Annotated in this window: 47 protein-coding genes (2 of these 47 cut by a window edge); 27 read left to right on the forward strand and 20 right to left on the reverse strand. The window is 74.7% G+C overall.

Annotated features, from left to right (window positions below; all coding sequences use genetic code 11):
• From ACWDVG_RS09280 to ACWDVG_RS09310, 7 genes are all read left to right on the forward strand, one after another.
• On the forward strand, positions 1 to 1,234 hold the end of the coding sequence (locus ACWDVG_RS09280; RefSeq protein WP_451697714.1) for an alpha-(1->3)-arabinofuranosyltransferase domain-containing protein. The gene continues 3,071 nt to the left of window position 1, outside the view; only the last 1,234 of its 4,305 coding nucleotides appear in the window; its start codon lies off the left edge, out of view; its stop codon occupies positions 1,232 to 1,234.
• A 104-nt stretch (positions 1,235 to 1,338) separates the two neighbouring features.
• A complete protein-coding gene (locus ACWDVG_RS09285) occupies positions 1,339 to 2,787 on the forward strand; it encodes a condensation protein (protein WP_451697716.1) in 1,449 nt (482 codons plus the stop codon).
• Positions 2,784 to 3,578: a class I SAM-dependent methyltransferase gene (locus ACWDVG_RS09290; protein ID WP_451697718.1), complete on the forward strand. Its 795-nt coding sequence runs from the start codon at positions 2,784 to 2,786 to the stop codon at positions 3,576 to 3,578. The genes ACWDVG_RS09285 and ACWDVG_RS09290 overlap by 4 nt, the downstream gene beginning before the upstream one ends.
• A gap of 3 nt (positions 3,579 to 3,581) precedes the next feature.
• Positions 3,582 to 4,487 carry a DMT family transporter gene (locus tag ACWDVG_RS09295; protein ID WP_451697719.1) on the forward strand — a complete coding sequence of 302 codons (906 nt, stop codon included), beginning with the start codon at positions 3,582 to 3,584 and terminating at the stop codon, positions 4,485 to 4,487.
• On the forward strand, positions 4,484 to 4,720 hold the full coding sequence (locus tag ACWDVG_RS09300; protein WP_451697721.1) for a Trm112 family protein: 237 nt from the start codon (positions 4,484 to 4,486) through the stop codon (positions 4,718 to 4,720). The genes ACWDVG_RS09295 and ACWDVG_RS09300 overlap by 4 nt, the downstream gene beginning before the upstream one ends.
• Positions 4,721 to 4,843: 123 nt before the next feature.
• Complete coding sequence (locus tag ACWDVG_RS09305) at positions 4,844 to 8,467, forward strand: RICIN domain-containing protein (protein WP_451697723.1); 3,624 nt, start codon at positions 4,844 to 4,846, stop codon at positions 8,465 to 8,467.
• Positions 8,468 to 8,606: 139 nt separating this feature from the next.
• Entirely contained in the window at positions 8,607 to 9,839 is a 1,233-nt protein-coding gene (locus ACWDVG_RS09310) for an amidohydrolase (RefSeq protein ID WP_451697725.1), read from the forward strand.
• 55 nt (positions 9,840 to 9,894) lie between these two features.
• Here the strand turns inward: ACWDVG_RS09310 and ACWDVG_RS09315 are convergent, their stop codons facing one another.
• Positions 9,895 to 11,361, reverse strand: coding sequence for an aminotransferase class I/II-fold pyridoxal phosphate-dependent enzyme (locus ACWDVG_RS09315; RefSeq protein WP_451697727.1), 1,467 nt, complete (start codon positions 11,359 to 11,361; stop codon positions 9,895 to 9,897).
• 203 nt (positions 11,362 to 11,564) lie between these two features.
• Here ACWDVG_RS09315 and ACWDVG_RS09320 point away from each other — a divergent pair, with 203 nt between their 5' ends.
• From ACWDVG_RS09320 to ACWDVG_RS09330, 3 genes are all read left to right on the forward strand, one after another.
• Positions 11,565 to 12,740 carry a carboxylate-amine ligase gene (locus ACWDVG_RS09320; protein ID WP_451697729.1) on the forward strand — a complete coding sequence of 392 codons (1,176 nt, stop codon included), beginning with the start codon at positions 11,565 to 11,567 and terminating at the stop codon, positions 12,738 to 12,740.
• 235 nt (positions 12,741 to 12,975) lie between these two features.
• Positions 12,976 to 14,760 (forward strand): N-acetylglutaminylglutamine amidotransferase, encoded by a 1,785-nt coding sequence (locus tag ACWDVG_RS09325; RefSeq protein WP_451697730.1) that lies wholly within the window; start codon positions 12,976 to 12,978, stop codon positions 14,758 to 14,760.
• Positions 14,733 to 17,141, forward strand: a complete 2,409-nt coding sequence (locus ACWDVG_RS09330) for a S9 family peptidase (RefSeq protein ID WP_451697732.1) — start codon at positions 14,733 to 14,735, stop codon at positions 17,139 to 17,141. Before ACWDVG_RS09325 ends, ACWDVG_RS09330 begins: the two co-directional genes overlap by 28 nt.
• 18 nt (positions 17,142 to 17,159) lie before the next feature.
• Here ACWDVG_RS09330 and ACWDVG_RS09335 read toward each other — a convergent pair whose 3' ends face one another.
• Positions 17,160 to 17,948 carry a YqjF family protein gene (locus ACWDVG_RS09335; RefSeq protein ID WP_451697734.1) on the reverse strand — a complete coding sequence of 263 codons (789 nt, stop codon included), beginning with the start codon at positions 17,946 to 17,948 and terminating at the stop codon, positions 17,160 to 17,162.
• Positions 17,949 to 18,361: 413 nt separating this feature from the next.
• Between ACWDVG_RS09335 and ACWDVG_RS09340 the strand changes: the two genes are divergently transcribed.
• Positions 18,362 to 18,844, forward strand: coding sequence for a DedA family protein (locus ACWDVG_RS09340; RefSeq protein ID WP_451697736.1), 483 nt, complete (start codon positions 18,362 to 18,364; stop codon positions 18,842 to 18,844).
• 114 nt (positions 18,845 to 18,958) lie between these two features.
• Positions 18,959 to 19,747 (forward strand): SAM-dependent methyltransferase, encoded by a 789-nt coding sequence (locus tag ACWDVG_RS09345; RefSeq protein ID WP_451697738.1) that lies wholly within the window; start codon positions 18,959 to 18,961, stop codon positions 19,745 to 19,747.
• Here ACWDVG_RS09345 and ACWDVG_RS09350 read toward each other — a convergent pair whose 3' ends face one another.
• The 3 genes from ACWDVG_RS09350 to ACWDVG_RS09360 form a co-directional block, all read right to left on the reverse strand.
• A complete protein-coding gene (locus tag ACWDVG_RS09350; protein WP_451697740.1) occupies positions 19,748 to 21,022 on the reverse strand; it encodes a vanadium-dependent haloperoxidase in 1,275 nt (424 codons plus the stop codon). It lies immediately after the preceding gene.
• A 174-nt stretch (positions 21,023 to 21,196) separates the two neighbouring features.
• Entirely contained in the window at positions 21,197 to 22,588 is a 1,392-nt protein-coding gene (locus tag ACWDVG_RS09355; protein WP_451697742.1) for a condensation domain-containing protein, read from the reverse strand.
• Positions 22,589 to 22,664: 76 nt separating this feature from the next.
• Complete coding sequence (locus ACWDVG_RS09360; RefSeq protein ID WP_451697744.1) at positions 22,665 to 23,642, reverse strand: sulfotransferase family protein; 978 nt, start codon at positions 23,640 to 23,642, stop codon at positions 22,665 to 22,667.
• A gap of 198 nt (positions 23,643 to 23,840) precedes the next feature.
• Here ACWDVG_RS09360 and ACWDVG_RS09365 point away from each other — a divergent pair, with 198 nt between their 5' ends.
• Positions 23,841 to 24,632: an enoyl-CoA hydratase/isomerase family protein gene (locus ACWDVG_RS09365; protein ID WP_451697746.1), complete on the forward strand. Its 792-nt coding sequence runs from the start codon at positions 23,841 to 23,843 to the stop codon at positions 24,630 to 24,632.
• Positions 24,633 to 24,660: 28 nt separating this feature from the next.
• On the opposite strand, the gene ACWDVG_RS09370 is transcribed toward ACWDVG_RS09365, so the two are convergent.
• Both ACWDVG_RS09370 and ACWDVG_RS09375 read right to left on the reverse strand, forming a co-directional pair.
• Complete coding sequence (locus ACWDVG_RS09370; RefSeq protein ID WP_451697748.1) at positions 24,661 to 25,677, reverse strand: N-acetyltransferase family protein; 1,017 nt, start codon at positions 25,675 to 25,677, stop codon at positions 24,661 to 24,663.
• Positions 25,674 to 26,468: a phytanoyl-CoA dioxygenase family protein gene (locus ACWDVG_RS09375; protein ID WP_451697750.1), complete on the reverse strand. Its 795-nt coding sequence runs from the start codon at positions 26,466 to 26,468 to the stop codon at positions 25,674 to 25,676. The genes ACWDVG_RS09370 and ACWDVG_RS09375 overlap by 4 nt, the downstream gene beginning before the upstream one ends.
• 232 nt (positions 26,469 to 26,700) lie before the next feature.
• Here ACWDVG_RS09375 and ACWDVG_RS09380 point away from each other — a divergent pair, with 232 nt between their 5' ends.
• Complete coding sequence (locus tag ACWDVG_RS09380; RefSeq protein WP_451697752.1) at positions 26,701 to 27,390, forward strand: HAD family hydrolase; 690 nt, start codon at positions 26,701 to 26,703, stop codon at positions 27,388 to 27,390.
• Here the strand turns inward: ACWDVG_RS09380 and ACWDVG_RS09385 are convergent.
• The 8 genes from ACWDVG_RS09385 to ACWDVG_RS09420 form a co-directional block, all read right to left on the reverse strand.
• Positions 27,365 to 28,813, reverse strand: coding sequence for a LysR family transcriptional regulator (locus ACWDVG_RS09385; protein ID WP_451697754.1), 1,449 nt, complete (start codon positions 28,811 to 28,813; stop codon positions 27,365 to 27,367). The two genes, ACWDVG_RS09380 and ACWDVG_RS09385, sit on opposite strands and share 26 nt — an antisense overlap.
• A 120-nt stretch (positions 28,814 to 28,933) precedes the next feature.
• Positions 28,934 to 30,397: an MFS transporter gene (locus tag ACWDVG_RS09390; RefSeq protein ID WP_451697756.1), complete on the reverse strand. Its 1,464-nt coding sequence runs from the start codon at positions 30,395 to 30,397 to the stop codon at positions 28,934 to 28,936.
• Positions 30,394 to 32,436: a B12-binding domain-containing radical SAM protein gene (locus ACWDVG_RS09395; RefSeq protein WP_451697758.1), complete on the reverse strand. Its 2,043-nt coding sequence runs from the start codon at positions 32,434 to 32,436 to the stop codon at positions 30,394 to 30,396. Before ACWDVG_RS09395 ends, ACWDVG_RS09390 begins: the two co-directional genes overlap by 4 nt.
• A gap of 87 nt (positions 32,437 to 32,523) precedes the next feature.
• The gene (locus ACWDVG_RS09400; protein WP_451697760.1) at positions 32,524 to 33,927 is read right to left on the reverse strand and encodes a B12-binding domain-containing radical SAM protein; all 1,404 of its coding nucleotides are present in this window, start codon (positions 33,925 to 33,927) and stop codon (positions 32,524 to 32,526) included.
• Positions 33,924 to 35,303, reverse strand: a complete 1,380-nt coding sequence (locus ACWDVG_RS09405; protein ID WP_451697762.1) for an asparagine synthase-related protein — start codon at positions 35,301 to 35,303, stop codon at positions 33,924 to 33,926. Before ACWDVG_RS09405 ends, ACWDVG_RS09400 begins: the two co-directional genes overlap by 4 nt.
• A gap of 1 nt (position 35,304) precedes the next feature.
• Positions 35,305 to 36,414 (reverse strand): AMP-binding protein, encoded by a 1,110-nt coding sequence (locus ACWDVG_RS09410; RefSeq protein WP_451697764.1) that lies wholly within the window; start codon positions 36,412 to 36,414, stop codon positions 35,305 to 35,307.
• A gap of 35 nt (positions 36,415 to 36,449) precedes the next feature.
• Positions 36,450 to 37,853 (reverse strand): oxidoreductase, encoded by a 1,404-nt coding sequence (locus tag ACWDVG_RS09415; RefSeq protein WP_451697766.1) that lies wholly within the window; start codon positions 37,851 to 37,853, stop codon positions 36,450 to 36,452.
• On the reverse strand, positions 37,850 to 39,283 hold the full coding sequence (locus tag ACWDVG_RS09420) for a B12-binding domain-containing radical SAM protein (RefSeq protein WP_451697768.1): 1,434 nt from the start codon (positions 39,281 to 39,283) through the stop codon (positions 37,850 to 37,852). Before ACWDVG_RS09420 ends, ACWDVG_RS09415 begins: the two co-directional genes overlap by 4 nt.
• 452 nt (positions 39,284 to 39,735) lie before the next feature.
• Between ACWDVG_RS09420 and ACWDVG_RS09425 the strand changes: the two genes are divergently transcribed.
• Positions 39,736 to 40,515 (forward strand): phytanoyl-CoA dioxygenase family protein, encoded by a 780-nt coding sequence (locus ACWDVG_RS09425; protein WP_451697770.1) that lies wholly within the window; start codon positions 39,736 to 39,738, stop codon positions 40,513 to 40,515.
• Entirely contained in the window at positions 40,512 to 41,459 is a 948-nt protein-coding gene (locus ACWDVG_RS09430) for an enoyl-CoA hydratase/isomerase family protein (RefSeq protein ID WP_451697772.1), read from the forward strand. Before ACWDVG_RS09425 ends, ACWDVG_RS09430 begins: the two co-directional genes overlap by 4 nt.
• Here the strand turns inward: ACWDVG_RS09430 and ACWDVG_RS09435 are convergent.
• Positions 41,435 to 42,121 carry an NUDIX hydrolase gene (locus ACWDVG_RS09435; RefSeq protein WP_451697773.1) on the reverse strand — a complete coding sequence of 229 codons (687 nt, stop codon included), beginning with the start codon at positions 42,119 to 42,121 and terminating at the stop codon, positions 41,435 to 41,437. The two genes, ACWDVG_RS09430 and ACWDVG_RS09435, sit on opposite strands and share 25 nt — an antisense overlap.
• Before the next feature lie 198 nt (positions 42,122 to 42,319).
• Here ACWDVG_RS09435 and ACWDVG_RS09440 point away from each other — a divergent pair, with 198 nt between their 5' ends.
• Positions 42,320 to 43,549 carry a P1 family peptidase gene (locus tag ACWDVG_RS09440; RefSeq protein WP_451697775.1) on the forward strand — a complete coding sequence of 410 codons (1,230 nt, stop codon included), beginning with the start codon at positions 42,320 to 42,322 and terminating at the stop codon, positions 43,547 to 43,549.
• On the opposite strand, the gene ACWDVG_RS09445 is transcribed toward ACWDVG_RS09440, so the two are convergent.
• Positions 43,542 to 44,558 (reverse strand): MBL fold metallo-hydrolase, encoded by a 1,017-nt coding sequence (locus tag ACWDVG_RS09445; protein WP_451697777.1) that lies wholly within the window; start codon positions 44,556 to 44,558, stop codon positions 43,542 to 43,544. The genes ACWDVG_RS09440 and ACWDVG_RS09445 overlap by 8 nt on opposite strands.
• 222 nt (positions 44,559 to 44,780) lie before the next feature.
• On the opposite strand from ACWDVG_RS09445, the gene ACWDVG_RS09450 reads away from it, so the two are divergent.
• The 3 genes from ACWDVG_RS09450 (at position 44,781) to ACWDVG_RS09460 (ending at position 47,174) form a co-directional block, all read left to right on the forward strand.
• Complete coding sequence (locus ACWDVG_RS09450; RefSeq protein WP_451697779.1) at positions 44,781 to 45,671, forward strand: arginase family protein; 891 nt, start codon at positions 44,781 to 44,783, stop codon at positions 45,669 to 45,671.
• A gap of 67 nt (positions 45,672 to 45,738) precedes the next feature.
• Entirely contained in the window at positions 45,739 to 46,470 is a 732-nt protein-coding gene (locus ACWDVG_RS09455) for a hypothetical protein (RefSeq protein ID WP_451697781.1), read from the forward strand.
• 65 nt (positions 46,471 to 46,535) lie between these two features.
• Entirely contained in the window at positions 46,536 to 47,174 is a 639-nt protein-coding gene (locus tag ACWDVG_RS09460) for a DUF998 domain-containing protein (RefSeq protein ID WP_451697783.1), read from the forward strand.
• Positions 47,175 to 47,229: 55 nt separating this feature from the next.
• Here the strand turns inward: ACWDVG_RS09460 and ACWDVG_RS09465 are convergent, their stop codons facing one another.
• Complete coding sequence (locus ACWDVG_RS09465; protein ID WP_451697785.1) at positions 47,230 to 48,213, reverse strand: LuxR family transcriptional regulator; 984 nt, start codon at positions 48,211 to 48,213, stop codon at positions 47,230 to 47,232.
• Positions 48,214 to 48,359: 146 nt separating this feature from the next.
• Here ACWDVG_RS09465 and ACWDVG_RS09470 point away from each other — a divergent pair, with 146 nt between their 5' ends.
• From ACWDVG_RS09470 to ACWDVG_RS09490, 5 genes are all read left to right on the forward strand, one after another.
• A complete protein-coding gene (locus tag ACWDVG_RS09470; protein WP_451697787.1) occupies positions 48,360 to 49,772 on the forward strand; it encodes an aminopeptidase P family protein in 1,413 nt (470 codons plus the stop codon).
• Positions 49,773 to 49,890: 118 nt separating this feature from the next.
• Entirely contained in the window at positions 49,891 to 50,097 is a 207-nt protein-coding gene (locus ACWDVG_RS09475) for a cold-shock protein (RefSeq protein ID WP_451697789.1), read from the forward strand.
• A gap of 253 nt (positions 50,098 to 50,350) precedes the next feature.
• Entirely contained in the window at positions 50,351 to 50,740 is a 390-nt protein-coding gene (locus ACWDVG_RS09480; RefSeq protein WP_451697791.1) for an STAS domain-containing protein, read from the forward strand.
• A gap of 59 nt (positions 50,741 to 50,799) precedes the next feature.
• Positions 50,800 to 51,408: an isochorismatase family protein gene (locus ACWDVG_RS09485; RefSeq protein ID WP_451697793.1), complete on the forward strand. Its 609-nt coding sequence runs from the start codon at positions 50,800 to 50,802 to the stop codon at positions 51,406 to 51,408.
• A 283-nt stretch (positions 51,409 to 51,691) separates the two neighbouring features.
• Positions 51,692 to 53,686: a SpoIIE family protein phosphatase gene (locus ACWDVG_RS09490; protein WP_451697795.1), complete on the forward strand. Its 1,995-nt coding sequence runs from the start codon at positions 51,692 to 51,694 to the stop codon at positions 53,684 to 53,686.
• Positions 53,687 to 53,742: 56 nt separating this feature from the next.
• Here ACWDVG_RS09490 and ACWDVG_RS09495 read toward each other — a convergent pair whose 3' ends face one another.
• Complete coding sequence (locus ACWDVG_RS09495) at positions 53,743 to 54,225, reverse strand: Lrp/AsnC family transcriptional regulator (protein WP_451697797.1); 483 nt, start codon at positions 54,223 to 54,225, stop codon at positions 53,743 to 53,745.
• 266 nt (positions 54,226 to 54,491) lie between these two features.
• Here ACWDVG_RS09495 and ACWDVG_RS09500 point away from each other — a divergent pair, with 266 nt between their 5' ends.
• A complete protein-coding gene (locus tag ACWDVG_RS09500; protein ID WP_451697799.1) occupies positions 54,492 to 56,000 on the forward strand; it encodes an FUSC family protein in 1,509 nt (502 codons plus the stop codon).
• Between the two features lie 251 nt (positions 56,001 to 56,251).
• Positions 56,252 to 57,259, forward strand: coding sequence for a lactonase family protein (locus tag ACWDVG_RS09505; protein WP_451697845.1), 1,008 nt, complete (start codon positions 56,252 to 56,254; stop codon positions 57,257 to 57,259).
• Between the two features lie 86 nt (positions 57,260 to 57,345).
• On the opposite strand, the gene ACWDVG_RS09510 is transcribed toward ACWDVG_RS09505, so the two are convergent.
• Positions 57,346 to 57,671, reverse strand: partial view of a sirohydrochlorin chelatase gene (locus ACWDVG_RS09510; RefSeq protein WP_451697801.1) — the final stretch only. The gene runs 595 nt beyond the window's last position; the window shows 326 of its 921 coding nt (coding positions 596-921); its start codon lies off the right edge, out of view; the stop codon is at positions 57,346 to 57,348.

The raw sequence follows: 57,671 nt of genomic DNA on the forward strand, positions 1-57,671 counted from the left end.
CTTCCCGGCGATCACGACCGACCGGCTCGACATCACCATCAGCAGGGTCGCCCCGCTCACCGTCCACAATCCGGTGGCGAACGGGCCCTTGCAACTGCCGGTCGGGCTGAGCGAGGTGCACGTCCCCGCACTGGCCGACCTGCGGGTGCCGAGGCCCAAGCCGTCCGCGCGCTTCTCCCTGCCGTGCGGCGAGGGCCCGGACCTCGCGGTGGGCGGCGTCCTGCACAAGACGAAGGCCTCCGGACTCGTCGGAGACCTCACCGAACGACGTCCCGTCACCGTCACCCTCTGCGCGGGGGAGGAGAAGGACGGAACCCTGGAACTCCCGTCCGGCGAGCACGAGGTGGAGGCGGGTGACGCGGGCCCGCTGGCGATCACCGACGTCACGCTGACCCGGGGCACCGCGGAGAAGCCGGCGGGGGCGGCGGGGCGCGAGGCCACCGTCACCCGGTGGAGCGAGGACAGCCGGACCGTCTCGGTGTCGCCCGGCTCCGGCGAAGCCACGTACCTGCGGACCTACGAGAACGCCAACGACGGCTGGAAGGCCACCCTGGGCGGCACGGAGCTGGAGTCGGTGCGCCTCGACGGCTGGCAGCAGGCCTGGGTGATCCCGGCCGGGGCGTCCGGCACGGTGACCATGGAGTTCGAGCCCTCCGGGCCGTACCGGGCGGCCCTGATCGGCGGTGCGTGCGCGCTCGTCGCGCTGGTCGCCCTCGCCTTCGTGGGCCGTCGGCGCGGCGACGGCATGACCGAAGAGGAGCGCTCCGAACCGTCGCCCCCGGGCCTGCTGCTCGGAACGCTGGTGCTGACCGCGGTCGTCGCGGTGGCGGCGGGGCCGCTGGCCCTGGTCGTGCCCGCACTCGCCGTGGCGGCCCGGTTCCGGCCGGCGGTGCTGGTCCCGACCGCGGCGGCGGCGATGGCCGGGGCCGGCCTGGTCGCCGCCGTCGGCGCCGGTGAGCCGGTCGCCGCGGGGGAGGGCGCGTTCAGCGGCTTCGCGCAGGTGCTCGCGCTGGTGGCCCTGTCCGCGGCGCTGGTGACGCCGGTACGGCCGACGGCCGAGGCCGCCGAGCGCGGGTCCGGTGCCGGGCAGGAGCCCGGCGACGGTCGCCCGGACGGCGACGCGTCGGGCACTGCGGAAGCCGGACCGGTGGTCACGGCCAGACCCCGGTCCGCCGCCGGCGGGGACCGGCCGGCGCCGCCCCTCCGGCGGCCCGAAGGCGGTGGCCCCTCGTGACCGCCCCCGGGAACGCCCGCGGGGGGAGCGCTCCGGGGGCGGGGGCCGGGAGGACGCCGGCTCCTCCCTCCGAGGCCCGGATCCCCTTTCCGACCGCCGACGAGGTGTCGCGACACTGCCTCAGCGACGACGAACCGGAGAGCGTGCACATCGAGGTCCATCTGCCCGGACGGCTGGACCCGGAGAGGCTGCGGGCGGCGTTCCGGCGGGCATTGCTGGCGCACCCCCGGGTGCTGACGCGGGAAGTGCCCGGCCGACGGATCCGGCGCTCCTTCGCCTGGGAACTGACCGGCGAACCGGACGTCGACCCCGTGAGCCTCGCGGGGCGCGGCGCGGCCGCGTTGGCCGGTGCCCGGGCCCGCGCGCTGGACGCGTGCCCGCCGCTCACCCTGTCACCGCCGATGCGCCTGGAGATCGTCGAGGTGGACGGGGCGTCGGCCGCGACGGAGTCGTCCTCGGCGGCCGGCCCGGCTGACCCGACGAGGACCGTGCTGCTGCTGACGACGCATCACACGGCCCTCGACGCCCCGTCGGGCCTGCGCGTGCTCGCCACGACCGCCGAGGAGTACGCAGGTGGGGCGGCGCTCCCGGTGGACGGGCGGGTCCGGCCCGCCCGTTCGGGTCCGGCCGCGAGCGGAACCGGCCGGACCGTGCGCACCCGTCCCGTACGCGTCGCGCCGGACTCCCGCCCCGAGTCGGTTCGCGCCCGCGCCGTGGGCAACGGCATGCTCCAGGTGGACCTGCCCGTACCGCCGCGGCGGGCGGCGCCGCACGCGGACCTGCCGCCCTGGACCGTCAACGACCGGCTCCTGGTCGCCGCGTCCCTGACGGTCGGCCGCTGGAACGCCGAGCGAGGCCGGCCGACCGGGCCGGTACGGATCACGATGCCCGTCGACGACCGGCCCCGCGGCCGCGAGATGCCGATGGGCAACGGAACCCGGCTCGTCGAGGTGGCCATGACCCCCGACGACCCCCGCGACACGGACCTGCTGCTCGGGGAGCGGCCGGACCCGGCGGCCGTGGCCCGGCTGCTGCGCACCACCGCGCGGCGCACCCGCGCCCTGAAGGCGTCCCACGGCGCCCCCCTGGGTGCCGGGGCGAGTCTGCTGACCGCACCGCTGCTCCCGGTCGGCGTCCGGGGCGTGCTCACCCGTGGCGCACGGCGGGCGGCGGCGCCCTGGACGTCGACGGCACTGGTCACCAACATCGGACGGGTGCCGTACGCGCTGGACTTCGGCGACGGCGGCCGGGCGACGGCCGTGTGGTTCTCCGCACCGGCGCGGATGCCGCGCGGGCTGGGCGTCGCGGCCGCCTCCACCGGCGGTCGCCTGCACGTGACGCTGCGCTGGTCGCGGGCGCTGCTCGACGACGAGGCCGGTGCCCGCCTGGCGGGCCTGTTCGAGGAGTCGCTGGCCGCGACGGGCGTCGAGGCGCCCGCGGACCGGGAACGCACCTCGGGCCGGGACGGGACGCAGCCCCGCGGCACACCGCACACGGACCCGACACCGGCGGGAGCCCGCTCCACCGAGGACAACCACAAGAGGCCGTCATGACACGCTCCGCCCATGGCTCCGCGGCACCCGGGACGTCGCCCGACGCGGCGGTCACGTCGTCGAACGGGCCGGTCCCCGGGCTGCGGGACTTCTACGAGAACCCCGCCGTCCCCGTCGCCTCCGGGGAAGCCCGCACCCTGCGCCAGGCGCGGATGCTGGCCGACGCGCTCGGCCCCGTCGGGCCCGGCTCCCCGGCCGCGACCGTCCTCGACGTGGGCTGCGGGGACGGCTCGGCCGGTGCGACCGCCGCCCGCGTCCTGGACGGGCACCGCGTCGTCGGGATCGACTGGTCGCAGGACGCGCTGCGCCGGGCGGCACCGCGCCTGAGCCAGGTCGTCCGCGGCGAACTGACCGGCAGCGGACTGCCGTTCGCCTCCGGCAGCGCCGACGCCGTGCTGTTCAGCGAGGTCGTCGAGCACCTCGTCGACCCCGACAGCGCCCTCGACGAACTCCGCAGGGTCCTGCGGCCCGGCGGGCATCTGATGCTCTCGACGCCGAACCTCGGTGCCTGGTACAACCGCGCCCTGCTGCTCGCGGGGGTCCAGCCGGTGTTCTCGGAGGTGAGCCTGCGTCGCATCCACGGCAGACCGGGCAAGGAGGTGGTGGGCCATCTGAGGCTGTACACGGCACGCGCGCTGCGCGAGTTCGTGACCGCGTCCGGTTTCGAGGTGGTGGCGGTCGCCGGTGCTCCGTTCCACGGAGTGCCGCGCCCCCTGCGTCCGCTGGACCGGCTGGCCTGCGGGCTGCCGTCCCTCGCCTCCATCCTCCTCGTGCATGCGAGAAAGGCCTAGCCCGTGGTGTGGGGTGTGGCCGCCGCGCTGGTGGCGAACGTCCTGTACAGCACCGGCTTCGTCCTGGAGAAGCGGGCGCTGGCCGGCATGCCGCCGCTCAGCGCCGCCCGCCCGGGCCGGGCCGTCGTCCTGCTGCTCTCCAGACCGTTGTGGATCTGCGGGGCCGTGGCGCTGGGCCTGGGGTTCGCCGCGCAGCTGGCCGTCTACCGCACCCTGCCCATCGCCGCCGCGCAGGGCCTGTTCCTCTCCGGTCTCGTGCTCCTCCTGGTGCTCTCGTCGGTGGTGCTCGGTGAGCGCCCCTCCGGCCGGGAGCGGCGGGCCGTGGCCGTCATCGGCCTGGCGCTCGTGATGGTGGTGGGCTCGCTGTACGGGACCCGGGAGGAGATCAGCCGCAGCGCGCCCACGGGCGTCCTGCTGGCCCTGTGCGTGCCGTCCCTCGCGGCCGGGCTCGCGCTCTACTCGGCGGCGGAGCGGCGGGCGCGCAGGCGCCATCGGCAGCCGACCACAGGTGTGGCGTACGCGGTCGCGGTCGGTCTCATCTACGGTGTCAGCTCCCTCGCCATCAAGGGCGTGTCCGGCCGGCTGGACACCTCGGACCTGCTCGGCTCCGTCCCCGCCCTGCTCGCCTCCCCCTACCCGTACCTCCTGCTGCTGACGGGGGTCACCGGCCTCGTGCTGTCGCAGACCGCGCTCCAGCGCTGCCGGGCCTCCCTGATCGTCCCGGTGTGCTCGACGGTGGCCTGTGTGTTCGCCATCGTGAGCGGGACGATCGCGTTCGACGAGCCGCTGCCCGACGACGCGCCGCGGCTGTTGCTGCGGCTCGGCGGCACCGTCCTCGCCCTCACCGTTCTGCTCACCATGCCGCGACACGACGCGGATCCCCCCACTCCCGAAGGAAACCGCCCATGAATCCCGACAGCCCGCTGCTGCGGATCCTCGCCTGCCCCCTCGACAAGGGGCCGCTGATCCTCGACAAGAACGGCGGTGCCCTCTACAACCCGCGCCTGCGCCGCCGGTATCCGATCGTCGACGGCATTCCGCAGCTGCTTCCCTCCTCGGGAGTGCCCGCCGTCGAGGAGGAGACCGCCGTCGAGCGAGCGGGGCGCTTGACGGAAGACCGCGCGCCCGGAGCCGTAGGATGACCGCTACTGCTCAGTAGGGCGACGTATCGAGCAGAAAACCTCAGCACGCGTGTTGACCTGTGCATGCTCCGCGGGCTTGGATGCGCTGCGTACGCATCACGCCCACTCCTCAGGAGCGTGCCCATGAACCCACGTCGAACGAGGCTCCGCGTCTCGGTCCTCGCCTCGATCCTGCTCGCGATGACGTCCACGACAGCCGGTGCCGCCGTCCCGGCGAGCGACGCGGCGGACGTCGGCGGTCGGCTCGGTGACGTCACCGGCTTCGCGGCCGACGGCGACGTCTACACCGTCTCCTCGGGGCAGGCGAAACTGCGCATCAGCTTCCAGGACGACGACCTGTTCCGGGTCCACCTGGCACCGGACGGACGCTTCACCGACCCCGCCAACGACGACCCGTCGGATCCGGCGGCCCCCGACGCGGACATCGTCGTCAAACGCGACTACGACGGCGCGGGCTCGACGCACACCGAGCGCGCCGACGCCTACGTCATCCGCACCGACGAGGCGACGCTGACCGTTTCCAAGGCGCCCCTCACCCTGACGCTGGCCGACGAGGACGGCACGGAGCTGTGGCGCGAGAGCGCGCCGCTCTCCTGGTCCGGCGAGGGCGCCGTTCAGTCGCTGGCCCGGGGCGCCCAGGAGCAGTTCTTCGGCGGCGGCATGCAGAACGGCCGGTTCAGCCACCGCGACCGGACGATCGAGATCGACCGTGACTACAACTGGAACGAGGGCGGCAACCCGAACGCCGTCCCGTTCTACGTCTCCAGCCGCGGCTACGGAGTGCTCCGCAACACCTTCGCCCCCGGCGCGTACGACTTCCGCTCCCCGGTGCGCACCACCCACAAGGAGCAGCGGTTCGACGCGTACTACTTCGTCGGCGACGCCAGGCAGGTCATCGACGGCTACACCGAACTGACCGGCCGTCCCGCCATGATGCCGATGTACGCGCTCGAGGTCGGTGACGCCGACTGCTACCTGCACAACCGCAACCGTGGCGAACGCAGGACGCTCCGGGACGCCACGACCATCGCGGACGGCTACGCCGAGCACGGCATGCCGCTCGGCTGGATGCTCGTCAACGACGGGTACGGCTGCGGCTACGAGGACCTCGCGAAGACGGCCGGCATGCTCCACGGGCACGGCGGCGAACTCGGCCTGTGGACCGAGTCGGACCTGACGGAGCAGGAGGCCGAGGTCGGCGCGGGCGTACGCGTCCGCAAGACCGACGTCGCCTGGGTCGGTCCGGGCTACCGCTTCGCACTCGACGCCTGCGAGAAGTCGCGGAGCGGCATCGAGCGGCACAGCGACGACCGCGCCACGGTCATGACCATCGAAGGCTGGGCGGGCACCCAGCGGTGCGGCGCGATGTGGAGCGGTGACCAGGCCGGCAGCTGGGACTACATCCGCTGGCAGATCCCCACCTACGCCGGCTCCACCATGTCCGGCCAGCACATGACCACCGGGGACATCGACGGCATCTTCGGCGGCAGCGCCGAGACGTACGTCCGCGACCTCCAGTGGAAGATGCTGCTGCCGATGACGTACTCGATGAGCGGCTGGGCGTCGAGCGACAAGCAGCCCTGGCGGTACGGCGCGCCCTACACCGCGATCAACAAGAAGTACCTGATGCTCCACGAGCGGCTGCTGCCCTACTTCTACACCCACGCCGCGAACGCCTCCGCGAACGGCGTCGGCCCCACCCGCCCGCTGTACCTCAACTACCCGGACGATCCGGCGACGTGGGGTGACAAGGCGACGTACCAGTTCCTCGCCGGTGACGACTTCCTGGTCGCCCCCGTGTACGAGGACAGCACGGTGCGGAACGACATCTACCTGCCCGAGGGGCGCTGGGTCGACTACTGGACCGGGCGCGTGTACGAGGGCGAGCAGACCCTCCAGGGCTACCACGCCCCCCTGGACACCCTGCCGCTGTTCGTCCGGGCCGGCGCCGTCGTGCCGATGTTCCCCGAGGGCACCACGGACTGGAAGCAGGGCAAGGACGCCGGCCGGCTCGACCTGGACGTCTACCCCGAGGGAACGTCGTCCTTCACCCTCTACGAGGACGACGGCCGCACCCGCGCCCACGCCGGGGGCGCCTCGGCGACCCAGACGATCGACGTGAACGCACCCGCCGCCCGCCGCTCCGGCACCGTCGACATCACCGTCGGCGCGCTCGAAGGACGCTACGCGGGCAAGCCCGCCGAGCGGCGGTACGGTCTGACCGTGCACACCGACGACGTACCCTCCGTCGTGCGGGTGGAGGGCGGGAACCTGGCCAGGGCGGCGACGGCGGCGCAGCTCGAAGCCGCCGGGACCGGCTGGTTCTACGACGCGGCGACCGGCGTCGTCCACGTGAGGACCGCCACGACGCCCACCACGTCGGCGCTGAGGATCCAGCTCGTCGGGACGACCGCGGTCGGCGGGCGGCACCCCGACGACCGGGACGTCCGACTCACCGCGGAAGCCCCGCTGATCGTCGCGAGCGGCGAACCGATGCGGGTGACGACCTCGTTCACGAACAGCACCGCCAAGCCCGTCGACGTGACCGCCTCCGCCCTGACGGCCCCCGAAGGCTGGACCGTGGAGGCCGAGGGCCCGACCACCGCCAGGGTGGAGACCGGCACCACCTACACCGCACGCTTCACCGTGACGGCTCCCGACACCGCGGAACCGGGCACGTTCGAGCTGGGTGCCACCACGTCCTACGCCACCCGCAACGCGTCCTGGACCGTCCGCTCCCAGGCGGCCACCACCCTCGCGTACGCCTCCGTCGCGGCGGCCGCGGACAACGTCGGGGTCACCGCCGAGGACGGGCCGCAGACCGGGAACATCGACGGCGGCGGCTCCAGCTTCATCGCCGAACGACTGGCGGCGGCCGGGGTCGCGCCGGGCGCCACGGTGCGGGCCAACGGGTTCACCTTCACCTGGCCCGACGCCGCGCCGGGCACGGCCGACAACGCCACGGGCAGGGGGCAGACCATCAAGGTCACCGGAACGGAGAAGGGCAACGCCCTCGCCTTCCTCGGCACGGGCACGAGCGGCGCCGCGGGCGGCAAGGCCCTCGTGCACTACACCGACGGTTCCACGGCCGAGGTGACGGTGGGCTTCCCCAACTGGTGCTGCCTGGCGACGGACACCTACGGCGCGAGCACCGCCGTCACCACCCGGGGCAAGAACACACCGACCGGCCCCGCCTACCCCACCGTCTCCTACCGCCTCTACACGAAGACCGTCGCGATCGACCCGGCCCGCCAGGTGGCCGCGGTCACCCTGCCGAACAACGGAACCGTCCACGTCTTCGCGATGAGCGTCGGCCACGAGGAGATCGTCCCCCCGCCCCTCCCCGACGGCCAGTACGCCCTCGCCCACAGCACCGAGAGCGGGCCCCTGCTCCAGGCGCCCGGTGACACCAACGCGGGCCGGCTCACCGTCGGCGCCCCCTCCGCCTCGCCCGCCCAGAAGTGGAACGTCACCCGCAACGACGACGGCTCCTACCGGCTCAAGAACGCCGGCAGCGGCCTGTGCGCCGACGTGGCGGGCAGCTCCACGGCCGACGGGGCCCCGGTGGTCCAGTACACCTGCGGCAGCACCGAGAACCAGAAGTGGACGGTGACCAACGAATCCGGGTCGCTGACGCTCAGGGCCAAGCACAGCGGCCTGTCCCTGGCGGCCACTCCCGAGGGCCTCGTCGTCCAGGCGACCACCTCGCCGACCCGCGCCCAGCGCTGGCGCCCGAAGGCCGCCTGACCCCCGCCCTCACCGCCCGCGTGGGCCCCCCGCCGCCGTCCGGCGACCGGGGGGCCCACGCGGCCGCAGGTGTCGAACCCGTCCGGGGTGGAAGACGCGGAGAGTCAGGCAAGGCAGGCCCCGATGCGAGGAGGCCCCCGTGTCACCGTCCCTGGAGTTCCCCTACGCCCGGATCCGGCGGCAGGTGGAAGCCCGCGCCGACCGCTTGTGGGAGGTGAGCCTCGCCCTGCACCGCGAGCCCGAGACCGCCTACGAGGAGCACCGGGCGGCCCGGCTGCTGAGCCGGGAGCTGGAGCGCGAGGGCTTCCGCGTACGGACGGGGGTGGCCGGCATGCCGACCGCCTTCGTCGCCGAGACCGGGGCGGGGCCCCGCCCCGGCGAGCGGGCCTCGGAACGCCCCCGGCCGCGGGTCGCCCTGCTCATGGAGTACGACGCGCTGCCGGGGCTCGGGCACGCCTGCGGGCACAACCTGATCGCCTCCGCCGGCCTCGGCGCCGCGCTCGCCGTGCGGGCCGCGCTCGGCGAGTCCGTCGGCACCCTGCTGGCCGTCGGGACGCCCGCGGAGGAGCGCGGCGGCGGCAAGGTGGCCATGGTGGAGGCGGGCGTCTTCGACGGGGTCGACGCGGCCCTGATGTTCCACCCGGGCGTGTACGACTGGGCCCGGGCGCCGCTGACCGCCAGCGCCCAGGTGCGGATCGGGTTCCACGGGCGGGCCGCCCACCCCACCGGCAACCCGACCCAGGGCATCGACGCCCTCGGGGCGCTCGTCCAGCTCTTCAACACCCTCGGCGTCCTGGCCCGGCGGCTGCCGTCCGGCTCCCACGTCCAGGGCATCGTCTCGGAGGGCGGCGAGGCGACCAACATCGTCCCCGCCTACGCGGAGGGCCTCTTCGGGCTGCGCGGCGCGACCACCACCGCCCTCGAGGAGCTGGTGGAGGAGGTGCGTTCGTGCGCCGAGGGGGTCGCCCTCGCCACCCGCACCAGGGCGGAGGTGACGGACGTCGGCGGCCGCTACGAGCACTTCCGCGACAACGACGTGCTGTCGGACCTCTTCGCCGGGCACCTCGCGCGCACCGGCATCCGGCTCACCGACCCGACCCCCGGGATCTACCTGGGCTCCTCGGACATCGGCAACGTGAGCACCCGCGTCCCGGCCGTCCACCCCTTCGTGGCCATCATGGGAGCCGACGGCCCTGACGGCTCCGACCACACGCCCCGCTTCGCCGAGGCGGCCGCCGGGCCCCGCGCCCGCCTCGTGATGCTGAGCGCCGCGGAGGCGCTCGCCTGCACGGCCGCCGACGTCCTCCTCGGCGCGGGCGTGGCGGAGCGCGCCTGGGACTGCCACCAGCGGAAGGCCGAAGCGGGGCTGTGAGGGCCCCGCCACCGGGGCCGGGCCCGTCGGTCCCGGCCCCGGCTCCGGCGCCCGCTCAGTCCTCGACCGTGACGCGTACGGACGTGACCTCGGGGTCGGCGGCGTCCGGGACGACCATGCCCGCCTCGACGCCGCTGCGCAGGTAGTGCAGGACCGCGGAGTTCAGCCGCTCGCCCGGCAGCGCCGCCGGGATGCCCGGCGGGTAGGGCGTCAGCATCTCGGCGGTCACCCGGCCCACGGCCTTCTCCCACGGCACCTGCTCGACGCGCCCGAAGAAGGCGTCGCGCGGCAGCATCACCTGTTCCAGACGGAGCTCGGCCGGGTCCGGCACCTCCACCTCCGGCGCGCCCGCCAGCTCGCCGGCGTGCCGGGCGACGTCGTGCAGCGCGGCGACCAGGGCGTCGGCCGTGCCCGTGTCGTCCGCGTGGGTGAGCTGCGCGCTGGTGCGACGGTGGTCGGAGAGGTGCAGGTTGATCTTGTGGCGCTCCCGGATCCAGTCGGCGACGCGGTAGCCGGTCGTCCCGAGCCCGGTGATGTCGACGATGACCTGGAGGGGGTCGAGGTCGGCCGCGAGCCCCGGGCCGCAGAAGTCGTCCCGCCCGTGGACGTGCAGACCGTCGATCCCGTCCAGCCGCTCCCGTACCGTCTCCGCGAGGGCGAGCGCCTCGTCGTACAGGGCGTGCCCGTGCTGCACCATCTGCCGGCGCCAGCCGTCGAGGGCGGCGTACACGAGCGAGGACGGGCTCGTGGTCCCGAGCAGGTCCTCCCGGTTCTTGAGCACCTCCGGCTCGATCAGGTCGCCCTGGAGGTGGAAGACGGAGCCCTGCTCCAGGCCGGAGCCCATCTTGTGGACCGAGGTGACGCAGACGTCCGCGCCCGCGTCCATCGCCCAGGTGGGCAGCCCGGGATGGAACGGCAGGTGGGCTCCCCAGGCCTCGTCGACGATGAGCGGGACGCCGTGGTCGTGGCAGGTGCGGGCGATCGCGGCCAGGTCGGAGCAGGTGCCGTACGGCGTCGGCGTGGTGACCAGCGCTCCGCGCGCGTCGGGGTGCTCGGCGAACGCCGCGCGGAAGGCCTCGGCGGACGGGGGATGGGCGAGGTGCAGGCGCGCGTCCCACTGGGGGTCGACCCAGACGGGCACGATCCCGGCGAGCACGAGCCCGGACACCACCGACTTGTGGGCGTCCCGCCCCACCAGCAGCTTCTCGTGCGGACCCGCGACCGACAGCATGGCCGCCTTGACGGAGAGGGAGCTGCCGCAGGTCGAGAAGAAGGTGTGGTCCGCCCCGACGGCGTCGGCCATCAGGGCCTCGGCCTCGGCGAGCACCCCCTTCGAGGAGGTCCGGTCGTCCAGCCCGCTGACGGCCAGGACGTCCGACCGGAAGACGGCGTCGCCGAGGACCGCGCGCACGCGAGGATCGGCGCCGCGGCCCTGTTTGTGACCGGGCGGGGTGAAGGGTGTCTGCTTCTCGGCGTGGTACGCGATCAGCGCGTCCAGCACCGGTGCCTTGGAGTGGTCCATGACTCTGCGGGTTCCCCCGACGCGGACGGGAACACGCAGAACGGTCACGGTACGCGGCTCCCGCACGAGCGGTCGTCCGGACGGCACGCGAGGTCGGAGGCATGGTCAGCGCGAGGCGGGGCAGTCGGGGGGACACAGGGGAGCCGCCGCCGAGACGGCGAGGCCCCGACTTTGAGAAGGCCGTCCGAATACAGGGAGTCACGGTGACCGTCCGTATCGGGGTCGAAGAAGAATTTCACGTGATCGACATCGAGAGCGGCCAGCTGGTGCCGCGCGCCGACGCGCTGCTGCGCGCCGTGGAACGCTACGGCGACACCTTCACCGGAGAGCTGCCCCGGTCCGTCGTCGAATCCAACAGCGGGGTCCACGCGACCCTCGACGGCCTCTTCGCCGACCTGACCACGACCCGCGCCCGGCTGGACCGCGCCGCCGCCTCGGAGGGACTGGCCGTCGTCGCGGCCGGCACCGCCCCGCTGGCCCGGCTCGGAGCCGTCTCGTGCGCCGACGACGACCCCCGCTACGCGCACATGACCGGCGAGTACCGCAAGCTCGCCGACGAGCAGCTGATCTGCGGCGTCCACGTGCACGCCGACGTGCCCGACCGGGACACGGCGGTCCGCGCGATGTGCGTCGTCGCGCCCTGGCTGCCCGTCTTCCTCGCGCTCTCCGCGAGTTCGCCGTACTGGCTGGGCGCCGACACCGGGTACGCGAGCTGGCGCACCATGGTCTGGCAGCGCTGGCCCACCGCCGGCCCGCCCGGCTGCTTCACCGGCGCGGAGGAGTACGACCGGGTGGTGGAGGAGCTCGTCGGCTCGGGCGTCATCAGCGACCCCGGCATGATCTACTACGACGTCCGCCCCTCGGCGCACGTCCCCACCCTCGAACTGCGCGTCTGCGACGCATCCCCGCGCGTCGAGACGGTGGTGCTGATCGCCGCGCTCTACCGCGCGCTCGTGGCGGACGCCCGCGCCCGCCTGGCGCGAGGGGAACCCGCCTGCGACGGCAACCACACCTGGCTGCGCGCGGCGACCTGGCGCGCCGCCCGCTCCGGCCTGGAGGGCGACCTCGTCGACCCGGTGACCCGCCGCCCCGCACCCGCCCCCGCCGTGGTGCGCGGCCTGCTCCGCCGGCTGCGTCCCGTACTGGAGGAGTACGGGGACTGGCCGGCCGTACGGTCGCTCACGGAGGAGGCCCTCGCCCGGGGGAGCGCCGCGGAACGGCTGCGCACCACGGCGGCACGTGAGGACCTGCTCGCCGGTGTGGACCAGCTCGCCGCGGACACGCGCGGCAGGGCCCGGCCCGCCGCCCTGCCCCCGCGTCCCGCCCCCAGGACCCGGGCCGCCCGCCCCGGCGGGCGTGCGGCGGCGGGCGCGCTGTGAACCGGCGCGACGCGGGCGACGGCCCGGCGGCGACCTCCGCCCGCACCGACATCCCCGCGGGACGGCGTCCCCTCGTCACGACGTCCGACCGACACGACATACGACCCTCCGACAGAGGAGCGACGACGCACATGCGAAAACACGCCCGTCTGCCCGTGCACGCCGTGCACGCCAGCGACCCCGCGCCCCGTACGAGCGGTACGGTGCGGCCCACCGTCCAGGGAGGTGGCGCCCCGTGTGCGGCCTGACCGGTGAAATGCGGTTCGACGGAAGCCGTCCCGACCTGGCGGCGGTGGAGCGCATGGCCGACCGGCTGGCGGCCAGGGGACCCGACGGACGGGGCATGTGGTCCCAGGGAGCCATCGCGCTGGGCCACCGACGGCTCAAGATCATCGACCTGAGCGACCGCGGCAGCCAGCCCATGACCGACACCGAAGCCGGTCTGACCTGCGTGTTCAACGGCTGCATCTACAACTACCAGGACCTCAGGGCAGAGCTCCGGGCACTCGGGCACACCTTCGCCACCACGTCGGACACCGAGGTCGTGCTCAAGGCGTACCGCCAGTGGGGCACCGACTTCGTCACGCGCCTCGTCGGCATGTTCGCCGTCGCGCTGGCGGAGCACCGCACCGGCCGGCTCGTCCTGGTCCGCGACCGGCTCGGCATCAAGCCGCTCTACCTCGCCCAGACGCCCGGCAGGCTCCGGTTCGCCTCCACGCTGCCGGCCCTGCTCGCGGGCGGCGGCGTCGACACCAGCCTCGACCCGGTGGCGGCCCACCACTACATGAGCTGGCAGTCCACGGTCCCCGCGCCGCGCACGATCCTCGCCGGGGTACGGAAGCTCCCCCCGGCCACCGTCCGCGTCGTCGAACCGGACGGCACCCACACCGACCGCACCTACTGGCAGCCCTCCTACGCGCGCCGCGCCGAGTTCTCCGGCATGGACGCCCAGGAGTGGCGGGACGCCGTGCTCGGCGCCCTCCGCACCGCCGTGCGGCGCCGGATGGTGGCGGACGTGCCCGTCGGCGTGCTCCTCTCCGGCGGTCTGGACTCCAGCCTGATCGTGGCCCTGCTGGCCGAGGAAGGACAGGCGGACCTCGCGACCTTCAGTGTCGGCTTCGAGTCGGAGGCCGATCAGGAGGGTGACGAGTTCTTCTACTCCGACCTCGTCGCCCGGCGCTTCGAGACCGACCACCACCAGCTGATGGTCCCGTCCGACCGGGTCTCCACCGCGCTGGACGCCACGGTAGCCGCCATGAGCGAGCCCATGACGAGCCACGACGTCGTCGCCTTCCACCTGCTCTCGGAGCTGGTCTCGAAGGAGGTCAGCGTCGTCCAGAGCGGCCAGGGCGCCGACGAGGTCTTCGCCGGCTACCACTGGCACCAGCAGCTCGCGCAGGTGTCCCGCGCCCAGGAGCCCGACCGGTACGCCGAGGTCTACTTCGACCGCACCCACGCGGACCTGGAGAAGATCCTCCAGCCGCACATGCTGCCGCTCCGCGACGTGTCCAGGGACTACATCGAGGCCCACATGGCCGCGCCGGGCGCCGAGACGGCGATCGACGCCGGTCTGCGCACCGAAACCCACGTCATGATGATCGACGACCCCGTGAAGCGGGTCGACAACATGACCATGGACTGGGGCCTCGAGGCCCGGGTGCCCTTCCTCGACCACGAGCTCGTCGAGCTCGCGGCCGCGTGCCCGCCCGAGCTGAAGCTCGCGCAGGGCGGCAAGGGCATCCTCAAGGACGTCGGGCGGACGGTCCTCCCGCGCGACGTGGTCGACCGGCCCAAGGGGTACTTCCCCGTCCCCGCCATCCACCACCTCGCCCCGCCCGTCATGGAGCGCGTCCGCGACGCCCTGGCCGCGCCCGCCGCCCGCTCCCGCGGGCTGTTCCGCGAGGAGTACGTCGCCTCCCTCCTGGAGGCGCCCGACGACCACCGCGCACACCGCGGGCAGAACGCCCTGTGGCAGGTAGCGTTGCTGGAGATATGGCTGCAGACGCACGGAATCGACTGATCGGAGACCGCCGGGCGGGCGCGCCCGCGGCACAGCTCCTGCCCGTCGGGGCGGGGTACCCGGACACGCCGCCGCTGCAGACGGCGCACGCCTGCTGGTACCCCTCCGCCGACCCGGGCGGCGAGCGCGTCGCGTTCGTCTGCGACCGGGGCGGTTCGCCGCAGCTGTGGGTCGGGCAGGCCGACGGCGACCAGGCCTGGCCGCTCGACACCACGCCCGACCCGGTCACGGAGGTCGCCTGGTCGCCGGACGGCCGGTGGATCGCGTACACCGTCGCCCCCGGGGGCAGCGGGCACACCCGCGTCCTCTGCGTCCGCCCCGACGGCTCGGACCGCAGGGTCCTCGCCGGGGCGGAGCCCGGTACCTCGGCCTACCTGGGGTGCTGGGTCGGCGACGGTTCGGCGCTGGCCGTCACCGTCGCCGAGCCCGTCGACGCGGCGGGGAACCCCGTCAGGCACCAGGAGGAGCAGCCGGCCCGGACCGACCGTGACGGGCCGGCCACCCTCCTCGGCGCGGACGGCCGCCCGATCCGCGACGGCCGGCCGCTCGGGAACGGCCGCCCCGGATCGGGCGGTGCTCCGCTCCCGGGCGCCGGCCTGGACCTGGGCGGTGGCGTGGAGGCGAGCGGCGGCGTGGTGCCGGGCGGCACTGCGCTAACGGGCGGCGGCCCGTTGGGGGACGGTGGATCGTACGCGGACGGTGGCCTGTTCGCGGACGGTGGCGCGTACGCGGACGGCCCCCCGGCCCTGGACGGCCACCCGGTCCTGGGCGGCCACCCCGCCCTGGACGGGCGCTCGGCCCCGGGCAGCGGCGTGCTCCCGGGCGGCGGCACGGCCCCGCAGGGGACCCAGGCCCCGTACGGCTCTCCGTCCCCCGGCGGCTCCCCGTCCCCCGGCGGTGGCCCCGTCCCGGACGGTGGCCCGGGGTTCGTGCGCGACCGGCTCACCGCCTATCTGCTCGACCCCGACGGGGTCCGCCCCCCGGTCCTGCTCGCCGACGAGTCCGCGGCGGCCACGCTGCGCGTCTGCGACGTCAGCCGCGACGGCCGGCTCGCGCTGCTGCGCCGCGGGCCGCGCGGCGGCCGCGAGGCAGTCGTCGTCCGCGTCGCCGACCAGGCCGCCGCCTGCACGCTCCCGGTCGCCGACGGCGACCCGTGGATCGGCCGCTTCTCGGCCGACGGCCGCACGGTGTGGCTCCGCAGCGACCACGGCGCCGAGTTCGCCGCCCTGCTCGCCCTCGACGTGGACGAGCACGGGCACCGGACCGGCCTCCGCGAGATCGCCCGGAGGGCCGCCCACGACCTGGAACTGTTCGCCCTCGCCGAGGACGGGCACCGCGCCGCCCTCGTCTGGAACGTCGGCGGGACCAGCGAACTGGAGACGCTCGCCCTGCCCGGCCCCGGAGCGGTGCCGGTGCCGCCCCGGACGGTGACGCTCGACCACGAGGTGGTCACCCGTATCGCCGCCGCCGGACCGCACGGCCTCGTGGCCGCGCTGGCCGGGTCGCAGCGCCGCCCCGGGATCTGGCACCTGCCCGACGCGTCGACCGCGCTCCGTACCCCGTGGACCGCGCGGGACGCCGACACGGTCCCGCCCGGCCCCGCCCCCGTACGCCCGGTCCCCCTGCGGCCGAAGGCCCGCGACGGGCTGCGCCTGGGCGGCTGGTACCACCGGGCGCCCGGCCGCGCCCCCGGCGAACCCGCGCCCTGCGTGGTCCACCTGCACGGCGGCCCCGAGGAGCAGGAACGCCCGGTCTTCGAACCGCTGTACCACGAGCTGACCGGCCGCGGCCTCGACGTCTTCGCGCCCGACGTCCGCGGCTCCTCCGGCTGGGGCCGCACCTTCCGCGACGCCGACCTCGGCGAGGGGCGCTTCGCCGCCATCGACGACGTCGCCGACTGCGTCGCCCACATCGTCGAGGCGGGCCTGGCCGACATCCGGCGCCTGGCCGTCATGGGGCACTCGTACGGCGGCTACCTCACCCTCGCCTCGCTCGTCTGGCACCCCGGGCTCTTCCGCACCGGCGTCACCGTCTGCGGCATGTCCGACCTCACGACCTTCTTCGCCACCACGGAACCCTGGCTGGCCGAGTCGGCGGCCCACAAGTACGGCCACCCCGAACGCGACCGGGCCCTGCTGCGCGCCCTCTCGCCCATGAGCCGCGTCGACGCCCTGAGCGTTCCGCTCCTCGCGGTTCACGGAGCCCACGACACCAACGTCCCGCCGCGCGAGTCCGAGCAGATCGTGCGCGCCGCCCGGGAGCGCGGCCTGGAGGCCGAACTGCTCCTCCTGCACGCCGAGGGCCACGACTTCCGCCGCGCCGACAGCCGCCGCCTCTTCCGCCGCACCGCGGCGGACTGGATCGAGAAGCGCCTTGCCTGAGCGCAGGGGGCGCCGCCGTCACCCGATGCCGAAGGGCACCCCGAAGCGCACGCGCAGGCCCGAGCAGTACAGCACGCTCACCGGCGGGGTCCCCGCGAGGGGGAGCCCGGTCGCGGCGGCGACGAGCTCGTCCCGCAGGGACAGCAGGTCGACGTGCCGGAACCGCCACGACTCGTGGTGGAGGGGCCAGTAGTACGTGCGCCCCCACGCCTCGGCGTGCAGTCCCCACCGGGCGGTGAGGAAGTCATCGAGGGCACCGCGCCGGTCCTGCTCCCCGTTCACGGCGGCCCACACCTGGGAGCGGACGCGCCCCGGCCCGTGCCGCCGCACGGTGTAGAGGAGCCGCTCCCCGAAGCGCAGCCGGCGGGCCGACGCCCACCGGTACGGCAGACCGAACACGCCGCGCGCGGTCAGGGTGGGAAGGAGGCGGGCGCAGTCCAGGCTCAGGAACACCACTCCGCGCCGGCCGGAGTCGTCCACGCTGTAGAGGCGTACGTTGATCTCCGGGAACCGTCCCAGGACGGGCAGCGCGGGCCCCGTGGCGAACGAAAGGTCACGCATCTCGAAGAACACGAGCCCCACGAACGTCCGTCCGTCGAGCACGTCGGGGCGCGTCCCGGGCGGGAACAGGTGGGCGACCGCTTCGGGCCGCACCTCCCAGTGGACGAAGAGCACGTCCCTCCAGACCTGGCGGAAGGAGACGCGCCTCGGCCAGTCCGGCGGCGCCGCCGACACGGGACGGGGCGGCGCGGGTTCGCCCGCACGACGGAGCCGCCGTGATGCGGCCCGGCGGCGTTGCGTCGGCATGCCGGTCTCACCGTCCCTCGTGGGGGAGCCCGTGGCGGCGGCCGGCTCGTTCCGTCCGCGGCGGGCCCCCACGGCTCGTGGGGTTGTCGATGCTTCCTTGCCGCAAGGTTCGCCGCGCCGGCGCGCCGGGGAAAGTCGCATCGGTACTGCGTCGAAACCGTCCCGCGGGGACGACGACGCTCGCCGTACGGGCGTTCGGTTAGTCTGGCGCTGTCGGGGGACCCGGTGTCGGTGCCATGATCGGATCGATCCCGGTGCCGCCTCGGAGGAGCGGGGCGGAACGGGGGACGGAACGGGCGGAGGCGGAGCGCAGGTGGGAGACGGAGACCGGGCGGGAGCCGGAGACCGGGCGGGACGGGCGGGGCGGTCCGCCCGAGCCGCGGGCCCCGGCGCGGTGCCCGGGACGAGGCACCGTGGATAAGGTCGCGCTCACGGCCGCCGGTCTGTACGTCATCGTCCTGCTCCGGGCCGGGGGCACCTTCGCCGTCGGCTGGCTCGCCGGAGCCGGTGCCCGGCGCAGCAGGTTCGCCGAGCGGATCTCCTCGGCCAAGGTCCGGCGCGTGGAGCGGGCGATCCAGCGGTGGGGCGCGCCCGTGGTGGCCCTCTCGTTCCTGACCATCGGCTTCCAGACCGCCGCCAACTTCCTCGCGGGCAGCATGCGCATGCCCCTGTCGCGCTACCTCCCGGCCCTCTTCGTCGGGGGTGCGGCCTGGGCGCTGGTGTACGCCACCGCCGGCCTCGGCGCGCTCGAACTGCTGCGGCGCCTGTTCGCCGAACACACGGCGCTCGGCGTGGCCGTGGTGGTCGGCCTCCTCCTCGCGGTGGGGTGCGGCATCGCGCTGCACCGCAGGAGAAGGGCGGAGCCCGCCCCGGACGCGGGGCCGGAAGGGTCCTGAGCCGGATCCGGCGGGCCCGCGCCGGTGTTCACGTCACCATCGGCGCGTGAACAGAGGGGAACAAGGAGCCGACGCGGTAAAGGAGTTGCCGTCGTGCTGCGATACGTTGAAGGGGTGACCGACATCGAATCGCGCATCGACACGTCCCGGCCCCACACCGCCCGGATCTGGAACTACTGGACCGGGGGCAAGGACAACTACCCCGTCGACCGGGAGGCCGGCGACCGGATCCGGGAGCTGCACCCCGGCATCGGCGACTACGCGAAGGCCGACCGGCTGTTCCTGGGGCGGGCGGTGCGGTACCTGGCCGAGCAGGAGGGCATCCGGCAGTTCCTGGACATCGGCACGGGACTGCCGAGCGCCGACAACACGCACGAGGTCGCGCAGCGCGTCACCCCCGACGCCCGGGTCGTCTACGTGGACAACGACCCGCTCGTCCTCGCCCACGCCCGCGCCCTCCTGGTCGGGACGCCCGAGGGCCGCACCGACTACCTGGACGCCGATCTGCGGGACGTCGACGCGATCCTGGCCGAGGCGGCGAAGACGCTCGACCTGTCGCAGCCGGTGGCCCTGATGCTGCTCGGCGTGGTCATCTTCGTCGAGGACGACGAGGAGTCGTACGCGATCGTCCGCCGGCTCATGGACGCGCTCGCGCCCGGCAGCCACCTCGTCCTGTCCCACACGGTCACGCACCCCGACATGCCGGACGTCGACGCGGCGGTGGCGTTCTGGAACGAGCACGGCACCCCCAAGCTCACCCAGCGCACCCCCGAGGCGGTCGCCCGCTACTTCGACGGCCTCGAACTGCTCGAACCCGGCGTGGTGTCCTGCTCCGCGTGGCGTCCCGAGACCCCGGCGCCGGACGTCGCGATGTACGCCGGCGTCGGCCGCAAGACGGCCTAGCTAGGTACGGCAGAAGTACCGTTCCAGCGCCCAGGCGGCGATCCGCTGCCCCGTGGCGTTGCCCACCACGTCGGCGGTCCGGGTGTGGATGCCAGCCCACACCCGGGCGTCGTTGACGTCCTGGTTGTACGCGTCGGCGTGCGCGTAGTGGCGTGTGGTGTGCGTGGCGCCGGAGGTGATCCGCAGATCGATGCGGGAGCTGCCGAACAGCCCCACCAGGGTCCCGGTCAGGGCGCCGCCCACGGTGGCGTGCCCGCTGAGGTAGTCCGGGTGCGCCGGGGTGGCCAGCAGCGGCGACCAGGTCGGGTGCGCGTCGGTGGCCGGGTTGCCGTCGGTGTCCGCCTCGCGGATGGCGGTGACCGGCCGCCAGGTGGCGTAGTGGAGCTTGGCGTCCCAGGCGGCGATCAGCGCGTCCAGCCAGGTGGCGTTGACCGCCGCGTACAGCCGGGCCGCTTCGACGATGTCGAAGCGGTGGCGCGCCGCGTGGTCGCCGAGCGCCGACTGGGTGTCCATGCGGGCGAAGAACCGCGCGGTCTCCGTCTGCCGGGCCGTGCGCAGGGATCCCGTCCTGGCGCCGTACTCCCGTACCTCCTTGAGTTCCCGGGCGTACCGGGCGGAGGTGAGCGCGGGCGGCGGCCCGGGGCGGAACTGGTCGGGGCGGCGCATGAGGAGCGGCCGCATCCGGGCCAGCGGGGCGGTCGTGAACTTCTCGTACTCCTGCGGCGTCGGTCGCCACGTCCCCGGCGCCGGCACCGCAGAGAACGTCACCTCGCGATCGCGGCCGTCGTGTGCGCGCAGGGCCGTCAGGTGCTCCGCCGCGCGTCGTCCGAAGGCCACGCCCGCGTCCTTGGCCGGTCCGTCCGGGACCGCGGCCAGCGACGCGGTCCGGCTCTCCGTCAGTTTCGGTTCCGCCGCGGGGAAACCGGCGAGCAGCACGTGGTACGCCGCCGACACCGCGGCCGCCTCGGGGGAGGCCCCGCGCGGGCCGCGGGCGGCCCAGCGGTAGGGGGCGTACCTCGGCTCGATGCCGACGACCGCGTTGTACATGGCCAGCGCGACGTACGCGTGCCAGACCGAGGCCTCCGCCACCTTCGGGCCGGTCTCCGAGCCGGAGGTGCCGGTGGCGATCCGCACCCACTCGGCGACGACGCCGGGCCGGGCCCCGCCCGCCTCCTCCCGCCGCACCGTGGCGGCGGCCCGCTGTCCGCCCGTCGTCAACGCCGCTCCCGCCATCGCGACGACCGCCTTGGCCACACCGCGCCTGTCGATCCGCACTCCGCATCCCTCCTGCGCCGTCCGTCCGTCGGGGCTGTCGATTCCGTGGAGTCCGTCGAGTCCCTTCGGTCCGTCGACAAGAGCTGTGGCCGTCGCGGGGGTGCGGCCAAACCGTCCGCCGGGTCGCCGACCGCCGTCCGGGAACCACCGTCACCCGTGCGGCCGCCCCCGGCCTCAGCCCCGGTCGGCCGCCACCGCGTGGACGAAGTCCCGCAGCCGCTCGACGTACAGGCGCATGTTCTTGTGCGCGACGTCGGTGTCCGGATGGCGCCCGGCCAGGTGCAGGCCCTCGTGCAGCCGGTTGACCCAGACGCAGACCTGGGTGCCGTACGACACCCGGATCAGGCCGTAGACCGCCCAGTCGTCCCAGTGCTCGGAGCCCGCGATCGTCCGGCCGTCCACGAACGAGACGATGGAGTACAGGTCGGGCGAGGTCGGGCGGAAGTGGGGGCCGAGGAGGCCGAGCACCCGGGCGAGCGGGATGCGGGCGAGGCGCCGGTTGGCCCGCAGCTGGTCGCGCACGATCCGCAGCGCGCCGGGGAAGTCGGACGCCCGCGTCACGGGCAGTTCGACGGGGGCGCCGCCGACGTACCAGCCCACGGACTCCGACCACTCGCTGTTCGCCCGCGTGTGGAACGGCACGACCGTGCGGTACACCGGTTCCCCGCCGATGTCGTGGACGATGAGACCGGTGGCGGCCAGGAGGCCGACCAGGCTGCCGCCGTACGGCCGGCAGTACGCCTCGAACGCGGCGGCGGCGTCCGCGTCGACGAGCATCTCGCTCATGAGGGCCTGGGGCGTCAGGGCGCCGGGGTCCTGGCCCAGCTCGACGGGGAAACTCGGCAGCCGTCCGCCGCACCGGTCGAGGAAGCCGCGCCACTGGGCGACGATGTCGTGCTCCTCGTCGATCCGGTCCGCGTTCTTGCGCTCCAGCTCGCAGAAGTCGACGTAACTGCCGGGCGGCGGCGTCTCCTCCACCGCGCGCCGCTCGGCGCCCGCCGCGTAGAGCGCGTGGATCTCGGCGGGCGCCCGCTGGAGGGAGTACGAGTCGACGTTGCTGTGGTCGAAGGCCAGGTACACGCTGGTGTCCTCGTCCCTGACGACCGCCGCGTACAGGAAGTTGGGCCAGTCGAGGGGGTCGGCGGCGACGTCGAACCGGTCCTGGAGGTACCGGTCGAGCACGGTCGCGTCGGAGAAGTCCCCGACCGTCGTGGGGTGCAGCGTCACGTCACCGGCGTCCAGGGTGAAGCGCCGCATCTCGTCGCCGACCCAGCGGAACCCGCTGCGGAGCGTCTCGTGCCGCAGCGTCCAGCTCTGCAGGGCCTCCCTCAGCACGTCGAGGTCGACCCGCCCGGGGATGTCGAACGCGACGCCGAGCCAGGTCGGCACGAACAGGCCGTCCGCGCGGACCCTCCGGGACGTCCTGAGGTGGGACTCCTGGACGTACGCCGGGGGGCGCGCGTCCTCGGGCAGGGCCGCGGCCTTCTCGACGGTGGCCGGCGAGAGCGTCCATTCGACGAGGCGGCCCGGCCTGACCTCGCAGCGCTGGATGTCTGTGACGCGCACGGTGCGACTCCGATCGCGGGAGAGAGTTCAGCACCTGCGTGGCGCCCGGATGAACAACGATCCCGGGCACGTCGGGTCACGTGCCGAGGAACTCCGCGAGGCGGAGGTCGCCCGGAGCGCAGGCCAGGCGGAGCTCCTCCGCCTCCCGCTCGGAGAGGCGGCTCGCGGCGCCCGGGCGCCTCCCGTCGACCTGGCCGACGACCCGCGAGGCCCACTCCTCCGGCCCGGCGAGGCCCGCGAACCGGCCGAACGCCGTCAGATGGGGCACCGGGTCGGCCACCACGTCGTTGTAGGAGAGGTGCAGCAGCCGCTCGGGCGGCAGCTCGGCGAGGTGGCGCAGCGCCCTGTTGGCCCGCGACCACATGTCGCCGAACCGGGCCAGGGGGATGTCGGCGCCCGCCAGGGCCGCCGCGTCCAGGCTGTCGGGGGCGAACGGGCGCAGCTCCTCGGGGAGCCGCTCCGTGTGGCCGGGGTCCGGACGCCGGTACGGGTCGACGCCGAGCACCGCGCGCATGTCCCCGATCAGCACCCCGAGCCGGAACAGCGGGTGGCGGCTCATCGACACGGCGGCGTCCGGACCGTTGCGGTACATGTGCACGAAGCGGGCCGCCGGGAAATGGGCGAGCAGGTCGGGGAGGAACCGCAGGGACGCCCCGGAACGCTCGACGACGACGTCCCGGCCGCTCGCGGCCGCCCACCAGGAGAACAGCCGCAGATAATGGCCGGAAATGGATGCCGCCGACCAGCCGGTCACTTCGTCGCGCAAGCGGTCGTACAGTGCGTCCGGGTCCTTCGTGAGCGGTGGCAGCGTCATCAGGCTGAGGGCGGGCACGGCGCCGGCCGCATAGCGGCCCGAGCCGATCGGATATCGGTATTCCGGCACCGTGACGCCACGGCTCATGAGGACGTTCGGCTTGAGGCGCGGAGTGCCGAGCACTTTCCAGAACTCCGGTCCGTCCAGCTGTCCCGCGGGGAAGACGCCCGGGTCCAGGCAGGCGAAGAACTCGCTCAGACTCAGTGCGCCGGGGTGCTGGTTCACCAGGTCGGACAGCATCGTGGACCCACAGCGTCCGGTACCCAGAACGATGGTCAGCGGCACGTGTGGATCTTTTTCCTGCATTCTGTCGAATCCTCTTCCGTGATTCTCGTCGGCTGGCTGAAACAGTTATTGACCCGGCCTGCGCGGCCGACCTAGTGTGCATCGGCGATCGGGTTCTGAATGAATCCGAAAGAGCGAGAAAAGAGGTCGCCGATGTCGGTCAAGCCCGAGTCTTTTCAGAACGCGGTTAAATCGCTCGGATGCTCGCACATCGGTGACGGTGTCGTTCTTGTGGAGTTTTCCGGTGCACACGAACAGAATCCGTTCAGCCGGGCCCGCATGAGGGAGCTCACCGCGCTGCTGCACGACCTCGACGGGGACGACTCCGTCCGTTCCGTCGTCCTCCACGGCGGGCCGGACCGCTCCTTCGGCGTCGGCGGCGACTTCAACGAGGTCTCCGCGTTCACCGGCGGCGACGAGGTGAACGACTGGATCGACGACATCACGGACCTCTACACGGCCGTCGCCGGCGTCTCCAAGCCGGTGATCGCCGCCATCGACGGGTACGCCATCGGCATCGGCCTGCAGATAGCCCTCTGCTGCGACTACCGCGTCGCCGCGCCCACCGCCAGGCTGGTGATGCCGGAACTGCGGGTCGGCATCGCCTGCAACTTCGGCGGGTTCATGCTGCGGTACACCGTCGGCACCGCCGTCATGCAGCGGATGCTCTACACCTGCGAGGAGTGGCCGGCCGACCGGGCGCTCCGGGACGGACTGCTCCACGAGGTGCGCCCGGCCGAGGAGGTCCTGGACCGCGCCGTCGAACTGGCCCGCACCATCGCCGGCTACACCCCGGCCGCGGTGCAGGGCACCCGCCCGCGGGTGAACGCGCCGTTCGTCGAAGGACTGGAGCGCGTACGGGCCGAGGCCAAGGAGTCGCACCGCAGGGCGTTCGGCGCGGGCGAGGCCCAGGCCCGCATGCGGCGCATCATCGGCAAGGACTGAACGGACCGGGCAGGACGCGGCGGCCGCCTCAACCATGGCCGCCGCTCGCCCGGGTGACGGTGCGCCGCAGATCGATCCAGCGGGACTCCACCTCCCAGCCGAGCCGCCGGTACAGTGCGCGCGCCCGGACGTTCTCCTCGTCCACGGTCAGGACCATCCCGGTCCGGCCGCGGCGCCGCGCCTCGCCCAGCGCCCACCCCAGCAGCAGGCCCCCGAGCCCCCTGCCGCGCACCGACGCGTCGACGCCGAGCTGGCGCGCGTAGGCCACGCCCCGGCTCTCCAGCATGCGGTCACCGACGTTCAGGAACCCGACGACCCGGCCGTCGAGTTCGACCACCGCGCACTGCGAGGGGTCGACGCCCGGGTCGGAGCGGTACCACTCGGCCCAGTCCTCGTAGGAGTCCGCCTCCTTGCCGGCCTCGTCGCCGGCGTACGCCTGGTTCTTCGCGCGGTGGAAGTCGCGCAGGTCCGCCTCGTCGCGCAGCGGGCGCACCACCGCGCCGGGAACGGCGGGCACGGGCGGCAGGGGGCGGTCGTCCAGCGCGACCAGCATGCGGTGGTACGCCCGGGGCTCGCCGAAACCGAGGTCCCCCAGCGCCGCACGGGCGAGGTGCTCGCCCTCCGAGACGAAGCAGGTCAGCGTCGCCCGGTCCGCGCCGTCCGGCCCGTCGAGCGCCTCGCGGCAGCGCGCGACGGCGAAGCCGAGCAGCCGGGCCGCGTCGGCGCGCGTGGCCTCGGGCCCCAGGGCCAGTTCCACGACCCGTCCGGCGACGCCCGAGGTGCGGACGACCCAGGCGGCGGCGACCGGGTCGCCGTCGGGCCCCGGACAGAGCCTGGCGTCACGCGCCGGGTCCGCGCCGGGCCCCGTGATCCGTCCCGCGATCCACGCCCGGGTCGTCTCCACCCGGCCCAGGGCCGCCAGGTCCCGGGCGCGCGCGAGCTCCCAGACGGTGTCGAGGTCGGCCGCGGGGTCGAGCGGGCGCAGCTCCGGCGCCCGGCTCACCCGCGCGGCCGTGTCGAGCGACTCCCCGGGGACCGCCGTCACCGGCCGCCGCCCGCGGTGCCGGGGCGGCGGCGCGGCAGCGAGTAGACGTAACTGACCGCGCGCCGCTGGTCGTCGGTGGTGTTGGGGGAGGAGGTGTGCGCGGTGAAGGCCCCGAAGATGACGGCCGAGCCGGCGCGCCGGGGCAGGGTCACCGGTGTCAGGTCGGGCCACAGCCGCTCGACGTCCAGCGAGGGTTCGCGCGGCGAGGCGAACAGGTCGTCGCGGTTGATGCCGAGCGGCTCCTGGAGGACGCGTCCCCGGTGGGAGCCGGGCAGGAAGCGGAGGCAACCGTTGTCCTCGCGGGCGTCGTCCACGGCGATCCAGATGGTGTAGACGTCCTCGTACGTCTCGTAGAACTCCGGCTTGAGGAACAGCGCGTCCTGGTGCCAGGGCTTCTCCGAGCCGACCTCCGAGGGCTTGGCCCACAGATAGCTGTTGTAGAAGTCGCCGCGCGTTCCGTACAGCGGCTCCACCACGTTCTCGTTCAGCCCGAGCAGTTCGGGGACCTTCGCGAGCTCCGGCGAGTAGTCGTGGGCGTACCCCACCACGCGCACCTTGCCGGGGATGCCCTCCCGGCCCGCGGCGCGCGCGCCCCAGCCGCCGCCCTCTCCCTCGGCCTCCAGCTGCCAGCCCTGGGAGCTGTGGCGCATGTTCCGGGTCCGTCCGATCAGGTCGTCGCAGCCGCGACGCATGACCTCCAGGATCCGTTCCGGGACGAGGTCGTCGAGTGCGACGAACCCGTTCTCGTCGAGCTCCCTGACGAGTTCTTCCACCGGCCGACCGAGCTGCATCCGTGTCACCCTCCGGTACGCGTGAGCCTGCTGCCGCACCATGCCACTACGGCTCGACTATGCGTCGCCGTCGCGGGCGGCGGCAACGCATCCCCGGAGACGGATCGACGCCCGCCTCAAATGGCATAGGGCGGACGGGGAAGACGGGCTGCGGCCGCCCGGCGCTGCGGGCACCCTGGTACCGGAGACCAGCGGGGGCCGTCGGCCCCGCGCCCGAGGCGAGGGGGAGACCGTGGCAGAGGTGTCGGGGATCGTCGTCGACTGGGGCGGGGTCCTCACCCGCTCCTTCGCCGACGGCATCGCCGCCTGGGCGGCCGCGGAGGGGGTGGACGCGGCGGAGTTCCACGCCGCCCTGGGGCGGCTCGTCGGGCCCGGGGCGGAGCCCGGTCCCGTGGCGCGCCGGTTCCACCTGGTGGAGCGGGGCGAGCTGCCGGTGACGGAGTTCGAGGCGACGCTCGCCGGCCTGGTCCGCAGGCCCGACGGCACGCACCCCGTCGCGGCGGGCCTGGTGGAGCGGATGTTCGCGCCGTTCACCGACGAGCCGGCCATGGTGGAGCTGCTGCGGGCGGTGCGCGGCGCCGGCCAGAAGGTCGCGCTCCTCTCCAACTCCTGGGGGCACACGTACGACCGGCGGGCCTGGGACGGGCTCTTCGACGCCGTGGTGATCTCCTGCGAGGTGGGGATGCGCAAGCCCGAGCCGGAGATCTTCCGGCACACCGCCCGGCTCCTGGACCTCCCGCTCGACGCGTGCGTCCTCGTGGACGACCTCGGGCGCAACGTCCGGGCCGCCGAGGAACTCGGGATGGCCGCCGTCCACCACCGGACGGCACGGGAGACGGGCCTCGCCCTGGCGTCCCTCCTGCCCGAGGCCGGACGGCGGGCCGTTCTCGGGCACCTCAGCGCGGTGCCGTCCGGGCACTGACGGCAGGACGCGCCGGTCCCGCGCCCGTCGCGGCGGCCGCCGCCTCGACGGGGTGCGGGTCGGCCGCGGGCGCGGGAGCGGCGTCGCCCTCGCGCAGGTGGTTCACCAGGGAGTCGAGCCGGTGCTCAGCCGGCCCCGTACACGCGAGGAGCCGGCGGGCGGTGGCCGAGAGGGAGGTGCCGCGTGCCGTGGTGTGCACCAGGGGCAGGCCGCAGCTCGCCTCCAGGCGGTGGATGCGGCGGGTCAGCGCGGGCTGGGTGACGAGGAGGGCCGAGGCGGCCTGGTTGAGGCTGCCGGCCCGCCCGATGACCCGGAGCAGATGGAGGTGCTCGGGCTCGAAGCCGGCGCAGCGCTCGGCCGTGGACCAGTGCAGTTCGGAGAGGAGGACGGGCGGCGGGCTGACGGAGCCAGGGGCCGGCGGCGGCGCTGCAGAAACGTTCCCCCTGTCGGAGTGCCCGTCCCGATCGCCGCCCGGCCCCCGGTCCAGGGGATCACCGCCCGCCGGGAACGTGCCGTGTGCCGCCGCTCGCAGGGCGTACCGCCGGCGCAGCCACGCGCACAGCTCCTCCGCGAGCGGCTCGGGTATCGCCAACGGGTCGACGGCAAGCCGAAGCCTGCGCACGAACTTCTGCCGCAGCGGCCGCAGCACCACCCCCGGCCCCGCGTTCCCGCCCAGGGCCGAGGGGGACACCAGCGCGATGCCGTACCCCCGGCGCACCAGGTCGAGGGCCGCCCCCTGGGAGCGCACCGTGAAGCTCACCGGCGGCACCGGCGTCAGCCGGGACAGCGCCCACCCCTGGTCGTCACCGGAGTCGCCGCCGACCACGGCCACCCATTCCGTACGAGTGAGGTCGCGCAGGTCCAGGATGTCCTGGGCGGCCAGTGGATGCCCCAGCGGCAGCGCGATCTGCTGCGGCTCCTCCGCGACGGTCCGGAGCAGGACGCCGCCGCGCCGCGCCACGGGGCGCCGCGCCGTCTCCCAGCCGAGCGCCGCGTCGGCGGCGTACCGCTCGAACCGCTGCCAGACCCGGTGGCAGTCGTCCGGCACGATGTCGAACACCACGTCGGGGAAGCGTCCCGCCAGCTGCTGGTCGAGGCCGTACGCCCACTCCGTCCCCACCGCGAACTCCACCACCGGCAGCCGGCTCGCCGCGTCCGCCTCGTGGTGGGTGGTGGCGATCGCGAAGTCGATCGCGGCCAGCAGCCGCCGTCCGACGTGCAGCAGGGCGTGCCCGGCCTCGGTGGGCTCGGTGCCGGTGGCGCCTCTGGTCACCAGCAGGGTGCGCAACCGGCGTTCGAGCTTGACGAGACGGCGGCTGGCGGACGACTGCGTCATCCGGCCGTCCCGCTCGACGGCGTGCAGACTGCCGTGGTCCGCCACGGCCTGCAACAGCACCACGTCCGAACGGCGCAGGTCGAACACCCGGCTCTCCTCCCTCACGGCCCGGCCCGGGAGGCGGACGCGCCGTGAGGGGCGTACCCACCGGTTCCCGGGGGAACGCGTTCCAGAGTAGGTCGGTGACGACCCCGCGGAACCCGGCCCTCAGGTGGTTGGCCGGATCGGACGGGGGGTCTGGCCGGGCGGCACCGGCACGTCCCGCCGAGGCGGGGGCGTACGCGGGAAGAGGAGGGCGGCGCCCACGGCGACGACGGCGAGGACCGCCGAACCGGCGAAAACGGTGCGGTAGGCGGCGGCCGAGGGAAGGGCGGCCGCGCCGCCCGCGACCGCGAGGACCATGGAACTGACCTGCACGCCGAAGGCCCCGCCGAGGTTACGGAGCACGCCGTTCAGGCCGACGGTCACCGCGGTCGACCCGCTCGGCGAGGCCTGCACGAGCAGTTCGGCCATGGCGCCGCCCAGCAGCCCGGTGGCCAGGCCGTTCAGGGCCGTGCCCAGGGCCAGGCCCGCGGCGGCGGACGGCAGCACGGCGAAGACGACCGCGCCCGCCGCGAACAGGGCCGTGCTCGTGCCCATCACCGCGTGGGCGGTCAGCCTGCCCTTCTCGCGGAACCAGCCCGACACCAGGCCGCCGGAGACCGCGCCGAGCTGCATCGGCAGCATGACGAGCGTCAGGACGGCGCCGCCCGCCCCGAGGCCGTACCCCGACTCCCGGGGGGCGGCCACGAGCGCGGGCGCGAGCACGCCGATCTGGAACATCACCACGCCGGTCAACAGGCTCACCAGGTTCAGGCACAGCAGCGGCCGGCGGGACATCAGCCGCATGTCGAGCACCGGTTCGGGCGACCGGCGCTCCACCCGGAGGAGCAGGGCGCCGCCCGCCGCGGCGACCGCCAGCAGGCCGGCCCCGACGACCGAGCCGAGGCCCTCCCGGCCGTACCGGGTCAGGGCGAGGAGCAGACAGGTGCTGACGGTGCCGAGGAGCAGCAGCCCCGGTACGTCGATGCGGGTGCCCGGCCGGCGCGGGGTCTCCGGCAGCACCAGCGCCCCCGCCACCAACAGCAGCACCGCCAGGACCGCGGCCGCCACGAACAGCCCGCGCACGGACGGCAGTCCGCCGCCGAACACGCCCGCGAGCACGATGCCCACCCCGCCGCCGGTGCCGAAGGAGGCCGACAGCAGCCCCGACGGACCCGACAGCGACCGCCCGGGGAAGCCCTCCCGCAGCAGCCCGACGCAGAGCGGGAACAGCCCGGCGGCCACGCCCTGCACCAGGCGCGCGACCAGCAGCACGGTGAACGAGTCGGTCAGCGCCGACACCACGGACGCCATCGCGACCACGCCGAGGACGGCGAGCAGGACCGCCCGCCGCCCGTACAGGTCGCCGAACCGGCTCACGACGGGCGTCGCGACACAGCCGACGAGCAGGTGCCCGGAGACCACCCAGGCCGCGTCCGACGCGGACACGCCGAACGCCCCCTGGATCTGCGGCAGCAGGGTCGCCACGCCCAGCTGGAGCAGGGCGAACAGACCGCAGGCCCCGGCGAGCACGGCCAGCGCCGCGCGGTGCGGCGGGGCGGTGGCCGGAACGCCGGGGCCCGCGGTCACCGCTGCTCGCTGAGCGCGGGCTCCGCCAGCGGCGTCACTTCGGCGGACTCGAAGCGGTGCCGGTAGTGGCGGATCCGCGAGACCGGATAGCTCGGGCCGATCGCCGCGAGGGCGAACGCCTTCAGGTCGTCCGGCGCCGGACGGAACCGCCCGTTGGCCCCGAACTGCTGGTCGGTGTAGTCCACCCGGACGCGGCGCGCCCGCAGCGGACCGCCCGCGAAGTAGTGCGGCCAGTCGTGGTCGTACTCGGCGGTCTTGCCGCGCTCGGGGTCGTAGTCCGGGCGCAGCATCACGTCGCGCTGGAAGTCCAGGACGTCGCGCAGCCGCGCGTCCTGGTCCGGGTCGAGCCCGAGGGTGCGGAGGTACTCGGCCAGTTCGTCGTGGAACCGGTCGAACTCGGTCGCCACCCGCAGCCAGCCCCAGTTGTCGATCGTCCAGCCCCGCCGCCGGCCGTACGGCGCGAGGTGCGTGGCCAGGTCCGGCTGGCTGGCCACCAGGTTGGCCAGCGGCAGCGTCGGGATGTCGATGTAGTCCTGGTACAGGCTGCGCATGCGCAGGTAGAGGGAGCCGATGAAGCTCTCCGGGCGGCTGGTGAAGTGGTTCTGCAGCCCCTCGTAGAAGGCGGTGTAGCCGATGCCGTGCTCCTGCCGGAGGTAGATCGACAGGTAGCGGGTGTAGCAGCCGTTGTGCAGAAACTGCACCGCCTGGACGAAGGCGAAGGACTCGACCCACTCGTCCCGGGGCATGGCGCTGGTCTCCATGACCATGTCCATGCTCTCGGCCTCGTCGTCCGGGGTCCCCGGCCGCTCGACGTACAGCCGCTTGGGCACCGTGCGCAGGCCGTAACCCGAGATCTTCTCCGGGGTGTTGATCGGCGCGTTGGGCAGGATGCCGAACTCGTAGACCCGGATGTCCTCGTGGTTCCCGGCCTCCAGGAGCGAGCCGATGCCGTCGCGGAAGGTGCGCGCGGTCTCCAGCGGCAGCCCCAGGATCAGCTCGGTGTAGGTGTGGATGTTCTCCACGGCGTACCGCTGCTGCAGCTTGCGGTAGTTGTCGAGGCCGATGTTCTTGCGGTCGATGGCCTCCAGGACGTCCATGTCCGTGCTCTGCATGGACAGCGTGGTGCCCATCAGCAGGTCCGCGTCGTGCCAGGCCTTGCTGATCTCGAAGACCCGGTCGTTGGAGTTCTTCGCGAAGTTGACCCGGATCTGCTTCGGCGAACCGGCCTCCGTCCGGGCCTCCGCCAGCGCGTGCGCGATCTCCAGGTCGCGGGGCAGGATGCCGAAGTTGGCGTCGCAGATGAACAGGTCCTCCACGTCGTTGCGGGCGAACCACTCGATCTCGTGCTGGATGCGGTCCTCGTCGAAGAGCCGCAGGGCGCTCATCGTCGCCGAACCCCAGTCGCAGAAGGCACAGGAGTACGGGCAGCCGCGGTTCGTCTCCCAGAGCGCGTAGAACCGCAGGCCGCGCTCCCGGCAGGTCTCCACCGCCGCGTCCATCACCCCGTTGAGGTAGGGGCTCGGGGTCTCGATCCGCCGCGGCAGCCGCTTGGCGGGCGGCCCCGCGACCGCCTCGCCGTCCCTGCGCACCGTCACGCCCGGGACCCGGGTGTAGTCGGGGCGCTCCGCGAGCCGCTCGGCCAGCAGCTCGCGGAAGGCCACCTCGCCCTCCCCGTGCGCCAGGACGTCGACGTACGGATGGCGGGTGAAGAAGTCGCCCACCTTGTCCGGTACGTGCGGCCCGCCGGCCACCACGAGCATGTTCGGGTAGCGCTCCTTGAGGATCTTCGCCACCTTCATCTGGCGGCGGAAGTTCCACACGTAGCACGACAGGGCGAGGACGTCCGGCTCGGTGATGCCGTCCGCCATCTCCCGCACCGGGGCGACGAGGAACAGCGGCTCCTGGAAGTCGTAGGAGGCCGCGACGCGCTCGTCCTGCTCCGCGTACGTGCGCAGCAGGCCGGCGACCAGCGGGAGGAAGGGCACCGCGTTGAGGCCGATGAAGTACACCTTGCGGCGGCGGGAGGATTCGGCGGACATGCTCGGGTCACGGCTCCTCGTGGTCGGGTCTGCTCGGCGGTGGGACGGCACCGGCGTGCCGGTGAAGGGCGGGGGAGGAGGACGGGGTCATCCGGTGCTCGGGACGCGCTCCGGCTCCCGGGCCCGGCGCGGCCCGGCGGCGAGGCGGATGCCGCTGAGCATTTCGTCGAAGGCGCTGTTGTCGGAGTAGTAGAAGACGGACGGGTCCTCGCCGGAGGCGACGCCGGGGGCCGGACGCGCGCTGGCCCCCGCGAGGAGGTCGGCGAGCCGGTGGTAGAAGTCCTCCAGCGGAAGCCGCGTCGGGAAGAGCGAGTGGTAGCAGTCGAAGAGTTCGGGATCGTCGCTGATGAGCCGGTCCCTGCTCTCGTCGTACAGGTCCGTGCCCGGCAGCGGGGTGAGGACGGAGAAGCTCGGCATGTCGACCTGGAGCTCCTCCACGGTCCGCCCGAGCCGTACGAAGTCCTCGTCGCCCCACTGGGGCTGGACGATGAAGTTGGCCCGCACCTTCACCTGGTTGGTGTGGAACAGCTGGAGCGCCCGCCGGGTCTGGTCGGCGTCCGTGCCCTTGCGGTAGCCCGACAGCTCGTCGTCGGTCATCGACTCGGCACCCACCAGCACCGAGTCAAGGCCGATCTCGGCCCAGCGGGTGATCACGTCCGGCCGGCGCAGCGCGGTGTCGGTGCGCACGTACATGTGGAACCGCTTGCGGAAGCCCGCCTTGTCGATGGCGTCGGCGAGCTCCATCATCCGCGAGGGCTGGATGAACGCCTCGTCGTCCACGACGTACAGGTTGTCGCCCTCGATGTCGGCGATTTCGGCGAGCACCCGGTCGATGTCCTTGACCAGATAGCGCCGGTCCGTCATCCGCCACAGCGAACAGAACTTGCAGGTGTACGGACAGCCCGCGGTGAACCGGATCAGCGACACCGGCCGGTAGATCGAGTGGAAGTAGTCCTTCCGGTGGTGCGAGAGCAGCGAACGGTCCGGCATCGGCAGGTCGTTGAGCGCCGCCGGCTTCGGCTTGCGGTCACGCTCCAGACCGGTGCGCGAGTCGTACGGCGCGAGGCCCGCGCCCGCCTGCGGGGTGCGGCCCGCCTCCAGGTCGGCGGCCAGCCGGTTCAGCGGCGCGCCGCCCTCGCCCGCCACCACCCAGTCGGCCTCGAAGCCGTCGAGCCACTCGGCCGACACCGTCGGGTGGTGGCCGCCCAGCACGATCGGCACGTCCGGCCACAGCCGGCGGACCTCACGGCTCGCCTCCCGGGACACCCGGACGCTCGTCGTGTACGGAATGGCCACGCCCACCAGGTCCGGCGGCTCGTGCGTCGCCGCGTACTCCTCCAGCGGCGGATCGAGGCGCAGGTCGTGGATCGTCACGTCGTGGTGCCCGCGCAGCGCGCCCCCCAGGTACTCCAGCGGCAGCGGCTCGCAACAGCTCAGCCGGTCGCTGAGGAGGGCCCGCTCGTTGCGGGGCCATACCAGCAGAACCCTCATCCCATGCCTCCCAGACGCCGGACCCGGCCCGCGTCGTCGTGTCCGGTCTCCGGTCCGCCGTCCCGGAAGACCTCGGTGGCCATGCCGTACAGCCGCCCGGCCTGGACGGCGGGGTCGTCGCTGCCGAGGGCCGCGGCGAACATCCGGCTCATCGCGGTGCCCTCGTGGATGCCCCGCTTGGGCCGCCAGGCCACCTCCGCCGGCAGGACGTCGGCGGCGGCGCTGCGCAGCACCCACTTCGCCGTCCCCTCCCGGACCTTGAGGCGTCCGCGGATCTCCAGCGCCGCGGCCATCACCTCCCGCGCCCAGTACGGGTGGCGCACCGCGGTGTGGCGGGCGTCGGCGAAGGCCGGGTGGAACTCGTTGCTCCGCCCCGTCGCGCGGGTCTGCGCGACGACGGCGGCCTCGACGGCCTCCTCGCTCCCGGTACCGCCGAGCCCCGCGAACAGCAGGTCCGCCCCGTACCCGGACAGCAGCACCTGGCGGCCGTCGGTGGCGAGGTGGTCCTGCAGGAAGCAGGCGGGCGCGGCGATCTGCAGGGTGAGCACGTCCCAGGTCTCCAGGGCCCGGATCATCCCCGGCAGCATCGCGGCGAGCTGCTCCGGCCCGAACAGCACCTCCTCGTGCTTGGTGCCGAGCCGGTCCGCCAGCCACGCCGCCTGCTCGAACTCGTCGCCGAACGGGGTGCCGACCGTGTACGTCCGCACCGCCGACGCGCCGAGCTCCCGCACCGCGAGCGCGGCGACCGTGGAGGAGTCCACGCCGCCGCTGAGCGAGACGCCGACCTCGTCGGCGCCCGCGGCCATGCGCGCGACGGACGCGCCGAGGACCGTACGGACGGTCTCCACCGCCCGGTCCGGGTCCGTCTCCACGGGCCGCTCCGGCAGCGGCGCCACCCGGCGCACCGAGACCGGCTCGTCGCCGTACGCGTCCACCACCACGGTCACCGCGCTGTTCGCGGGCACGGGCGTGACCCCGGCGAACCGGCCGCCCGGCAGCAGCGACTTCTCGGCGTCGCCCAGCACCACCGGGCGGCCCAGACGCGGAAGCAGGGCGCCGGCCGACGTACCGACCAGGAGCGCCCTGTCGGCCCGCGCCCAGTGCAGCGGGCAGGTCGCGCCCACGTCGCTCCACAGCGTGGCCCGGCCCTCGCGGACCAGGACCGCGCAGTAGCGCGCGAGGCTCCGCTCGGCCCAGGCCGTCAGGGCGTCGAGCGGCGCGTGCGGCGGCGGCTCCTCGTCGGTGAGCCGGTCGCCCTGGACCACGAGGACGTCTCCGCCCTCGCGGCGCACCAGGACGTCCATGCCCCGGCCCGCGCCGAGGAGTTCGACCTCCGTGCCGCCGTCCGGGCGGCTGGACAACAGGAATCCGGCCATGTCAGTAAACCCCCTCGACGCGGCGTCCCTCGGTGAACTCGGGGCTGTACGGGTCCCCCACCCACGGCCACGGATAGCGGGCGGCCGCGACCCCGTAGGGCCGGACCCGCCGGGCCCTGTCCCGCTCCCAGAAGCCGGGCAGCAGCGCGTCGTCCGTCAGCCGCCAGACCCGTACCCGGCCCTCCTCGCCGTAGGGAACGTCGTTCCCCAGCTCGTCGACGACGTCGAGCGCGACGTGCGGCTGGCACGGCACGTACACCACCCGGTGCTCGTCCTCCGCCTCGAAGGGCTTCTGCCAGCTGATGCCCGTGGTCGACGTGCCGTACATGCCGACCACCGGGACGCCGGGGAAGAAGTCCTCGCGCAGCTCCCGGTGCGCCTCGGGCTCCATGGTGGTGCCCGCGTGCACGATCGCCCGCACCCCGGCCAGCGCCTCGGTGCCGAGCCGCTCGGGCAGCATCTCCAGGAGCCGGGAGGTGCAGAACAGCACGCCGATGTCCTGGGACCGGGCCACCTCCGCGATCTGCGCCCAGATGTGGTCGACGTAGCGGTCGTAGGCGGCGGTCATGCCCTCCTCGCCGAAGATCTTCACGATCCTCGGGTCGAGGTCGATGGAGAAGCACATCCCGCCGCGGCGCTCCGCGAACGCGACCACGAGACGGCCCGTCGTGTGCGGCCCCATCGGCCCCACGAACAGCCAGTTCGCCCCGCGCGGCACACCGTGCAGGTCGAGGAACTCGTCCGAGAAGGCGAGGATGTCCTCCCAGTAGCGGCGGCCCCAGGTGCCGTGCTTCGCCGGGCCCGTGGTGCCGCCGGTCTGCGCCGCCCACAGCGGGCCGCCGTCCGCGAGCACCGACCGCGGCACGAAGTTCTCCAGCGGGGAGCGGCGCGCGGCCTCCTCGAAGTGCATCTGGTCGGGTCCGTCGCGCAGCCCGATGAGGGCGATCGCGTCGGCAAGGCCGTGCACCTTCTCCAGGGCGCGGGTGTTCTGCCGTTGGTCGCGCTCCAGCCAGTACGGCGTGCCGTGCCGCGGATCGAAGTGGAGGCGGACGAGGCGGCGCACGTCCTCGTCGGTGATCGGACGGAGCCTCGACTCACTCGGACTGCGCATGACGGGTCCCTCTCCTCGGGTGCCGCTCGGGCCGGTCACGTCGTGGTGTCCGGGAGTACGGCCTTCTTCTTGAACAGGAAGTCGGCGAGATGGCCCTCGTGCGGGTCGCACGGGTGGTAGCCGCGGTCGAACCGGTCGCCGGCGAAGACCTTGTCGACGCCCGGCTCCTCGGCGAGCGCCCGCACCAGACCGCCGGTCTCACCGACGACGGACACGATCAGGGACCCGGCGCACGCGGCGACCGCCTTCGACCGGGGCACGTGCGCCACCGCCGTGAACGGGAACGGGAGTTCCGTCCCGAACAGCGGCGACCCCGGGTCCACCAGCAGCACCGTGGGCCGCAGGAAGGCCCGGCCGTCGAGGTCGACCCGCAGCGGCACGCCGGTCACGGCCGCGGTGACGTCCACCGCGCCCGCGGCGACCTCCCGCTCGATCCGCAGCGCGAGCGCGTCCCGCACCGCCGGGTCGGGGAAGGCGGGCACCGCCGCCCGCGGGTCGTCCAGCGGCAGCACCGGACGGACGGCGAACTCGTGCGCCAGCGCCTCCGCCGCCTCCTTCGGGTCCCCGAGCACCACGAGCGAGCTGATGTTGGTGCAGAGCCTGCCGCAGCCCGAGAACGCCTCCCGGGCCAGCCGCTGCCAGGCGTCCGCCGGCAGGTCATCGCCGATCACCGCGCGGCTGCGGCCGAAGTGGTACGTCTTCACCTTCCCCGGCGGCAGGTCGGCGGGCACGTCCTCGCCCGGCCACAGCACCTGGTCGGCCAGCCGCCGCAGCGCGGGCGCGTCCCCGTGCACCACGGACACGCCGTGGTCGGGGAGCCCCGCCGCGTACAGCTCCCGGGTGAGCAGCACCGGAGTGAACGGGTCGGCGGCCGCGGTGCTCAGGAGCACCGGCCGCCGCGCCGCCAGCGCCTGGAGCCACTCGATGTTGATCGTCGGGAAGTTGCCCGGCTGGCGCACGAGCACCGACCGGCCCGCCGGGAGCCAGCTCCACGGCAGGCCGTCACCACCGGTCCGGTACGCAGCGGCCGTCCCGTCCGGGGACTGCGCGGCCAGGATCTCCTCCATGCGGCCGAGGTCCCCGACGGCCGCCCGCAGCCCGCGGGCGGCCCGCCGCACGGGCAGGCCGCTCACCGCGGACAGCGCCCGCAGCCACGGATCGAGGTCACCGGACTCCAGCCGCGCCGTGACGCGGTCCGCCGCGTCACGCAGCAGCCCGAACCAGGCCGCGTCGTCCATGCCGCGCAGGAGGCGGGCCGCCCGGCCTGCCTCCTCCGCCATCCGGAACTGCGCGAGGCGCCCCGCCGAACCCAGCCGGGCCAGCGGCCTGCCCGCGCCGTCGAGGAGGACCTCCGGACGGTGCGACATGACCGGCCGCGCGCCGTCGTGGGCCGGGACGTCCAGGACTGCCGTGTCCGGGACCGCCGTCGGCGCACTCACTGGACCTCCGGGACCAGGGCGGCCGGCTCCTTCGTCCGCGGCGCGCCGCCGTCGAGCAGGCCGAGACGGTCCTGCACGGTGCCCAGGTCGGCCAGGTACGCGATGCGCTTGTACTTGCCGTCGCGACGGGTGGGGGTCATGTCGTCGTACAGCTTCCACAGCTCGTCGATGGACGCGCCCTTGCTGGACGTCACCGGGATGTGGCCGGTGAAGCAGTCGGTGTCGTCGGTCTCCAGGGTGAAGTCGACCCGCTTCGCCATGTCCTTCTCCACCTCGTGGTGGAAGGGCACGAAGAAGCACGGCGAGACGATGTCGTGCGGGTTGTCGCCGAGCCGCGCCTGCAGCCAGGTGATCGTCGACCGCATCGCCTCGTCGGTCTCGCCCGGGATGCCGAGGATCAGGGTCGCCTGCACACCGATCCCCGCGTTGGTCAGCGAGGTCAGCGCGCGCTCGGTCACGTCGACCTTGACCGGCCGGCCGAGCCGCTTCAGCAGCGACCAGTCGAGCGTCTCGACGCCGACGAGGAGCCGGAAGCAGCCCGAGTCGCGCAGCATGCGCGCCATGTCGTCGTCGATGAGGTCCGGGCGGGCCTTGGCCTCCCACTCGAACTTGCCCTGCAGACCGGACTTCTCGATGCTCCGGCACAGCTCCTGCATGCGCGGGACGTCCTCGACGAAGTCGTCGTCCTCGATGCGGATCCGGTCGAAGCCGTGGACCTCGACCAGCTCGCGGATCTCGTCGATCACCCGCTCCGCGCTGTGCCGCCGCTGGCCCACGCCCCACTGGTGCTTGGAGTAGCAGTAGGCGCAGGCGTACGAACAGCCGCGGCTGGTGACGAGGTTGCCGGCGCGGCCCCGGGAGATCTGGCGGTACAGCTGCATGTCGGCCAGGTCCCGGGCGGGCCTCGGCAGCTTGTCGAGGCGCATCACCTGCGGCGCGGCCGGCGTCTCGACGACGGTGCCGTCCTCGTCGCGGAAGACGATCCCGCGGATCTTGCCGAAGTTCCTGCGGCCGTTGGTGCCGAACTCGTGGACCAGGTGGGAGAAGGTGACCTCGCCCTCGCCCTTGACGACGACGTCCGCCTCGCCGTTCTCGACGAGCTGCCGTGCCAGGGGGGTGGCGCCGACGCCGCCGAGCACGACCAGCGCGCCCGGGTGGTGCCGACGGGTCTCGGCGCCGAGCTTGATGCCGTTCTTCAGGCTGGACGTGAGGACCTGGATCCCCACGATGTCCGGGTTGTTGCCGCGCAGAAACTCGTTCGGCGTGGCCAACGGGCGCTGAAGCACGAAGAGTTGGTCGTCGATGAACCGGACGTCGACGCCCTTGGTGTCGTGGAAGGTGCCCTCCCGGAGGACCGCGGCCAGGGAGAGCAGCCCCAGTTGCGGTGCGGAGATGGACTCTCCGGAGTACGGCGACCGGCGAGCGTTCACGAGTAGAACCTGCATGCGTGTCTGGCCTCCTGCGCGTGGGACAGTCCCGGGGCACCGACCGACTGCCCGCACAGCCTGTGCACCCGGCTCCGTGGCGTGGCGAACATGGTGATGCCGTGCCTGCCCGCCTGTGAGGAGGCGGGAGCGGTTCCAGAACGGCTCGCAGGACCGGGGTCAGCGGGGGCTTGCAAGCCGCGGTCAAGCGAACACCGCACGTCGAATCCCCGTCCAATGCCATTCGCGGGTCACCGCCGCCCGCGGGCGGCATGAGTCGACCCGGCGCCCGGCGGCCATGCCGTGGACGCATCGGCACGATGCCCTCTCGGCTTATGGGCCGGCGGCCGGCCCTGTGGCAGCATCGCTGCGGAGTCCGGCGGAACGACCCCGGGCCTGACCGGCCGGTTCTCCCGCCGCACACGACGGCCCGGCCCCCTCCCTTCCCGAGGAGTGTCATGACCGCTTCCCACTTGCCCGCCGGCGCGGTGGAGCCGACGACCACGACGGATCCGGCGGCCGGTGAACGCGAGGTCTTCGCCCGCGACGGAGTCGTCCGCTGGGACGACGTGCTGACGCCCCGGCAGGTGACGGACCTCCGGGGCAGCGTGGAGCGGGCGTTCTTCGACGGCGACCGGCCGGCCGAGGGCGTCCGCGACCTGTCGGAGCGGCGGGGCAGGCCGCTGGACCTGGCCCTGCTGCAGAAGGTCAACCTCTGGCAGTCGGACCCGGCCTGCGAGGCCCAGGTCCGCCGCCCCGACCTCTACCGGCGCGTCGAGGCCCTCCTCGGCGGACCGGTGCGCCTCTTCCGCGACCACTCCTTCTACAAGCAGTCCGGCAAGGGCGACCGCAGCCGTCTCGTCCTGCACCAGGACAACCGCTACTGGCACCTCACCCCGCCCGAGGCGGTCACCGTGTGGATGGCCCTGGACGACGCCACCCCGGAGAACGGCTGCGTCCACTACGTCCTCGGCAGCCACCGCTGGGGCCGGGTGGAACACGTACGGCCCGAGGAGGGCGCCGTCCTCGTCGAGGCGCGCAGCGAGCAGGAACCCGTCGCCTACCCCGTGCCCGCCGGCAGCGCCCTGGTCCACCACGCCAACGTCCTGCACGGGTCCGGCCCCAACCTCACCGACGGCCCGCGCCGCGCCTACGCCCTGGTGTTCGTGCGCGCGGACGTGACCGTGCGCGGCGAGCCCATGACCGGGTTCCCCCTCGCGGCGGACCTCGCCCGGTGACCCGGGCGGAGGAGGACCCGGCGTACGAGACGATCCTGCTGGAGCGGGCCGACGGGATCGCCTGGGTCACGCTCAACCGGCCGGACCGGCTCAACGCCACCACCGAGCGGATGCACCACGAGCTCCTCGACGCCTTCGCCCGGGTCGCCGAGGACGGCACCAGCCGGGTGCTCGTCCTCACCGGCGCCGGGGACCGCGCCTTCTGCATCGGCAGCGACCTCGGCTTCCTCACCGAGGTCCTGGACGGCGAGGAGCCCGACTCCGCGCTGTTCGCCGCCTACCTGGAGCGCCTGAACCGGGTGGTCTTCGCCCTGGAGCGGCTGCCGGTGCCGACGATCGCCATGGTGCAGGCCAAGGCCCGGGCCAGCGGCTTCGAGATGGTGGTGGCCTGCGACTTCGTCCTGATCGCCGAGGAGGCCCGGATCGGCGACGTGCACACGCCGTACGGCCACATGCCGGGCGCGGGCGCCACCCACCGCACCGTCCGCAAGATGGGCCTGCAGCCCGCGCTGGAGCTGCTCATGACGGGCCGGTGGCTGTCGGCGGCCGAGGCCGTCGAGAAGGGGCTCGCGCTGCGGGCCGTGCCGCGGGACCGGCTCCGCGAGGAGACCGCCCGGTTCGCCCGCACGCTGGCGGACGTCCCCGGCGACTGCCTGCGGCACCTCAAGGCGGCGGTGATGGGCGGCCTCGGCCGGACCGTCGAGGAGGCCGTCGCGGTGGAGACGTCCGAGTACCTCGCCCTGCTGCGCTCGTCCTCGGGGCCGGTCGACGGCTTCCGCTCGGGCCAGCGGGAACGGGCCCGACGGCGGGCCGGGTCGGGGGGACCGGCAGCCGGGGGCGGGCAGGGGCCGGGTGCGGCGGGGGAGCGCGCCGCCGGACAGGGGCCCGGGTCGGCGCCGCGCGCCGCCGCGTTCTCGGGTCAGGCCGGCGGGCCGCCTCCGTAGCGTCGGCGGGCGTCGGACAGGTCCTCGACGCGGTCGGTGTCCCAGGGACGTTCCCAGCCGCCGAACCGCAGCAGCGAGGAGACGAGGGCGGCGGTGAACCCCCACACGAAGAGGTTCCCGGCCAGGAAACCCGGGCTCAGATGGCCGTCGGGGACCCGGACGAACAGCCGCGCCGCCGGGTCGGCGAGGTCACCCAGGGGCACCCGGTGGACGGACACGATCTCCTGCCCGTCCCCGGCGATCCGGCCGCCCGCGCCCCACCAGCCGAGCACCGGAACGACGGAGAAGCCGCTGTGGGCGAGGTTCAGCGGGGCCAGCGCGCCCGCGACCCGCACCCCCGACGGGGCCAGGCCGGTCTCCTCGTACGTCTCGCGCAGCGCGGTCCGCACGGGACCGCCGTCCCCGGGGACGGCGGAGCCACCCGGGAAGCACACCTGGCCCGGATGGTCCCGCAGCGCGCCGGAGCGCCGCAGGAAGAGCAGGTCGGGACCCCGGTCGCCGGCGCCGAAGAGCACCAGGACGGCGGAGCCCCGCGCGTCGGCGGGCACCGGGCCCGCGTACCGCGTCAGCTCCGGCGCGAGGTCGCCGGACGCCTTCCGCCCGAGGTCGGTCAGCCAGGGCGGTACGGCGCCGCCGGGTAAGTCCGTCTGGTCGTCAGCCACGGGCGCCAAGCGTAGGGAGCGCGGCGGGCGGCGGGGAAGGGCGCCCGGGAACCGGCGCCCGTTTCCGGCCGGTGGGGAGCATCGGCCGGGAGGAGGCGCTCCGGTGGACCGATCGACGGCCGGCCGGGAGGATCACGGGGGCGGAACGGCGGGGCGCACCGGCCCCGTCGAGGCAGGCGAGAGAGCGGGGAGCAGGGGATGAGTGGGACGGGTACGGCGGGGCGGGAGCCGCGCACCGGACCGCGGAACGCGCTGACGGACGTGGCCGGAATCCGGGTCGGGCACGCCGCGCGCACCGACGAGGGTTGGCTGACCGGCGTCACCGCGGTCCTCGCCCCGGAGGGCGGGGTGGCCGCGGCGGTCGACGTGCGCGGCGGCGGGCCGGGCACCCGCGAGACCGACGCCCTCGACCCGCGCAACCTGGTCGCCCGCATCGACGCGGTGGTCCTGACGGGCGGCAGCGCCTTCGGCCTCGAAGCGGCGGCGGGAGCGGCGGCCTGGCTGGAGGAGCGCGGCCGCGGCTTCCGGGTGGGTGCCGGAGCGCACCAGGTGGTGCCGGTCGTGCCCGCCGCCGCCCTGTTCGACCTGGGGCGCGGCGGTCGGTGGACGGCCCGGCCGGGGGCGGCGCTGGGACGCGAGGCCGTCGAGGACGCGGCGCGCGCCGCCGAGGGCGGGCCCGTCCTCCAGGGCTGTGCGGGGGCCGGTACGGGCGCGGTGGCGGGCGGCATGAAGGGCGGCATCGGGACGGCGAGCGTCGTGCTGCCGTCCGGGGTGACCGTCGCGGCGCTGGTCGCGGTCAACGCCTCGGGCTCGCTCCTGGACCCCGCCACCGGCGCCCTCTACGGGGCGTCGACGGTGGTGGGCGACGAGTTCGGGGCCCGCGGGCTGCGCGCCCCGCGGCCCGACCCGGTGGTGCACGCACGGGCGCGGGAGCGCCTGGCGGCGGCCCGTGCGGAGAGCCGGCGGCGGCAGGTCGACGAGGTGCGGCAGCTGAACACGACCCTGGCGGTCGTCGCGACCGACGCCGCTCTGACGCGCCCGCAGGCGCAGAAGCTGGCGGGCACGGCGCACGACGGGCTGGCCCGGGCGATCCGGCCGGTCCACCTGCTGACCGACGGCGACACCGTGTTCGCGCTCTCGACCGGTCGGCTGCCGCTGTCCGGCGCCGACGGGGACGCCCCCGCGGACCGCACCGGCTGGGGGCCCCACACCGAGCTGGCGGCGGTCAACGAGATCCTCGCCGCGGGCGCCGACGTGGTCTCCCGGGCCGTGGTGCACGCGGCCCTCACCGCCCGGACCACGGACACCCCCGGCGGCCTCTTCCCCTCCTACCTGGACCTGTACGACACGCGGGTGGGCGACACGGCGGGGGGCGGCGCCGGGGCGGACGGTACGGGCGCGGCGGGGGGCGGCGCGTCGCTCAGGTGAGGACGGCGGCCAGGTCCAGGGCCTCCAGGTGGCGCGGGGCCACGACGCGGGAGCCGGGCCCGGCCGCCGCCAGGGCGCGTACGGCGGAGTCGGCGGTGGAGGCGGCCAGGAGGCCCGGCCGGTCCGTCAACGGCGTGGTCATGTCGTCGTGGTGACAGGGGATCAGCACGGGCGGGTTGCCGGTGGCCGCGAGGAGCCGCTCGGGGTAGTCGTGGACGGAGGTGGTGGTGGTCATCGGCACGGCCGCCACGTCCGGGCGGACCCCGGCCATCTCCCGCTCGGCGACGTTGCTCGCCCCCATGAGCAGGACCGACGGCCCGCCCTCGACGGCCACGTGGTAGGCGAGCGTCTCGCCCTCGACGAAGTCACCCAGGACGGTGGGCCGGGGCGGTGGGGCGAGGAGGCGGCCGGGCGCGAAGTAGCCGTGGTCGGAGCGCTGGCTGTGCAGGCTGCGGAAGACCTCGACCGTGTACCCGTCGAACTGGAGGTACTCCCCGCCCTTGACCAGGATCGCGTCCGCGAGCCGCCGCCGCGGGGTGTCCATGGCCGCGAGCAGGTGCGCCACCGTGGCGTCGCACAGCACGCGGATGCGGGAGTGCCGCCAGCCCGGCCGGGCGAGGAGCTGCGGGACGTCGGCCATGTGGTCGAAGTGGCCGTGGCTCACCAGGATCAGCTCCGGGGCCCCGGTGAGGTGACGTGAGGCGACCGCCTCGACCGCCCGGTGGTCGAGGCGCAGCGGGATGTCGTGCCGGGTGACGCCCTGCGCGTCGGTGAACGGCATGCGGCTGAGGTAGGGGTCGAAGAGGATGCTCCGCCGTCGGCGCCCTTGGTCGATCACGATCTCCCAGCCGCTGACGCCGAGCCAGCGCAGCTGGACGGGGACGGGGGAGGGGACACGCCGTCGGCCCCCGGACGGCCGCCCGGGCCGCCGCGCGGACGGGGCCTGCGCGGCGAACGCCGCTTCCGGTGCTGCCCGCAGGCCCCCCGGGGCCGTGAGCCTCTCCGCCATCGTCTCCCTCTCCACGTCGCACACCAGGAGTAGCGGTCATGTTACCGTCCGCGACGGCCCCGGCTTCCCCTTCGGCCGGGCGAGGCCGCCCGGGAGCGGGCGGAGGCCCGGCGGAGACCCGGCGGAGAGTGCGCGGAGAGCCGCCCCCGGCACCATGACCATGGTCGCCCGGCCGTCCCCGGGCGCCCCGCCGCCCGTCGCCCCGCCGGACCGTGGAGGACCATGCCGCCCGTCGAGTGTCTCGCCGCGCCCGTGCCCCTCCACTCCCGGCCCACCACCTTCATGGGCCTGCCGTTCGACCCGCGACCCGCGGCCCGCGACCTCGTCGTGCTCGGCATGCCGTACGACGAGTCCGGCCGGCGCCCGGGGCCGCACCCGGCACCGCGCGCCGTGCGGGACGTCTCCGCCCTCGCGCACGTGCCCGGCGCCGACCGCGGCCCCGGCACCTTCGACCTGGTCGACTGCGTGGACGGCGGGGACGTCGACGTGACGCCCTGGGAATCCGGCTCCGTCTCCGAGGTGCTGTACCGGCGTCTGTCCCGGCTCCTCGCCGCCAACGCCGCCGTGCTGCTGCTGGGCGGTGGCCGGGCGCTGACCGCGGCGGCGCTGTGCGCGACGGCCGAACGGCACGGCCCCCTCGCCCTCCTCCACCTGGGGGCGGGGCCCGAGGACGCCGTGCGCCGCGCGGTCGAGGACGGCCTGGTCGACCCGTCGGCGGTGGTCCGCGTCGGCCTCGGCGCCTCCGCAGCGCCGGAGCGCGGGCCCGGGCGCGGGCCGGGGCTGGTGCTGGACGCCGACCGGTGGGGCGCGCTGGGCGTCCGGGGCGCCGCCGACGTCGTACGCCACCGCGTCGGCCGCCGCCCGGTCTACGTCTCGGTCTCCGCCGACCTCGCGGCCACCGCCCCCGCGCCGGGTGGCGGCCCCACCGCCCGGGAGGTCCTCGGCCTGCTGCGGTGCGTCGGAGACCTGTCCCCGGTCGGCTTCGAGGTCACGGGCGCGGCCGCCGGCGACCGGCCGACGGCGGCCCGGTCCGGGGCGACGGCGGCGCTGGCCGCCGAGATCGGCGGCGAACTCATCCACCAGTACGCCAGGGCGCAGTGCATACCCATGTGAGCGGAGGGCCGCCGGGCCCCGGTGCACCCGTCCACGGTCCGTGACGGAGGTGGGGCAGAGTGGGGGCATGGACCCATGGACCCCGTCGGGACGAGAACCCGCCCCCGCCGTGTACGGACGGCTGCGCGTCGAGGCCGCCGACCTCGGCCCGGCCCGCTGGCTGACGGAACGGCGCCCCGGCCACGGCGACTTCGGCACCGTGGCCGGCGTGGCCGCGCCCGGCTTCGCCGCGTACGCCCGGGTGCTCCACCCCGCGGAACTCGACGAGCGGCCGGTCCGCTGGGACGCCGTCGCCGCCGCCTACGGGCGGAAGGTCGAGGCGCTGACGGACTGGTACGAGGTCATCGGCGCCCAGCGGTACTACTACCAGAACGCATCGGAGTACGGCCTGCCCGGCGTCTGGGACGAGCACCCGGCCGAGGGCCCCACGCCGTGCGGCGTCGCGGAGGCCCTGCTCCCCGTCCTCGCACGGCACACCACGACCCCGGAGCGGTGCTGGTACGGGCTGTGGGACGGGTACGGCCGCCGGGAGTGGGACGGGGTCCCCACCTTCCCCACCCCGGGCCGGGACGAGGTCCTGCTCTCCGGACCGCTCTCCGATGCCGTGTCCCCGTACCTCTTCGAGGAGTTCGACGAGCTCCCCGACCTGTGGTGGCCGCAGGACCGCGCCTGGTGCGTGGGCGGCGACGTCGACCTGGTGAGCACGTACGTCTGCGGCTCCGATGCCCTCGTCGCCGAGCTGCTCGCCACGCCCGGCCTTGAGGTCCACCGCGTCGCGGAGACCGACCGGGTCGGCTGACGGCGGCCGGCGGCGCGCCTCCCGGGTGCACGGTCGCGGCGGGGTGCCCGCTTTACGGTGGTTCGATGCGATCCGTTCCCGCGTGGACCCTGCTGACCGCGGCGTGCGCCCCCGTGCTGTTGATCGCGGGCTGGACGACCGCGGCCGCACTGGAGGGCCCCGCCTACGACCCCGTCCGGCAGACCATCAGCGTCCTCGGTGCCTACGGCGCCGCGGGCTTCTGGGTGATGACCGGGACCTTCCTCGCGCTCGGCGTCTGCTACCTGCTGACCGCCTGGGGGCTGCGCCCCGCCGCGCTGCCCGGGCGGGTGGCGCTCGCCGGGGGCGGGGTCGCGGCGCTCGCGATGGTGCTGGTGCCCGCGCCGAGCAGCGGCGGCTCCCTGCGGCACGGGGCGGTCGCCGCGTTCGGCTTCGGCATGCTCGCCGTCTGGCCGCTGCTCGCCGTCCGCCCGGGCGGCGCCGCGCCCTGGGGCCTGCGCGTCGGCCCCTCGGTGGCGGTGACGGTCCTGGTCGTGCTCGGCGCCTGCTGGTACGTGTACGAGACGAACCGCGCGGGCGCGGCGGGCGTCGCCGAGCGCCTCGTGACCTGCCTCCAGTCCTGCTGGCCCCTCGTGGTCGTCGCCTCCTGTCTCCACCACGGCGCGGGGCCGCGCCGGGACGCCGCACCGCGCGGGCGGGGACGGGAACGCGCCCCGCGCGGGTGACGCCGACGGCGGCTTCCGGCGCGCCCGCCCTCGGTACCGGCCGGGACCGCCGCCGTCAGAGCCAGCCGGCGCGCTGGGCCTGCAACGCCATCTGGAACCGGCTCGTGGCACCGAGGCGGGCCATCAGGACCTGGAGGCGACGGAAGAGGGTGCGCCTGCTGACGCCCAGCTCCCGGGCGATGACCTCGTCGCTCGCGCCGCCCGCGAGGAGCCGCAGCAGCCGGCGGTCGGCGGGCAGGAGCCCGTTCGGGCGGGGGGCGCGGCCGTGGAGGGGCAGCGCCGACCGCCAGGTCTGTTCGAAGAGCGCCACCAGGGCCGAGAACAGGCCGCAGGGCTGCACCACCAGCATCGTGTTGTGGACGTCCGCCTCCCGGATCGACAGGGACACGAGCGCGTACGCCTCGTCGATGATCACCAGCTTCACCGGGACCGACGGCAGCACCCGCGCCTGCTCGCCCGCCTCGACGCACGGCTCGATGACCGTCCGCAGCTTGTCCGGGTGCTCCAGCGACTCCCGCGAGTAGACGACCCGCTGGGCCACCCCGCGCGCGAGCGTGGCCAGCGCGTCCTCGGTGGCCCCCGCGATCGGGAAGTACGGCGGCGAGTCGAGCTGCCGGATCCGCTCGCGCGCGCTGGCCCAGGCCTGGCGCATCCGGGGCCCGATGGCCTCGCCCGTGACGACCTCGACGAGATCGTCGGTGTACGCGGCGAGCCGCTGCCGCCGGAACGCCTCGAACGCGCCCCCGACGGTGATGCGGGACTCGTCGAGTTCCGCCGCGCGGTGCCGCCCGAGCACCTCCAGCCCCGCCGCGGGCGGCACCGGAGCCACCACCTCCGTGCCCTCCGGCGCCGCGGTGGCGAGCCCCGCGTCGACCAGCTCCCCGTACGCCGCCGCCAGCTCCTCGCCCGCCAGGCCCGCCGCCAAGCCGATCGTGCCGAGCGGCGCGGGCGCCACGTCGAGCAGGGCCAGATACACGCGGACGGCGTCACCGCCGACGCCGAGGAGCCGCAGGGCCTCGCCGAGTCTCGCATTCGCCATGGGCGCATTATCGACGGCCCACGACCGTGCGCGGTGGCCGATCGGTGCCACTGGCACTCCCGAGCACCACGCACGTCCCCGCGCCGGTACGGTCCCGCTCGCAGCACCCCACTGGCTCGGCACCCCTCCGGACGAAAGGGCACCCCATGGCGAAGGGCCGCAAGAACGGTCTCTACGGCACGATCTCCGACGAACTCTCCGCGCTGATGCGGACCGGCTGGGCGGACACCGAGCGGCACGGCCTGGAGCCGGACGAGCAGGCCCCGTACGCCGCCCTGCGCCGCGCCGCGCTCTCCGCGCGCTTCCCCGGTGAGCGGCTGGTCATCCCCTCCGGCCGGCTCAAAACCCGGTCCAACGACGACACGTACCCGTTCCGCCCGTACTCGGGCTACGTCCACATGACCGGCGACCAGGCCCGCGACGGCGCCCTCGTGCTCGAACCCCGCGCCGACGGCGGCCACGACGCCTACTGCTTCCAGCTGCCCCGCGACAGCCGCGACGACGACGAGTTCTGGATCGGCGCCCACGCCGAGCTGTGGACGGGCCGCCGCCGCACCCTCGCCGAGGCCGCGAGCGTCCTCGGCCTGCCCTGCCGGGACGTGCGCACGGCCGCCGAGGACCTGGCCGCCGCGCCCGACGCGCCCACCCGGATCGTCCGCGGCCACGACCCCGCCCTCGAAGCCGCCGTCACCACCGACGAGGAGCGCGACGCCGAGCTGCACGAGGTCCTCGACGAGCTCCGCCTCGTCAAGGACGCCTGGGAGATCGGCGAGCTCCGCAAGGCCTGTGACGCCACCGTGCGCGGCTTCACCGACGTCGTCGGCGAGCTGTCCCGCGCCGTCGCCACCTCCGAGCGGTGGATCGAGGGCACCTTCTTCCGCCGCGCCCGCCTGGAGGGCAACGCCGTCGGATACGGCTCCATCTGCGCCGCCGGCGAGCACGCCACGATCATGCACTGGACGGACAACGACGGTCCCGTCCGCCCCGGCGAGCTGCTCCTGCTCGACGCGGGCGTGGAGACGCGCACCCTCTACACCGCCGACGTCACCCGGACGCTGCCGATCAGCGGCACCTTCACCCCTGTCCAGCGCCAGGTGTACGACGCGGTGTACGAGGCGCAGGAGGCCGGCATGGCCGCGGTCAAGCCCGGCGCCCCGTACCGCGACTTCCACGAGGCCTCCCAGCGCCACCTGACGGCGCGGCTCGTCGAGTGGGGCTTCGTCGAGGGGCCCGTCGACCGCGCGTACGCCCTGGGTCTCCAGCGCCGCTTCACCATGGCGGGCACCGGCCACATGCTGGGCCTCGACGTCCACGACTGCGCGACCGCCCGCACCGAGGAGTACGTCGACGGCGTCCTCGAACCGGGCATGGTGCTCACCGTCGAGCCCGGCCTCTACTTCCAGCCGGACGACCTGCTCGTACCGGAGGAGTGGCGCGGCATCGGCGTCCGGATCGAGGACGACCTGCTGGTCACGGAGGACGGCCACGAGAACCTCTCGGCGGGCCTGCCGCGCTCCGCGGCCGAGGTCGAGGCGTGGATGGCCCGTCACGCGGGGTGACCGGCCCGCGCCCCCGGCGCCCGTCCGCGGCCTCGCCCGGGAAGCGGACGGGCGCCCCCGGCCCCACGGGGTAACAATCCCCAGAGGCGCGCGAGCGCCGCGAGCCGAGGAGGGTGCCGTGGAGAGCAGGACCACCGGATTCGTGCAGTCGTTCAACCGTCGGGCCGGATACGGCTTCGTCCAGACCGTGGGCTCGGAGGACCCGGTGTACTTCCGGGCGGAGGACGTGGAAGGCGACAGCCTCGCCCTCTCCGAGGGGCAGCAGGTCTCCTTCGTCCTGGTGCTGGGCGAGGGCCGGTTCGAGGCCAGGGAACTCCGCCCCTGACACGGCCCGGCCCGACACCCCCTGTGCCGCCGGAAGCCCCCGGCCCCCGGCGGCACGCCCCGCTTCCCGCCCCGCACCCCACCGCCGCCCGCAGGGACGTACCGGCCGGACGGGCCGTGCTGCGCACCGAGGTGACCACCCCTCGGCCGCACGTTCACCGATTCAGGTGACAGCGGTCGAGGCGAAACGTCCCTCCCGTGACCCGGGCGGCCACGCTCGACGGGACACATGGCCCCACCCTGTGGAGCGTTCCATGCAGCTGATCCCCCTGCCCGACCCGCACCTCGTCGTCCGCGCCACCGGCGGTCTCACCGTCGCCGCGCTGCGGGGCGAGCTCGACCTCGTCCTGGTCGGGCACCTGCGGCCCGAACTCGACGCCCTCGCCCGCGAGTCCGACGCCCTGGCCGTCGACATCCGGCGCCTCACGTTCTGCGACGCCAGCGGTCTCGGCCTCCTCGCCCGCTGCGCCGGACGGACCCGGGAGCGGGGAGCCGACTGGAGGCTCGTCTGCGACCAGCCCTGGATCCTGCGGCTCATCCGGCTCGCGGGGCTCCGCGACCTCCTCCGCCCCGAGGGCTCCCTGCACCCGGATCCGGCCCCCGCCCCGCCCGCCCCTCCGGGAACGCGCAGCCCGGCCCCGTGACGGGCGGCCGAGCGGTAATCCCGTGGAAGCGCGGGCGCCGCGCCGGTGATGATGGCGGGATGACCAAGGACGTGCGTCCCGTGGACGCCCTCATCGTCGTGGACGTGCAGTCCGCCTTCGTCACCGGTGACGGCGCCGTGCCCGGCGCCGCCCGGCTCGTCGAGCGGACCTCCGATCTCCTCGCACGGGCGAGGGCGGCCGGCGCCCTCGTCGTGCACCTGCAGAACGACGGGCCGCCCGGCGCCGAGGACGAGCCGCACACACCCGGGTGGGAGCTCCACCACCGGGTCGCGCCCGGCCCCTTGGAGGCGGTCGTCCGCAAGCCGTACGACGACGGCTTCGAGGAGACCGCCCTCGGCCCCCTGCTGGAGTCCGCGGAGGTGCGGGCGGTCGCCGTCTGCGGGGTGATGTCCGAGATGTGCGTGCAGGCGACGGCCCGTACGGCCCTGGCGCGCGGCTACCGGGTCGTCGTACCGCACGACGCCCACGCCACCCAGGACATACCGGCCGCCCCCGGGATCAGCGAGGCGATCCCGGCGGCCACGGTCTCCCGCGTCGCCGCGTACGCGCTCGGCAGCGACGCCGACGTCACCGTGCCCGCCGCCCGCGTCGCCTTCACCGCGCCGCAGCGGATCCCCGCCCCCGTCCCGGTCCTCCTCCCGCACTGACGCGGCCGCCGGGCCGGCCGCCTGCCCTGAGCGGGCGCCGAGACTCGTCACGGCGCGTTCTCGCCGTGACGACGCGCCCGCACGCGGCCTGTTCTCACCGGCCGCCCCGTCCGCACCATTCGGCCGCAACGGGCAGAGCCCCCCGGGGGCTCCTCGGCTAGGGTGGGTCGACAGGGATCGCCCCCGTCGGGGCCAAGCCGATGCGTAGGTCGATGCGTTGGGCACTCATCAGTCGCCGAGCAGGGTTCCGAAGCCGCCCCGTGCGGCTGTCGGGGACGCGGGCGTGCTCCGTGAACTCCTGCCGATCGCCCTCTGGCGCGAGGACGCCGACGGACGCATCGTCGAGTGGTCCCTCGCGGCCCAGGACCTCCTGGGGCACCGGCCCGAGCACGTCCTCGGGCGGCTCGCGACGCCCCTCCTCGTCCCCGACGCCAACCGCGACCTCGCCGACCGGCTGACCGTCCGCGTGCAGGCGGGCGAGACCATGGTCGGCACGCTTCCGGTCCGCCACCGGGACGGCCACCACATCGCCATGGAGATGTGGATCGTGCCCGCCGCCGACCCGGACGGACGGCCCGGCGCGATGCTCATCGCCGTCGAGACCTCCGAGGTCCTGCGGCTGCGCGACAACCTCGCCGCCATGGAGAGCCTCTTCACGCAGTCGCCGATCGGCCTCGCCATCCTCGGCCGCGACCTGCGCTTCCTCCGCGTCAACGACGCCCTCGCCCGGATGAACGGCGTCTCCGCCGCCGAGCACATCGGCCGCCGCCTCACCGAGGTGGTCCCCGGCGTCAACGCCACCGCCCTGGAGGCGCTGATGCGCCAGGTCCTCGACAGCGGGACCGCCGTCGTCGATGCCCGGCGCGTGGGCCGCACCCCCGCCGACCCCGACCACGACCACATCTGGTCCTGCTCGTACGCCCCGCTCATCGACCGCGCCGAGAAGCCGCTGGGCCTGATCGCCTCCCTGGTGGACATCACCGAGAGCCAGGAGGCCCACATCGAGGTCGAGCGGGCCCGGCACCGCCTCAGCCTCCTCGCCGAGGCCGGCGCCAGGATCGGCACCACCCTCGACCTGCGGCAGACGGTGGACGAGGTCGTCGACTTCCTCGTCCCCCGGCTCGCCGACTCCGCCGACGTACAGATCCTCGAAGCGGTCCTCGAACCCGACGACCCGGCCGACGCCACGCGCGGCGTGCTGCGCCGGCTCGCCGCCCGCTTCCCCGAACCGAACGCCCCCACGGCGCTGCTCGCCCCCGGCCAGCTCTTCCACCTCCCGCCGGACTCCGTGTACGAGGAGGCCGTCCTCCAGGGCCGGCCCACGTACCTCCGGACGTCCGACATCCCGGCGCTCTTCACCGACCCGCGCACCGAGGCCCTCCGCACCTATCTCGCCACCCGCATCGGCTCGGCCCGGCTCGTCCCCCTCGTGGCCCGGGGCAAGGTGCTCGGCGCGGTCACCGTGACCCGGCTGCGCAGCCGGGAACCCTTCGACGACCAGGACAGCGTCCTCATCGACGACATCGTGGCCCGCGCCGCCCTCAACATCGACAACGCGCTGCTCTACACGACCCAGCGCGAGGCCGCCCTCACCCTCCAGCGCAGTCTCACCAACAGCACGCTGCCCTCGGTCACCGGGCTCGAACTCACCGGCCGCTACCTGCCCGCCAGCGCCCACGACGTGGGCGGCGACTGGTTCGACGCCATCGCGCTGCCCGGCGGCCGGACCGGCCTCGTCATCGGCGACGTCATGGGACACGGCATCCACGCCGCCGCCGTCATGGGCCAGCTCCGCACCGCCGTGCGCACCCTCGCCCGGCACGACGTCCCGCCCGCGGAGATGCTCGGCTCCCTCGACGCCGTCGTCGCCGACCTCGGCGAGGACACGATGGCGACCTGCGTCTACGCGGTCCACGACCCGGCGACGGGCCGCTGGGTCATCACCCGCGCCGGCCATCCGCCGCCGCTCGTCGCGACCCCCGACGGCACGGTCACCTTCCTCCACGGGCCGCCCGGCACCCCGCTGGGCACCGGCGCCCAGGACTTCGGCACGGCGGAGGTCGTCCTGCCCGCGGGCGGTCTGCTCGTCCTCTACACGGACGGCCTCATCGAGGCCCGCGACCGGGACCTCGACGAGGGCATGAGCCAGCTCGCGCAGGCGCTCCGGCCCAGCGTGGACCGCCCGCTCGACACGCTCTGCGAGGAGGTCCTGGCCCGGCTTCTCACCTCGCCCGCGCGGGACGACGTGGCGGTGCTCCTCGCCCGTACGACCCGCTGAGCCTGTCCTGGACGGTCGGGGCAGCACGCGCGGCCCGCTGAGCGGGTCCCGGACGGTCAGGGCAGCACGCGCGGCCCGTGCCCGATCGCCTCCACCAGGGGCAGCAGCCGGTGCGCCACCCGCTCCCGGAGCGCGATCTCCGTCCGGGTGCGCACCACGCCGGGCAGCTGGATCAGCCGCTGGATCACGTCCTCCAGGTGGCCCGCGTCCCGCGCCACCACCCGGGTCAGCAGATCGCCGCCCCCGGTGATGGAGAAGGCCTCCACGATCTCCGGCACGGCCGCGAGCGCGTCACCGACCTCGTCGAGATGGCCCTGCGTGACCTCGACGTGCACGAACGCGAGCACGGGATGCCCGAGCGCCGCGGGGGAGAGCACCGGCCCGGTCGCCGTGATCACCCCGTCCCGCTCCAGGCGGTCGATGCGTGCTTGGACGGTGCCGCGGGCGACGCCGAGGATACGCGCGTACTCGCGCACGCTGGTGCGCGGCTGCTCGATGAGCAGCCGCAGGATGCGGGTGTCGAGCTCGTCCACCGCCATGGTCCGTCGGCCTCCTCGCGGCTCCCTCGTCCGGACTTCGACTGTACCAATGGCCCAGTCGAACGGGCCCGGCTTGAGCCGTCGGTCCCGTCCGTGGTCTCCTGTTCCCATCCACAGAACAGCGGCGCCGCGCAGCGCCGGACGGCGACGAGGCCGGACGGACCAGCGGCGCCTTTCGTCGTGTCCGCGCGCCCCCACCACCCCGGGCGGCCCGCGCGGACGGGCGAACGCACGTATCGAGGGGGCGGCCCACCACCGTGAAGAGGATGTTCTTTGCCCCTGATCCGGGACGCGTCCGGCTCAGGAACTCGACCCGCGCCGTCCTGGGCGTGGCCCTCGCGGTCACCCTGGCCGAACTCTTCGGCCTCTCCCTCACCGCCTCCATCACGGCGGGCCTCGCCGCCCTCCTCGCGCTGTTCACCGTCGGCGACCCGACCGTCCGCCGCCAGGCCGTCACCACCCTCCTCCTGCCGGCCGTCGGGTTCCCCGTCCTCGCCCTCGCGACCGTCCTCCACGACGCGCCGCTGGCGCGCGACACGGCCTGGCTCGCGGTCGTCTTCGTCGGCGTGTACGCACGGCGCTGGGGACCCCGCGGGCACGCGCTCGGCATCTTCGCCTTCATGCAGTTCTTCGTGACGCAGTTCCTGCACGCGCTCCCCGCCCAGCTGCCGGAGCTGTACGCGGCCGTCGCCCTGGCCCTCCTCGCCTCGGGCACCGTCCGCTTCGTCCTCTGGTGCATCGAGCGGCGCGTACCGCCGCCCGCCGCGCCCGCTCCGCTGCCCGGCACCGGCCTTGCCCGCCCCACCACGCGCCAGGCCTTCCAGGCCACCGTCGCCTGCGGCATCGCGCTCGCGGCCGGCCAGCTCGTCTCCCACGAGCGCTGGTACTGGGCGGTCGGCACCGCCTGGTGGATCTTCGTGAACACGGCCTCGCGCGGCGAGACCCTCGTCCGCGGCTTCCGCCGGGTGGTCGGTACGGTCACCGGCATCGCCGCCGGTCTCCTCGTCGCCGTCCCGCTCGGCGGCGCGCCCGCCCCGACCGCCGCCCTGGTCGCCGTCTGCGTCTTCGGGATCTTCTACACGGCCCCGCTCTCGTACAGCTGGATGATGTTCTTCGTGACCGTCATGGCCGGGCTGCTGTACGGGCTCCTCGGCGTCCTCCACCCCGGGCTGCTGCTCCTCCGCTTCGAGGAGACCGCGATCGGCGCGATCGGCGCCGCCCTCGGGGTGGCCCTGCTGCCCGTGACCACGCACGCCGCCACCAACGCGTGGATCGAGCGTGCCGTGACCTGCGTCCACGCCTGCACGCGGGCCGCCGCGCGGCGCCTCGCGGGCGACCCCGACGCCGATCCCGCCCCGCACGCCGCCGAGCTCGACGTCCTGCTGGGCCGGGTCCGGCTCTCGCTCGCGCCCCTCGTGCACCCGCTCAGCCCCCTGCGCGCCCGCAAGGCGCGCGCCCGCCGGGTCATCGAGCTGCTCGACGTCTGCGCCCGGGAGATCCGCGGCCTCGCCGCCGTCGCGGCAGAGTCCCGCCCCGACGCCCTGCACGACGCCCGGCTCGCGGCCGCGGCGTGGCGCGTCGAGGCCGCCGTCCACGCGCTCGTCCCCCCGGCCCGTCCGGTACGCGACGAGGTGACCGCCCCGGCCCCGACGGCGGACCGGCATCCCGCGGCCGAGGCGGCGCTCGGCCACCTGGACGGCTTGGAGCGGGCCCTGGTGGACCTCGCCGCGCCGCTGCGGACCTCGCCCCGCGCCCCGCTGGTTCCGGCGGCCTGATCCGGCGCGGCCCGCGGCCGCCCTCACCGCTTTGGTCTAGACCGCCTGCTACCGTCGGCCCGGACGACGACGGCCGGTCGCGCGCGACCGGCCCCGGACCAGGGGAGGGCGCCGTGGGCCACACGCCCAGCACGGCAGAGACGCCGAAGACGCCGGAGGTGCCGAAGACGGCGGAGACGGCGGAGAGAGCGGCGACGGAGAAGACGTCGGGGACGACGGCAGCGGCGGCACGCGGCGCGACGCGGGCCTACATCGGCTCCTTCACCTCGGCCGGCGGCCGCGGCGTCCTCGCCGCCGACGTCGACCCCGCGACCGGCGCGCTGACCGTCACCGGGGCGACCGACGCCGTCGCCGACCCGTCCTTCCTCGCCCTCGCGGGAACCGTCCTGTACGCCGTCTCCGAGACCGAGGCGGGCGCCGTGGCGGCGCTCGACGTCACCGGCCCGGCGCCCCGGGCGTTCGGCGCCCCCGTCCCCGTCGGCGGAGCGGGCCCCACCCATCTGGCGGTCGCCGCCGGGCACGTCCTCACCGCCAACTACGGCTCCGGCAGCGTCAGCGTCCTGCCGCTCGCCGAGGACGGCACCCCGCGCCCCGCCACCGCCGTCCTGCGCCACGAGGGCTCGGGCCCCGTCGCCGACCGCCAGGCGGGACCCCACGCCCACCAGGTCCTGGCCGACCCCACCGGCCGCTGGGTGCTCGGCGTCGACCTCGGCACCGACTCCGTACGGATCTGCGCCCTCGATCCCGAGACCGGCAGGCTCGCCCTCCACGGCGAGACCGTCCTGCGGCCCGGCAGCGGGCCGCGCCACCTCGCCTTCCACCCCTCCGGCAGCCACGCCTACGTCCTGAACGAACTGGCGCCGACCGTCACCGTCTGCCGCTGGGACCCCGCGGCGGGCGTCCTCGCACCGCTCGGCGAGACCCGCGTCGTCCCCGACGACGCCCCGGGCCCCAGCTACCCCTCCGAGGTGGTCGTGGCCCCCGACGGCCGCTTCCTCTGGGCCGCCGTCCGCGGGGACGACACCCTCGCGGTCCTCGCCCTCGACGACGACGGCGCCACCGCCACCCTCACGGCCTGCGTCCCCTGCGGCGGCACCTGGCCCCGCGACCTGACCCTCGACCCGAGCGGCCACCGTCTCTACGCGGCGAACGAACGGTCCGGCGACGTCACCTGGTTCGACGTCGACCCCGTGACCGGCATCCCGTCCCGGGCCGGATCCGTCCCCGCCCCCGCCGCCTCCTGCGTGGTCTTCGGCTGACCCCGACCCACGCGGAGGGGCCCGCACCGGACACTCCGGTGCGGGCCCCTCCGCGTGTCGCCGTCGTACGGCGCGGTCCGTCGCCGTCAGGCGGTCGGCGCGCCCTGCGGCTGCTGGGGGATGCCCAGGGCCGACGCGTACTGCGAGAGCACCAGCTTGCCGATCGCCGGGTACGCGCCCAGCGCCTCGGCGGTCGCGCAGCCCGCCTCCTTCGAGGCCTCGTCGAGCAGACCCGCGGCCAGCTCGGGGCCGATCAGGTACGGCGCCAGTGCCAGCTGGACCGAACCGGCGGCGCGCAGCTGCTCGGCCACGGAGGCGATGGAACCCTCCTGGTCGAGCGCGGCGGCCATCACCGGGACCGCGAGGCGCGCGGCGAGCAGCATGCCCGTGATGCCGGCGGCCTGCACGGCCT

It is taken from the genome of Streptomyces sp. NPDC003327, from assembly GCF_053589515.1.

What these genes read in the sequence shown, in the direction of transcription:
- ACWDVG_RS09290 (WP_451697718.1), top strand. Translation starts at nt 2,784, where the DNA reads ATGACACGCTCCGCCCATGGCTCCGCGGCACCCGGGACGTCGCCCGAC.
- ACWDVG_RS09300 (WP_451697721.1), top strand. Translation starts at nt 4,484, where the DNA reads ATGAATCCCGACAGCCCGCTGCTGCGGATCCTCGCCTGCCCCCTCGAC.
- ACWDVG_RS09305 (WP_451697723.1), top strand. Translation starts at nt 4,844, where the DNA reads ATGAACCCACGTCGAACGAGGCTCCGCGTCTCGGTCCTCGCCTCGATC.
- ACWDVG_RS09315 (WP_451697727.1), bottom strand. Translation starts at nt 11,361, where the DNA reads ATGGACCACTCCAAGGCACCGGTGCTGGACGCGCTGATCGCGTACCAC.
- ACWDVG_RS09330 (WP_451697732.1), top strand. Translation starts at nt 14,733, where the DNA reads ATGGCTGCAGACGCACGGAATCGACTGATCGGAGACCGCCGGGCGGGC.
- ACWDVG_RS09335 (WP_451697734.1), bottom strand. Translation starts at nt 17,948, where the DNA reads ATGCCGACGCAACGCCGCCGGGCCGCATCACGGCGGCTCCGTCGTGCG.
- ACWDVG_RS09360 (WP_451697744.1), bottom strand. Translation starts at nt 23,642, where the DNA reads ATGCTGTCCGACCTGGTGAACCAGCACCCCGGCGCACTGAGTCTGAGC.
- ACWDVG_RS09365 (WP_451697746.1), top strand. Translation starts at nt 23,841, where the DNA reads ATGTCGGTCAAGCCCGAGTCTTTTCAGAACGCGGTTAAATCGCTCGGA.
- ACWDVG_RS09375 (WP_451697750.1), bottom strand. Translation starts at nt 26,468, where the DNA reads ATGCAGCTCGGTCGGCCGGTGGAAGAACTCGTCAGGGAGCTCGACGAG.
- ACWDVG_RS09395 (WP_451697758.1), bottom strand. Translation starts at nt 32,436, where the DNA reads ATGTCCGCCGAATCCTCCCGCCGCCGCAAGGTGTACTTCATCGGCCTC.
- ACWDVG_RS09400 (WP_451697760.1), bottom strand. Translation starts at nt 33,927, where the DNA reads ATGAGGGTTCTGCTGGTATGGCCCCGCAACGAGCGGGCCCTCCTCAGC.
- ACWDVG_RS09405 (WP_451697762.1), bottom strand. Translation starts at nt 35,303, where the DNA reads ATGGCCGGATTCCTGTTGTCCAGCCGCCCGGACGGCGGCACGGAGGTC.
- ACWDVG_RS09410 (WP_451697764.1), bottom strand. Translation starts at nt 36,414, where the DNA reads ATGCGCAGTCCGAGTGAGTCGAGGCTCCGTCCGATCACCGACGAGGAC.
- ACWDVG_RS09425 (WP_451697770.1), top strand. Translation starts at nt 39,736, where the DNA reads ATGACCGCTTCCCACTTGCCCGCCGGCGCGGTGGAGCCGACGACCACG.
- ACWDVG_RS09440 (WP_451697775.1), top strand. Translation starts at nt 42,320, where the DNA reads ATGAGTGGGACGGGTACGGCGGGGCGGGAGCCGCGCACCGGACCGCGG.
- ACWDVG_RS09445 (WP_451697777.1), bottom strand. Translation starts at nt 44,558, where the DNA reads ATGGCGGAGAGGCTCACGGCCCCGGGGGGCCTGCGGGCAGCACCGGAA.
- ACWDVG_RS09450 (WP_451697779.1), top strand. Translation starts at nt 44,781, where the DNA reads ATGCCGCCCGTCGAGTGTCTCGCCGCGCCCGTGCCCCTCCACTCCCGG.
- ACWDVG_RS09455 (WP_451697781.1), top strand. Translation starts at nt 45,739, where the DNA reads ATGGACCCATGGACCCCGTCGGGACGAGAACCCGCCCCCGCCGTGTAC.
- ACWDVG_RS09460 (WP_451697783.1), top strand. Translation starts at nt 46,536, where the DNA reads ATGCGATCCGTTCCCGCGTGGACCCTGCTGACCGCGGCGTGCGCCCCC.
- ACWDVG_RS09465 (WP_451697785.1), bottom strand. Translation starts at nt 48,213, where the DNA reads ATGGCGAATGCGAGACTCGGCGAGGCCCTGCGGCTCCTCGGCGTCGGC.
- ACWDVG_RS09470 (WP_451697787.1), top strand. Translation starts at nt 48,360, where the DNA reads ATGGCGAAGGGCCGCAAGAACGGTCTCTACGGCACGATCTCCGACGAA.
- ACWDVG_RS09480 (WP_451697791.1), top strand. Translation starts at nt 50,351, where the DNA reads ATGCAGCTGATCCCCCTGCCCGACCCGCACCTCGTCGTCCGCGCCACC.
- ACWDVG_RS09485 (WP_451697793.1), top strand. Translation starts at nt 50,800, where the DNA reads ATGACCAAGGACGTGCGTCCCGTGGACGCCCTCATCGTCGTGGACGTG.
- ACWDVG_RS09495 (WP_451697797.1), bottom strand. Translation starts at nt 54,225, where the DNA reads ATGGCGGTGGACGAGCTCGACACCCGCATCCTGCGGCTGCTCATCGAG.
- ACWDVG_RS09500 (WP_451697799.1), top strand. Translation starts at nt 54,492, where the DNA reads ATGTTCTTTGCCCCTGATCCGGGACGCGTCCGGCTCAGGAACTCGACC.